This is a genomic window from Aurantimonas sp. C2-5-R2 (genome assembly GCF_036549495.1).
In the GTDB taxonomy this organism is placed as follows: domain Bacteria; phylum Pseudomonadota; class Alphaproteobacteria; order Rhizobiales; family Rhizobiaceae; genus Aurantimonas; species Aurantimonas coralicida_A.
Map to the genome: position 1 here is coordinate 56,793 of NZ_JAZHLJ010000009.1, position 57,671 is coordinate 114,463.

General features: G+C 63.9%; 50 protein-coding genes and 1 pseudogene (2 of these 51 cut by a window edge). 17 read left to right on the forward strand and 34 right to left on the reverse strand.

Features of this window, described 5'->3' with window-relative positions:
* The 5 genes from tgt to coaD form a co-directional block, all read right to left on the reverse strand.
* Window positions 1-515, reverse strand: the start of a protein-coding gene (gene tgt / locus VQ044_RS06555; RefSeq protein WP_327646131.1) for a tRNA guanosine(34) transglycosylase Tgt. Its footprint begins 619 nt before the window's first position; the window shows 515 of its 1,134 coding nt (coding positions 1-515); the start codon lies at window positions 513-515; its stop codon lies beyond the left edge, outside the window.
* On the reverse strand, window positions 512-1,603 hold the full coding sequence (gene queA, locus VQ044_RS06560; protein ID WP_327646133.1) for a tRNA preQ1(34) S-adenosylmethionine ribosyltransferase-isomerase QueA: 1,092 nt from the start codon (window positions 1,601-1,603) through the stop codon (window positions 512-514). Before queA ends, tgt begins: the two co-directional genes overlap by 4 nt.
* A gap of 131 nt (window positions 1,604-1,734) precedes the next feature.
* Entirely contained in the window at window positions 1,735-2,205 is a 471-nt protein-coding gene (locus VQ044_RS06565) for a peptidylprolyl isomerase (RefSeq protein WP_327646134.1), read from the reverse strand.
* Between the two features lie 136 nt (window positions 2,206-2,341).
* Window positions 2,342-2,899, reverse strand: a complete 558-nt coding sequence (locus VQ044_RS06570; protein ID WP_327646135.1) for a peptidylprolyl isomerase — start codon at window positions 2,897-2,899, stop codon at window positions 2,342-2,344.
* A gap of 38 nt (window positions 2,900-2,937) precedes the next feature.
* Complete coding sequence (coaD, locus tag VQ044_RS06575) at window positions 2,938-3,432, reverse strand: pantetheine-phosphate adenylyltransferase (RefSeq protein WP_327646137.1); 495 nt, start codon at window positions 3,430-3,432, stop codon at window positions 2,938-2,940.
* Window positions 3,433-3,604: 172 nt separating this feature from the next.
* Here coaD and VQ044_RS06580 point away from each other — a divergent pair, with 172 nt between their 5' ends.
* The gene (locus tag VQ044_RS06580) at window positions 3,605-3,733 is read left to right on the forward strand and encodes a hypothetical protein (RefSeq protein WP_327622129.1); all 129 of its coding nucleotides are present in this window, start codon (window positions 3,605-3,607) and stop codon (window positions 3,731-3,733) included.
* Between the two features lie 123 nt (window positions 3,734-3,856).
* On the opposite strand, the gene gyrA is transcribed toward VQ044_RS06580, so the two are convergent.
* Window positions 3,857-6,640 (reverse strand): DNA gyrase subunit A, encoded by a 2,784-nt coding sequence (gyrA, locus tag VQ044_RS06585; protein WP_442872868.1) that lies wholly within the window; start codon window positions 6,638-6,640, stop codon window positions 3,857-3,859.
* Between the two features lie 288 nt (window positions 6,641-6,928).
* Between gyrA and VQ044_RS06590 the strand changes: the two genes are divergently transcribed.
* Window positions 6,929-7,576 (forward strand): MarC family protein, encoded by a 648-nt coding sequence (locus VQ044_RS06590; protein ID WP_327646141.1) that lies wholly within the window; start codon window positions 6,929-6,931, stop codon window positions 7,574-7,576.
* Between the two features lie 418 nt (window positions 7,577-7,994).
* Here the strand turns inward: VQ044_RS06590 and VQ044_RS06595 are convergent, their stop codons facing one another.
* Window positions 7,995-8,507 (reverse strand): single-stranded DNA-binding protein, encoded by a 513-nt coding sequence (locus VQ044_RS06595; RefSeq protein WP_327646143.1) that lies wholly within the window; start codon window positions 8,505-8,507, stop codon window positions 7,995-7,997.
* Window positions 8,508-8,782: 275 nt separating this feature from the next.
* Between VQ044_RS06595 and uvrA the strand changes: the two genes are divergently transcribed.
* Window positions 8,783-11,665: an excinuclease ABC subunit UvrA gene (gene uvrA, locus VQ044_RS06600; protein WP_327646144.1), complete on the forward strand. Its 2,883-nt coding sequence runs from the start codon at window positions 8,783-8,785 to the stop codon at window positions 11,663-11,665.
* A gap of 63 nt (window positions 11,666-11,728) precedes the next feature.
* Here uvrA and VQ044_RS06605 read toward each other — a convergent pair whose 3' ends face one another.
* Window positions 11,729-12,115 (reverse strand): type II toxin-antitoxin system VapC family toxin, encoded by a 387-nt coding sequence (locus VQ044_RS06605; RefSeq protein ID WP_327622123.1) that lies wholly within the window; start codon window positions 12,113-12,115, stop codon window positions 11,729-11,731.
* Window positions 12,112-12,372: a type II toxin-antitoxin system Phd/YefM family antitoxin gene (locus VQ044_RS06610; RefSeq protein ID WP_327622269.1), complete on the reverse strand. Its 261-nt coding sequence runs from the start codon at window positions 12,370-12,372 to the stop codon at window positions 12,112-12,114. Before VQ044_RS06610 ends, VQ044_RS06605 begins: the two co-directional genes overlap by 4 nt.
* A 48-nt stretch (window positions 12,373-12,420) precedes the next feature.
* Between VQ044_RS06610 and VQ044_RS06615 the strand changes: the two genes are divergently transcribed.
* Window positions 12,421-13,230 carry a DUF72 domain-containing protein gene (locus tag VQ044_RS06615; RefSeq protein WP_327646146.1) on the forward strand — a complete coding sequence of 270 codons (810 nt, stop codon included), beginning with the start codon at window positions 12,421-12,423 and terminating at the stop codon, window positions 13,228-13,230.
* Between the two features lie 38 nt (window positions 13,231-13,268).
* Here the strand turns inward: VQ044_RS06615 and VQ044_RS06620 are convergent, their stop codons facing one another.
* Window positions 13,269-14,798 carry an NAD(P)H-hydrate dehydratase gene (locus tag VQ044_RS06620; RefSeq protein WP_327646148.1) on the reverse strand — a complete coding sequence of 510 codons (1,530 nt, stop codon included), beginning with the start codon at window positions 14,796-14,798 and terminating at the stop codon, window positions 13,269-13,271.
* A gap of 290 nt (window positions 14,799-15,088) precedes the next feature.
* Between VQ044_RS06620 and VQ044_RS06625 the strand changes: the two genes are divergently transcribed.
* Window positions 15,089-15,427 carry a P-II family nitrogen regulator gene (locus tag VQ044_RS06625; RefSeq protein WP_024350649.1) on the forward strand — a complete coding sequence of 113 codons (339 nt, stop codon included), beginning with the start codon at window positions 15,089-15,091 and terminating at the stop codon, window positions 15,425-15,427.
* Window positions 15,428-15,479: 52 nt separating this feature from the next.
* Window positions 15,480-16,889, forward strand: coding sequence for a type I glutamate--ammonia ligase (gene glnA, locus VQ044_RS06630; protein WP_327622120.1), 1,410 nt, complete (start codon window positions 15,480-15,482; stop codon window positions 16,887-16,889).
* Between the two features lie 267 nt (window positions 16,890-17,156).
* On the opposite strand, the gene VQ044_RS06635 is transcribed toward glnA, so the two are convergent.
* Window positions 17,157-17,759 (reverse strand): UbiX family flavin prenyltransferase, encoded by a 603-nt coding sequence (locus VQ044_RS06635; protein ID WP_327646150.1) that lies wholly within the window; start codon window positions 17,757-17,759, stop codon window positions 17,157-17,159.
* Window positions 17,756-19,282 (reverse strand): UbiD family decarboxylase, encoded by a 1,527-nt coding sequence (locus VQ044_RS06640; RefSeq protein ID WP_327646151.1) that lies wholly within the window; start codon window positions 19,280-19,282, stop codon window positions 17,756-17,758. Before VQ044_RS06640 ends, VQ044_RS06635 begins: the two co-directional genes overlap by 4 nt.
* A gap of 96 nt (window positions 19,283-19,378) precedes the next feature.
* Between VQ044_RS06640 and ubiT the strand changes: the two genes are divergently transcribed.
* The 5 genes from ubiT to VQ044_RS06665 all read left to right on the forward strand — a co-directional run bounded on the left by ubiT (window position 19,379) and on the right by VQ044_RS06665 (window position 23,695).
* Window positions 19,379-19,930, forward strand: a complete 552-nt coding sequence (gene ubiT / locus VQ044_RS06645; RefSeq protein WP_327646152.1) for a ubiquinone anaerobic biosynthesis accessory factor UbiT — start codon at window positions 19,379-19,381, stop codon at window positions 19,928-19,930.
* 11 nt (window positions 19,931-19,941) lie between these two features.
* Window positions 19,942-20,919, forward strand: a complete 978-nt coding sequence (gene ubiU / locus VQ044_RS06650; protein ID WP_327646197.1) for a ubiquinone anaerobic biosynthesis protein UbiU — start codon at window positions 19,942-19,944, stop codon at window positions 20,917-20,919.
* 31 nt (window positions 20,920-20,950) lie between these two features.
* Window positions 20,951-21,844: a ubiquinone anaerobic biosynthesis protein UbiV gene (gene ubiV / locus VQ044_RS06655; RefSeq protein WP_327622116.1), complete on the forward strand. Its 894-nt coding sequence runs from the start codon at window positions 20,951-20,953 to the stop codon at window positions 21,842-21,844.
* Window positions 21,845-21,908: 64 nt separating this feature from the next.
* Complete coding sequence (locus tag VQ044_RS06660; protein WP_327622115.1) at window positions 21,909-22,424, forward strand: DUF2478 domain-containing protein; 516 nt, start codon at window positions 21,909-21,911, stop codon at window positions 22,422-22,424.
* Window positions 22,424-23,695 (forward strand): molybdopterin molybdotransferase MoeA, encoded by a 1,272-nt coding sequence (locus tag VQ044_RS06665; RefSeq protein ID WP_327646154.1) that lies wholly within the window; start codon window positions 22,424-22,426, stop codon window positions 23,693-23,695. Before VQ044_RS06660 ends, VQ044_RS06665 begins: the two co-directional genes overlap by 1 nt.
* 63 nt (window positions 23,696-23,758) lie before the next feature.
* On the opposite strand, the gene VQ044_RS06670 is transcribed toward VQ044_RS06665, so the two are convergent.
* Genes VQ044_RS06670 through VQ044_RS06695 form a run of 6 tightly spaced genes read right to left on the reverse strand, consistent with a single transcriptional unit; the run spans window position 23,759 to window position 33,971 of the window.
* Window positions 23,759-24,526, reverse strand: a complete 768-nt coding sequence (locus tag VQ044_RS06670) for a peptidylprolyl isomerase (RefSeq protein WP_327650878.1) — start codon at window positions 24,524-24,526, stop codon at window positions 23,759-23,761.
* A gap of 23 nt (window positions 24,527-24,549) precedes the next feature.
* Window positions 24,550-25,257 (reverse strand): respiratory nitrate reductase subunit gamma, encoded by a 708-nt coding sequence (gene narI / locus VQ044_RS06675; RefSeq protein ID WP_327646158.1) that lies wholly within the window; start codon window positions 25,255-25,257, stop codon window positions 24,550-24,552.
* Between the two features lie 11 nt (window positions 25,258-25,268).
* Window positions 25,269-25,973 carry a nitrate reductase molybdenum cofactor assembly chaperone gene (gene narJ / locus VQ044_RS06680; protein WP_327646159.1) on the reverse strand — a complete coding sequence of 235 codons (705 nt, stop codon included), beginning with the start codon at window positions 25,971-25,973 and terminating at the stop codon, window positions 25,269-25,271.
* Entirely contained in the window at window positions 25,970-27,490 is a 1,521-nt protein-coding gene (gene narH, locus VQ044_RS06685; protein WP_327646161.1) for a nitrate reductase subunit beta, read from the reverse strand. The genes narJ and narH overlap by 4 nt, the downstream gene beginning before the upstream one ends.
* Complete coding sequence (locus tag VQ044_RS06690) at window positions 27,487-31,224, reverse strand: nitrate reductase subunit alpha (RefSeq protein WP_327646162.1); 3,738 nt, start codon at window positions 31,222-31,224, stop codon at window positions 27,487-27,489. Before VQ044_RS06690 ends, narH begins: the two co-directional genes overlap by 4 nt.
* A gap of 17 nt (window positions 31,225-31,241) precedes the next feature.
* Entirely contained in the window at window positions 31,242-33,971 is a 2,730-nt protein-coding gene (locus tag VQ044_RS06695; RefSeq protein WP_327646163.1) for a nitrate/nitrite transporter, read from the reverse strand.
* 239 nt (window positions 33,972-34,210) lie between these two features.
* Between VQ044_RS06695 and VQ044_RS06700 the strand changes: the two genes are divergently transcribed.
* From VQ044_RS06700 to VQ044_RS06710, 3 genes are all read left to right on the forward strand, one after another.
* Window positions 34,211-34,948 carry a helix-turn-helix domain-containing protein gene (locus VQ044_RS06700; protein ID WP_327646164.1) on the forward strand — a complete coding sequence of 246 codons (738 nt, stop codon included), beginning with the start codon at window positions 34,211-34,213 and terminating at the stop codon, window positions 34,946-34,948.
* Between the two features lie 222 nt (window positions 34,949-35,170).
* Window positions 35,171-37,195 carry a DNA topoisomerase IV subunit B gene (gene parE / locus VQ044_RS06705; protein WP_327646166.1) on the forward strand — a complete coding sequence of 675 codons (2,025 nt, stop codon included), beginning with the start codon at window positions 35,171-35,173 and terminating at the stop codon, window positions 37,193-37,195.
* 47 nt (window positions 37,196-37,242) lie between these two features.
* Window positions 37,243-37,836 carry a hypothetical protein gene (locus VQ044_RS06710; RefSeq protein ID WP_327646168.1) on the forward strand — a complete coding sequence of 198 codons (594 nt, stop codon included), beginning with the start codon at window positions 37,243-37,245 and terminating at the stop codon, window positions 37,834-37,836.
* Here VQ044_RS06710 and VQ044_RS06715 read toward each other — a convergent pair.
* A complete protein-coding gene (locus VQ044_RS06715) occupies window positions 37,809-38,549 on the reverse strand; it encodes an alpha/beta fold hydrolase (protein ID WP_327646169.1) in 741 nt (246 codons plus the stop codon). The genes VQ044_RS06710 and VQ044_RS06715 overlap by 28 nt on opposite strands.
* Window positions 38,550-38,692: 143 nt before the next feature.
* On the opposite strand from VQ044_RS06715, the pseudogene VQ044_RS06720 reads away from it, so the two are divergent.
* Window positions 38,693-39,809, forward strand: a pseudogene (locus tag VQ044_RS06720) (DEAD/DEAH box helicase); the annotation flags it as partial.
* 593 nt (window positions 39,810-40,402) lie between these two features.
* Here the strand turns inward: VQ044_RS06720 and hflX are convergent.
* From hflX to dusB, 8 genes are all read right to left on the reverse strand, one after another.
* A complete protein-coding gene (gene hflX / locus VQ044_RS06725) occupies window positions 40,403-41,791 on the reverse strand; it encodes a GTPase HflX (protein ID WP_327646173.1) in 1,389 nt (462 codons plus the stop codon).
* Window positions 41,792-42,037: an RNA chaperone Hfq gene (gene hfq, locus VQ044_RS06730; protein WP_206453939.1), complete on the reverse strand. Its 246-nt coding sequence runs from the start codon at window positions 42,035-42,037 to the stop codon at window positions 41,792-41,794.
* A 182-nt stretch (window positions 42,038-42,219) separates the two neighbouring features.
* Entirely contained in the window at window positions 42,220-43,596 is a 1,377-nt protein-coding gene (gene trkA / locus VQ044_RS06735) for a Trk system potassium transporter TrkA (protein ID WP_327622102.1), read from the reverse strand.
* Between the two features lie 176 nt (window positions 43,597-43,772).
* Window positions 43,773-45,137: a nitrogen assimilation response regulator NtrX gene (ntrX, locus tag VQ044_RS06740; protein WP_327622101.1), complete on the reverse strand. Its 1,365-nt coding sequence runs from the start codon at window positions 45,135-45,137 to the stop codon at window positions 43,773-43,775.
* Complete coding sequence (locus VQ044_RS06745) at window positions 45,109-47,370, reverse strand: ATP-binding protein (RefSeq protein ID WP_442872869.1); 2,262 nt, start codon at window positions 47,368-47,370, stop codon at window positions 45,109-45,111. Before VQ044_RS06745 ends, ntrX begins: the two co-directional genes overlap by 29 nt.
* An 80-nt stretch (window positions 47,371-47,450) precedes the next feature.
* Window positions 47,451-48,896 carry a nitrogen regulation protein NR(I) gene (ntrC, locus tag VQ044_RS06750; protein WP_327646176.1) on the reverse strand — a complete coding sequence of 482 codons (1,446 nt, stop codon included), beginning with the start codon at window positions 48,894-48,896 and terminating at the stop codon, window positions 47,451-47,453.
* Window positions 48,897-48,906: 10 nt separating this feature from the next.
* Window positions 48,907-50,049 carry a two-component system sensor histidine kinase NtrB gene (locus VQ044_RS06755; RefSeq protein ID WP_327622098.1) on the reverse strand — a complete coding sequence of 381 codons (1,143 nt, stop codon included), beginning with the start codon at window positions 50,047-50,049 and terminating at the stop codon, window positions 48,907-48,909.
* A gap of 3 nt (window positions 50,050-50,052) precedes the next feature.
* Complete coding sequence (dusB, locus tag VQ044_RS06760) at window positions 50,053-51,153, reverse strand: tRNA dihydrouridine synthase DusB (protein WP_442873803.1); 1,101 nt, start codon at window positions 51,151-51,153, stop codon at window positions 50,053-50,055.
* Between the two features lie 110 nt (window positions 51,154-51,263).
* Between dusB and VQ044_RS06765 the strand changes: the two genes are divergently transcribed.
* Window positions 51,264-52,457 carry a bifunctional 2-C-methyl-D-erythritol 4-phosphate cytidylyltransferase/2-C-methyl-D-erythritol 2,4-cyclodiphosphate synthase gene (locus VQ044_RS06765; protein WP_327646178.1) on the forward strand — a complete coding sequence of 398 codons (1,194 nt, stop codon included), beginning with the start codon at window positions 51,264-51,266 and terminating at the stop codon, window positions 52,455-52,457.
* Window positions 52,454-52,963, forward strand: a complete 510-nt coding sequence (locus tag VQ044_RS06770) for a CinA family protein (RefSeq protein WP_327622095.1) — start codon at window positions 52,454-52,456, stop codon at window positions 52,961-52,963. Before VQ044_RS06765 ends, VQ044_RS06770 begins: the two co-directional genes overlap by 4 nt.
* On the opposite strand, the gene VQ044_RS06775 is transcribed toward VQ044_RS06770, so the two are convergent.
* The 7 genes from VQ044_RS06775 to VQ044_RS06805 all read right to left on the reverse strand — a co-directional run.
* Window positions 52,948-53,430: a type II toxin-antitoxin system RatA family toxin gene (locus VQ044_RS06775; RefSeq protein WP_327622094.1), complete on the reverse strand. Its 483-nt coding sequence runs from the start codon at window positions 53,428-53,430 to the stop codon at window positions 52,948-52,950. The two genes, VQ044_RS06770 and VQ044_RS06775, sit on opposite strands and share 16 nt — an antisense overlap.
* Before the next feature lie 12 nt (window positions 53,431-53,442).
* Window positions 53,443-54,417, reverse strand: coding sequence for a lipoyl synthase (lipA, locus tag VQ044_RS06780; RefSeq protein ID WP_327650879.1), 975 nt, complete (start codon window positions 54,415-54,417; stop codon window positions 53,443-53,445).
* A 55-nt stretch (window positions 54,418-54,472) separates the two neighbouring features.
* The gene (locus VQ044_RS06785) at window positions 54,473-54,730 is read right to left on the reverse strand and encodes a GlsB/YeaQ/YmgE family stress response membrane protein (RefSeq protein WP_442872872.1); all 258 of its coding nucleotides are present in this window, start codon (window positions 54,728-54,730) and stop codon (window positions 54,473-54,475) included.
* Window positions 54,731-54,951: 221 nt separating this feature from the next.
* Window positions 54,952-56,406: a dihydrolipoyl dehydrogenase gene (gene lpdA, locus VQ044_RS06790; protein ID WP_327646179.1), complete on the reverse strand. Its 1,455-nt coding sequence runs from the start codon at window positions 56,404-56,406 to the stop codon at window positions 54,952-54,954.
* Window positions 56,399-57,091, reverse strand: coding sequence for an SGNH/GDSL hydrolase family protein (locus tag VQ044_RS06795; RefSeq protein WP_327646180.1), 693 nt, complete (start codon window positions 57,089-57,091; stop codon window positions 56,399-56,401). The genes lpdA and VQ044_RS06795 overlap by 8 nt, the downstream gene beginning before the upstream one ends.
* A gap of 20 nt (window positions 57,092-57,111) precedes the next feature.
* The gene (locus tag VQ044_RS06800) at window positions 57,112-57,522 is read right to left on the reverse strand and encodes a hypothetical protein (RefSeq protein ID WP_327646182.1); all 411 of its coding nucleotides are present in this window, start codon (window positions 57,520-57,522) and stop codon (window positions 57,112-57,114) included.
* 88 nt (window positions 57,523-57,610) lie between these two features.
* On the reverse strand, window positions 57,611-57,671 hold the end of the coding sequence (locus VQ044_RS06805; RefSeq protein ID WP_327646184.1) for a pyruvate dehydrogenase complex dihydrolipoamide acetyltransferase. Its footprint extends 1,346 nt past the window's final position; the window shows 61 of its 1,407 coding nt (coding positions 1,347-1,407); the start codon falls outside the window, past its right edge; its stop codon occupies window positions 57,611-57,613.

Sequence of the window (57,671 nt, forward strand, 5' to 3'; positions counted from 1 at the left end):
CGTTCGGCCCAGCGCAGCGACATCTCCATCGCCCGTTCTATCTCGGCCCGTTCCGCCGGCAGCCGAATGCACTCGTCGAGCTGCATCTGGATGTCGCTGCCGAGTAGCCCCTGGATTTCGATCGCCCGCTCGGGCGTCAGCGCGTATTCGGAGCCGTCGACATGGGAGCGAAAACGCACGCCAGTCTCGTCGAGCTTGCGCAGTTTTGCCAGCGACATCACCTGGAAGCCGCCGGAATCGGTCAGGATCGGATGCGGCCAGCGGGCGAATTCATGCAGGCCGCCGAGCCGGGCGACGCGCTCGGCACCCGGCCGCAGCATCAGATGGTAGACATTGCCGAGGATGATGTCGGAGCCCAGCTCGCGCACCTGATCCAGATACATCGCCTTGACCGTGCCGGCGGTTCCAACCGGCATGAAGGCCGGCGTGCGCACCGTGCCGCGCGGCATGGTGATTTCGCCGCGCCGCGCCTTGCCGTCGGTGGCGAGCAGCCGGAACTGAAAGGATTCGCTCATTCCGGCACCCGATCCAGCAGGCAGGCATCGCCATAGGAATAGAAGCGGTAGCCCGTTTTGATGGCGTGGGCGTAGGCCGCCTGCATGGTCTCGAAGCCCGAGAAGGCCGAGACCAGCATGAACAGGGTCGAGCGCGGCAGGTGGAAGTTGGTCATCAGTCTGTCGACAGCCTTAAAGCGATAGCCGGGGGTGATGAAGATGTCGGTGGAGCCGGTGAAGGGTTCGATGATGCCATCGTCGCGCACCGCGCTTTCCAGAAGCCGCAGCGACGTGGTGCCGACAGCGACCAAGCGTCCACCGGCCTGGCGCGCGGCATTCAGACGCTGCGCCGTCGCCGCGCCGATCCGACCGATCTCGGCGTGCATCCGGTGCTCTGCCGTATCTTCCGCCTTGACCGGCAGAAACGTGCCTGCCCCGACATGGAGCGTCAGATATTCGGTTCCAATGCCACGTTTCGACAGTTGGTCGAGCAACGCGGGCGTGAAATGCAGGCCGGCGGTCGGCGCCGCCACGGCTCCGTCCTCGCGGGCGTAGATGGTCTGGTAGTCGGCCCGGTCGCGCTCATCGTCCGGCCGCTTGGACGCAATGTAGGGCGGCAAGGGAATGTGCCCGACCACTGCGATCGCCTGGTCCAGCGCCGGACCGGAGCGGTCGAAGTGCAAGGTTGCCTCACCGTCGTCGCCCCTGTCCTCGACGGCCGCATCGAGCGTGCCGGAAAGGCCGTCGGTTTCGTCAGGGCCGAAGGCGAGATGGTCGCCGACCCGCACCCGCTTTGCCGGGCGCAGAAAGGCCCGCCAGCGATCCGGCGCGACGCGCATGTGCAGCGTCGCAGAAATGCGCGCCCTGCCCTCGCCGTCCCGCGCATCCGGCCGCTGGCGCACGCCTTCGAGCTGGGCCGGGATGACGCGGGTGTTGTTGAAGACGAGCACGTCGCCCGGTTCGAGCAGCGACGGCAGATCCCCGACGTGACGGTCGCCGAGCGTGCCGTCCGCGCCGACGGCAAGCAAACGCGCGCTCTCCCGGGGCGACGCGGGCCGCAAGGCGATGCGGTCTTCCGGGAGCTCGAAGTCGAACTGATCGACGCGCATGCTGGGCCAGCCGGATCTGTGAATCATGACGGCGGCGGATCGAACAGACCCGCCGTCCGCAACGACATGGATGGAATACACGTGAGCGGCGCAAAAGCGGAAAACCGGTTCCCAGTTTTCCGCATTCGGCGCTAGAGGTCGGACGCGACCCGCATGGTAGTGATCGAATCGGGATCGCTCACCGGCTCGCCGCGCTTGATCTGATCGATATTGTCCATGCCCTCGACGACCTCGCCCCACACGCTGTACTGGCGATCGAGCCACGGGGCCCGGTCGAAGCAGATGTAGAACTGGGAGTTCGCCGAATTCGGGTTGGCGGTGCGGGCGGCCGAGACCGTACCGCGCTTGTGCGGCTCGGCCGTGAACTCGGCCTTCAGGTCCGGCTTGTCGGAGCCGCCGGAACCGGTTCCCGTGGGATCGCCGGTCTGGGCCATGAAGCCGTCGATGACGCGGTGGAAAACAACGCCGTCGTAAAAACCTTCGCGCGCGAGCTCCTTGACGCGCGCCACATGGGCGGGCGCGAGGTCGGGTCGCAGCTTGATGACCACGCGGCCCTTCGTCGTCTCGAGTACCAGGGTATCGTCGGGGTTATCGTGCGCCATCTTGCTCTCCTTGCTTGTCGTATCTCGAAAACGGGAACGGCCCGGATCTAGCCCGGACCGTATCGGTGGAGCCTCTTTGAGCGGATTCGCTCCAAGGCACAAGGTTTGCCGCCGTCAATCGGCGGCGGCTTTTAGATCACTTGCCGTCGGCGGCAACGCTGACCTTGATCATCTTGTCGGGGTCCTGCACCGTGCCGTTCTGAGCGGAGTCGCCCTTCTTGATGGCGTCGACATTCTCCATGCCCGACACGACATCGCCGACGATCGTATACTGGCCGTCGAGGAAATCGCCATCGGCCAGCATGATGAAAAACTGGGAATTTGCCGAATTGGGGTCCTGCGAGCGGGCCATGCCGACGGTGCCGCAGTCGAAGGTCTCGTCGGAGAACTCGGCCTTGAGGTCCGGCTTGTCGGAGCCGCCCATGCCAGTGCCGTCAGGATCGCCCGTCTGGGCCATGAAGCCGTCGATGACTCGGTGGAAGACGACGCCGTCGTAGAAGCCCTCGCGCGCCAGTTCCTTGAGCCGTTTGACGTGCTCGGGCGCGAGATCTGGGCGAAGGCCGATCTCGATGTCGCCGGTCTTCGTGGTGATGACCAGGGTGTTTTCGGGATCTGATTGCTGCGCTGACGCGAGACCCGTGAAGGATGCGGCGGCGATCGACACGGCCAGGCCGAGTGTAGCGAAAAACTTCATGCGAGATGGTTCCCAGATTGTGGCGCCCGCGGTTCGCGTCAGGCGACTTTTCCTCGTATCGCTTCCGCGACGTTTCCGGGCACGAACGGCGTAACGTCCCCGCCCATCATGGCGATTTGGCGGACCAATGTGGCGGTTATGGGCCTTGTCGCAGGCGAAGCCGGAAAGAAGATTGTCGCAACCTCCGGCCGCATGACGCCGTTCATCCCGGCCATCTGCATCTCGTAATCAAGATCGGTTCCGTCGCGCAGGCCGCGGACCAACGCCACTGCACCGGCGTCACGCGCGGCCTCGACCACGAGCCCATCGAAGGCGACGACGCGGATCGGGCCGGTGTGGCCGGTAATGGATTCCGTCTCGGCACATTCGGCGATCAACCGGGCGCGCTCATCGAAGCTGAACATCGGTTGCTTGCCCGGATGGACACCGATGCCGATGACGACCTCGTCGAAAATCGCCACCGCCTGACGCAGAATGTCGAGGTGACCGTTGGTGATCGGGTCGAAGGATCCAGGGTAAAACGCGCGTTTCATGGCTTCGAATATCCTGTCCTTGCCAAAGAAAAATTCGGAAGAGGCCCAGCGGAGACCCCCACGCGGATGAACGGTTTATGAACCACTTCCTGTGCCGTCGTTCAGCTCGCGGAGTTTATATGGAACAAATTCGCCGCTACCGGGTTTTTAAAGCGAACAACGGAGTATTGACATGCTGGTTTTCGCGCTTGCCCTCGCCATGATCGTCACCCTGCTTTCCGCAACCGCCATCACGCTCCATAGCGAGTCGCAGAACGTGCGCGTCAAAGCGACTGCCCGCCGGACCCGCTTCATGCAATAGACGCCGCTCACCGAGCGAGCCGGCCGCGCGTATCCTCGCCGCGGCGCAGACATCAGAAAGCCGTCCGGAATCGCTCCGGACGGCTTTTATGTTTGTGAATGCACGCGCGTCGAACCTGAAACGTCAGGACGTCTCGCCTTCAGGGCCGCCATCGCTCGCGACATCGTCGTCCGCCTGTGGCGCTTCCGTCTCCTCCGCGTCATCGGCGCCCTGATCGGGAATCCGCTCCACCGAAACGACACGCTCGCCCTCGGCCGTCCGGAAGATGGTGACGCCGCGCGTCGCCCGACCGGCAATGCGGATGCCTTCCACCGGCACCCGGATCAGCTGACCCCGATCGGTGACGAGCAGAATCTGATCGCCGTCCTCGACCGGGAAGCCGGCGACAAGATTTCCGATCTCGCTCGCTTTCGACAGATCGGTGGCGCGGATGCCCTTGCCGCCGCGACCGATGGTGCGGAAATCATAGGACGACGAGCGCTTGCCATAGCCGAACTCGCTCAGCGTCAGCACGAATTCCTCGTTGGCGCTGAGGAAGCCATAGCGCTCCTGGTCGATCGCGACGTCCTCGACGCCCTCCTCCTCGACCACGGTCTCGGCGGCGGCTTCGCCCTCGACGGCGCGGCGCATCTTCAGATAGGAGGCCCGCTCGGCCGGGGTGGCATCCACATGACGCAGGATCGCCATCGAGATGACGGTATCGCCCTTGGCGAGCGCGATGCCGCGGACGCCGACCGAATTGCGGCCGGCGAAGACGCGCACATCGGTCGTCGGGAAGCGGATGCATTGGCCGGAGGCCGCCGTCATGAACACGTCGTCGTCTTCCGAACAGGTGGCGACGGCCAGGATTTCGTCGCCCTCCTCGTCCAGTTTCATCGCGATCTTGCCGTTGCGATTGACCTGCACGAAGTCGGACAGCTTGTTGCGGCGAACCGTGCCACGGGTCGTCGCGAACATCACGTTGAGTTCGGCGGCCGCCTCGGGATCGCTCGGTAGCGGCAGGATCGAGGTGATGCGCTCGCCCTTTTCCAGCGGAAGCATGTTGATCAGCGCCTTGCCACGCGCCTGCGGGCTCGCCAGCGGCAGCCGCCAGACCTTTTCCTTGTAGACGATGCCGCGCGATGAGAAGAACAAGACCGGCGTGTGCGTGTTGGCAACGAACAGCCGGGTGACGAAATCCTCGTCGTTCTTCAGCGACATGCCGGATCGGCCTTTGCCGCCGCGCCGCTGTGACCGATAGGTGGTCAGGGGAACGCGCTTGATGTAGCCGCCATGGCTGACAGTGACGACCATGTCCTCACGCGGAATCAAATCCTCGTCGTCCATGTCCGCCGCCCCTTCGGTCAGCTCTGTGCGGCGCGGCGTCGCGAACTCGTCGCGCACGGCGATGAGTTCGGCCTTGATGATCTCGCGGACCTTGGTGCGCGAGGAGAGGATTTCGAGATACTCCTTGATCTCCTCGCCGATCTTGTTGAGCTCGTCGCCGATTTCGTCCCGGCCGAGCGCGGTCAGGCGCTGGAGGCGCAGATCGAGGATCGCCCGTGCCTGGGCTTCCGACAAGCGATAGGTGCCGTCCTCGGCGATGCGGTGGCGCGGATCGTCGATCAGCCGGATCAGCGGGGCGACGTCCTTGGCTTCCCATGCGCGGGCCATCAGCTGTTCGCGCGCCGTCGCCGGGTCCGGCGCGGCGCGGATCAGCTTGATGATTTCGTCGATATTGGCCACGGCAATGGCCAGGCCGACGAGAACGTGGGCCCGCTCGCGCGCCTTGCGCAGCAGGAACTTGGTGCGCCGGTTCACCACCTCCTCGCGGAAGGCGATGAAGGCCGACAGCATGTCGATCAGCGTCAGCTGCTCCGGCTTGCCGCCATTCAGCGCGACCATATTCGCGCCGAAGGAGGTCTGCAGCGGCGTGAAGCGGTAGAGCTGGTTGAGGATGACGTCGGAGGACGCGTCACGCTTCAGTTCGATGACCACACGGTAACCGTCGCGGTCGCTCTCGTCGCGGATGTCCGAGATACCCTCAATGCGCTTGTCGCGCACGAGATCGGCCATCTTCTCGATCATCGAGGCCTTGTTCACCTGATAGGGAACCTCGGTGATGATGATCGCTTCGCGGTCGCCGCGCATCGGCTCGATGTGAGCCTTGCCGCGCATCAGGATCGAGCCGCGGCCGGTAGAATAGGCGGACAGGATGCCCGCACGACCGAGAACGATCGCCCCGGTCGGGAAATCCGGACCAGGAATGAATTCCATCAACTCTTCCAGCGCGATCGCAGGATTGTCGATCATCGCCACGCAGCCGTCGACGATCTCGCCGAGATTGTGCGGAGGAATGTTCGTCGCCATGCCAACGGCGATGCCGCCGGAGCCGTTGACGAGAAGGTTCGGGAAACGCGCCGGAAGGACGACCGGCTCCCGTTCGCGGCCGTCGTAATTGTCCTGGAAGTCGACGGTCTCCTTGTCGATATCCTCGAGCAGCGCCTCGGAGACCTTGTAGAGCCGGGTCTCGGTATAGCGCATGGCCGCCGGCGGATCGCCGTCGATCGAGCCGAAATTGCCCTGCCCCTCGATGAGCGGCACGCGCAGCGACCAATCCTGCGCCATTCGCACGAGGGCGTCGTAGATCGAGGAATCGCCGTGCGGATGGTATTTACCCATCACCTCACCGACGACACCGGCGGACTTGCGATAGGGCTTGTTGAAGCTGAGGCCCATCCCGTGCATGGCGTAGAGGATGCGCCGATGCACAGGCTTCAAGCCATCGCGCACGTCCGGAAGCGCACGGCTGACGATCACGCTCATGGCGTAATCGAGATAGCTGCGCTGCATTTCCTCGATGATCGAAATGGAGTCGATACCGCTGGGGCGTTCCGGCGGCGTCGTGTTGTCGTCGTCTTCGGCCAAAATCATGTCCCGGTAGGCTTGAAATTCATTGCTTGGCTATAGCGCGAATGGCGCGTCAAGGGCAATTCCCGCGGTCGTTGTCGGCGGCGAATTTGTCTAACTATTTCAATCGTTTGCGCGAGTGGCAAAAGAAACCTCCAACGACGTCCGACACATCCGCCGAAAACCGGCGCGAATTGGCGAGAATCAGCCCGTCGGATCGTTCGCTCGACGGCGATGGCGAACGTAGCGGTTGACGACCGGTCGGCACCTGCTACCCAGAATGCTGGATCACCGGACGGCTGGAATATGTTCGATCTTCTTCTCAGCGGCTTTGTCACGCTCTTCGTCATCCTCGATCCGCTCGGGCTCGTGCCCCTGTTCCTGGCGGTGACGCCGGGCGTGGGGGCTGCCGAACGACGCCGCATCGCGCTCCGGGCCTGCATCATCGCCTTCGTGATCCTGACCCTGTTCGGGCTTGCCGGTCTCATGCTGCTCGAAGGTCTCGGCATCACACTCGGCGCCTTCCGCGTGGCGGGTGGCCTGTTCCTGTTTTGGATCGGCTTCGAACTGGTCTTCGAGAAGCGAAAGGAACGCCACGAGCGCAGCGCCAATCGCGCGGTGGATGATCCGGATGTGGCTGACGTCGCCGCCTTTCCCCTGGCGATCCCGCTGATGGCGGGACCGGGCGCGATTTCGGCCGTGATCCTGTTGTCCGGTGCGGTCCCCAGTCTGGCCGGACAGGTCGGCCTCGTGGTCGTGGTTTTCACCGCCCTCGCGGTCACCTTCGGCTTTCTCGCGGTGGCGGACCATTTCGACCGCTGGCTTGGCGCCACCGGCCGCGCGGTGATTTCCCGGCTCCTGGGCGTGCTCCTGGCCGCATTGGCGGTGCAGTTCGTCGCGGATGGAATCGCGGCATTGGTTCAATCCAGCCTGAGCATCGCCACAGCCGGCTAACCGGCAAATTCGCGCCGCCGCCGCTTCAGCGTCCGGGGATCACTACCGTCTTGCCCTGTCCGTCGCCATGGATGTTGTCGTGGCCGCGCACCAAAACCTCGCGAACTCCGTCGGGAAGCGCGATCCCCGATTGGCTTCGGGTGAAGGGTTGTTCGTCCGTGTGGGGATGGAGCAGCGTCCGGGTCCCGTAGACCGTCCCGTCCGACCACGTCCCAGCGGTCGGCGTAGTGGTCCCAGCCTTCGTCGGCGTGGCGAAGCGTCACCGCGAAGCCGAAGGCGCCGCCGTTTTCAGGCGTGACGCGGGCCGCTTCCACGGTCACCTCGCCCGCCGTCGCAACGCTGAACGATGCGACGGCGGCGCCAGCCAGGCAGACGATGCCGAGCGCGCCAAAGGTTCGAATCGGCCGTCTCCTCCGATTCAGAACGGGATTTCGTCGTCGAGATCGCGCGACGATCCCCCACCGCCGCCGCCCTGGTCGTAACCGCCGCCGCCGGATTTTCCGCCGCCACCGGAGCCGCCGCGCGCGCCGCCGCTCTGGTCATAACCGCCGCCACCACCACCGGAGCCGCCGCCTTCGCCGCGACTGTCGAGCATCTGCAGTTCGCCGCGGAAGCGTTGCAGCACGACTTCCGTCGTATAGCGCTTCTGCCCCGACTGGTCCTCCCAGTTGCGGGTCTGGAGCTGGCCCTCGATATAGACCTTCGCGCCCTTCTTCAGATATTGCTCGGCGACCTTCACGAGGTTCTCGTTGAAGATCACGACATTGTGCCACTCGGTCTTTTCCCGGCGCTCGCCGCTATTCTTGTCCCGCCAGCTTTCCGAGGTGGCGATCCGCAGATTGACCACCGCGTCGCCGGAGTTCAGGCGGCGGATCTCCGGATCGGCTCCGAGATTTCCGACCAGGATCACCTTGTTCACGCTGCCTGCCATTATCGAACTCCATGCTTTAAAACCGGCGCGATCCTATCCGACCACGCGAAGGGGCGAAAGGACGCAGGCGCACTCGTCCACCGCTGAAAACGCTCTGCGTCCGTTTGCGCGATTTCCCGGCGCCGGCCGTATGCGCTTGGCTGACTCACTTTAGCCTGCTAAGAACAAAAAAAGAACATTATTGAAATCGAGTCAATGGCGGGCCGCCTTGGAAGAGTCGCCTGGACGACTTAAGTAGGCTCGGTCTCCCAATCACAAGGACCGCCGGACGCGTCATGGCCGAACTGAAGACGATCTCCATTCGCGGCGCGCGCGAGCATAATCTCAAGAACGTCGATCTTGACCTGCCGCGCGACACATTGATCGTCATGACCGGCCTGTCGGGCTCGGGCAAGTCGTCGCTGGCGTTCGACACGATCTATGCCGAAGGGCAGCGGCGCTATGTCGAGAGCCTGTCGGCATATGCCCGCCAGTTCCTCGAGATGATGCAAAAGCCCGATGTCGATCAGATCGACGGGCTGTCGCCGGCGATCTCGATCGAACAGAAAACGACCTCGAAAAACCCGCGTTCGACCGTCGGCACCGTCACCGAAATCTACGACTATCTGCGGCTGCTGTTCGCGCGCGTCGGCGTTCCCTATTCGCCCGCCACCGGCCTGCCGATCGAGAGCCAGACGGTCAGCCAGATGGTCGACCGCGTCCTGGAACTCGACGAGGGCGCCCGTCTCTATCTGCTGGCCCCCATCGTGCGCGGCCGCAAGGGCGAATACCGCAAGGAACTGGCGGAACTGCAGAAAAAGGGCTTCCAGCGGGTCCGCGTCGACGGTGAGTTCTACGACATTGCCGACGCGCCGGTCCTCGACAAGAAGTACAAGCACGATATCGACGTGGTGGTCGACCGTATCGTCGTACGGGGCGACATATCCGCGCGCCTTGCAGATTCAATGGAGACCGCGCTGGGTCTCGCAGATGGGCTGGCGGTGGCCGAATTCGCCGACGGCGTCGACGAGAACGGCAAACCGCGGCAACTGGTGTTTTCGGAAAAATTCGCCTGCCCGGTTTCGGGCTTCACGATCCCGGAGATCGAGCCGCGCTTGTTTTCGTTCAACAATCCGTTCGGCGCCTGTCCGCGCTGCGACGGCCTCGGCTCGCAGCGCGCCGTCGATCCCAAGCTGATCGTCCCCAACGAGGCAGTGACGCTGAAGGGCGGCGCGATCGCGCCCTGGGCGAAATCGACCTCGCCCTATTACGCCCAGACGCTCGACGCGCTCGGACGCACCTTCGGCTTCAAACAGACCGACAAATGGTCGGAGCTGCCGGATGACGCCCAGAACGCGATCCTGAACGGCACCGGCAAGACCAAGATCGAATTCCGCTACAATGACGGAATGCGATCCTACAAGACGACGAAAAGCTTCGAGGGCATCGTGCCCAATCTCGCGCGCCGCTGGAAGGAGACCGATTCGGCCTGGATGCGCGAGGAGATCGAGCGCTTCATGTCGGCGACCCCCTGCCCGGCCTGCGGTGGCCATCGGCTGAAACCGGAGGCGCTGGCGGTCAAGATCGGCGGATGCCACATCGGCGAGGTGACCGAGCTGTCGATCCGCGCGGCTGGCGACTGGTTCGAGGCGCTGCCGGCCAAACTCAGCGACAAGCACAATCAGATCGCCGTGCGGATCTTGAAGGAAATCCGTGAGCGGCTCCGCTTCCTCAACGATGTCGGGCTCGAATATCTGACCCTGTCGCGCTCATCCGGAACCCTATCCGGCGGCGAAAGCCAGCGCATCCGCCTCGCCTCGCAGATCGGCTCGGGGCTCACCGGCGTTCTCTATGTCCTGGACGAGCCGTCGATCGGCCTGCATCAGCGCGACAATGAGCGGTTGCTGGTCACGCTGAAGCACCTGCGCGATATCGGCAACACCGTCATCGTCGTCGAGCATGACGAGGACGCGATCCTGTCGGCCGATTATGTCGTCGATATAGGGCCGGCGGCTGGCATCCATGGCGGCGAGATCATCGCCTCGGGCACGCCCGCCGAGATCAAGGCACATCCGAACTCCCTGACCGGGCGCTATCTGTCCGGCGATCTCGGCGTGCCGGTGCCGGAAAAGCGCCGCAAGCCGGTCAAAGGCAAGCGGCTGAAGGTGGTCGGCGCGCGCGGCAACAATTTGAAGGACGTCACCGCCGAGATTCCGCTCGGCCTATTCTCCTGCGTCACCGGCGTCTCCGGCGGCGGCAAGTCGACCTTCCTGATCGAGACACTGTTCAAGGCGGCGGCCCGCCGCATCGCCAACGCCCGTGACGTACCGGCCGAGCACGACCATATCGAGGGTCTGGAACATCTCGACAAGGTCATCGACATCGACCAGTCGCCGATCGGCCGCACCCCGCGCTCGAACCCGGCGACCTACACCGGCGCGTTTACGCCGATCCGTGATTGGTTCGCCGGGCTTCCAGAGGCCAAGGCCCGCGGCTATCAGCCCGGCCGGTTCTCGTTCAACGTCAAGGGCGGACGTTGCGAGGCGTGCCACGGCGACGGCGTCATCAAGATCGAAATGCACTTCCTGCCGGATGTCTACGTCACCTGCGACGTCTGCCACGGCAAGCGCTACAATCGCGAGACGCTGGAGGTGACCTTCAAGGAGAAGTCGATCGCCGACGTTCTCGATATGACCGTCGAGGAAGGCGTCGACTTCTTCGCCGCCGTGCCGGCGGTGCGCGACAAGCTCGCCACGCTGAACGAGGTCGGGCTCGGTTACATCAAGGTCGGCCAGCAGGCGAATACGCTGTCGGGCGGCGAGGCGCAGCGGGTGAAGCTCGCCAAGGAGCTGTCGCGCAAGGCGACCGGCCGGACGCTCTATATTTTGGACGAGCCGACGACTGGACTGCACTTCCACGATGTCGCGAAGCTTTTGACCGTGCTGCACGACCTCGTCGACCGCGGCAACACGGTCGTCGTCATCGAGCATAATCTCGAGGTGATCAAGACGGCCGACTGGGTGGTGGACATCGGGCCTGAGGGCGGCGACGGCGGCGGCGAGATCGTCGCGTCCGGCACACCGGAGGATATCGTCAAGGCCGAGCGCTCCTATACCGGGCAGTTCCTGAAGGGTCTGCTGCAGCGGCGCCCGCATGTGAGCAGCGTGGCAGCCGAGTAAGCGACCTCAATTTCCTGTGCGAGGATCAACCGGTCAAAAGAAGCCCGTAGTTCGCCCGGCCATCTACCACACCGTTTTTGTTCCGAAATCGGTGAAACGCGGATCATTGGTCGCAAGCACCAGGTCTTCGATCTCGGCCTGAGCTGCGAGAATGCGATCGAACGGATCGCGATGCGCTCCGTCCATCAGTCCGGCGCGCGCCGCGTGGCGCGCGGCAATCGGGATGATCGGCAGATCCTGGTCGCGCATCACTTCTTCGAAGGCTGTCGCCATCGGCCCGACTTCCGGCCACTTTCCGAGCCGGAACTTCGTCGCTGCCTCGAGGGCGGAGACCGCGCTCACGAAGACCGCGTTGTCGGTATCTTTCAGCAGATTCCGGATTGTGGCGGACAGCCGCGGGTGGTCCAATAGCCACCACGCCAAGGTGTGCGTATCGAGAAGCAATCTCATTTATCGGGTTCAAACGAATATTTACCGTCCCACGCCTGCAATTCGTCCTCCGGAAGGGGGTCGAAGACATTGTCCGGAACCTTGAACATGCCCTTCAGCGCCCCTGGAATACGCTCCTTCTTTCGCATTTCGCCGACGGGAACCAGCTTGACCGCAGGTTTGTCGCGACGCGCGATGACAATCTCCTCGCCTGCTTCGGCGCGAGCCATGAGTTTGGAGAGTTCGGTCTTGGCCTGATGAACCGTGAAAGTCGCCATGAATTGCAATATAGCTAATCGCTTAGCTAAGAACAAGTGGAGTGCGCCATGACCCAATCAGCGGCTATCCGCGCCGGCATCGGCGGCTGGACCTTCGCGCCCTGGGAAGGCTCGTTCTATCCTGATGGTCTGCCGAAAAAGCGTCAGCTGGAATATGCCGCCTCGAAGCTGACAACGATCGAGGTCAACGGCACCTTCTACCGTTCGCAAAAGCCCGAGACCTTCGCCAAATGGGCGAGCGAGACGCCGGACGGCTTCGTCTTCTCGCTCAAGGCGCCGCGCTATGCGGTCAATCGCAAGGTGCTGGCCGAGGGCGGCGAATCCATCGACCGCTTCGTGCGCTCGGGCATCGTTGAACTGGGCGACAAGCTGGGGCCGATCCTGTGGCAGCTCGCCGGCACCAAGCGCTTCGAGCCGGACGATTTCGGCGCCTTCCTCAAATTGTTGCCGAAAGACATCGACGGAATCCGGCTGCGTCACGCGGTTGAGCTGCGCCACGAAAGCTTCGTGTGTCCCGAGGCGCTGACGCTGTGCCGTGATGCCGGCGCCGCCATCGTCTACGCGGAAAGCGCCGATTATGCCGAGATCGCCGATATGACATCGGATTTCGTCTATGCGCGGCTGCAGAAGGGCAATGCCGAGATCGAGACCGGCTATCCGTCCGATGCACTCGATCGCTGGGCCGAGCGGGCACGGCTCTGGGCGACGGGCGGCGAACCGGACGACCTGCCACGCGCCGATCCGCAAACGCATGCCGCGAAGACGCCGCGCGAGGTGTTCGTCTACTTCATCCGCGAGGGCAAGGTACGGGCGCCGCAGGCGGCGATGGCGTTGATGGAGCGGCTCGGCAACCGCTGAGCAGGCTGCGCCGCGCCTCCGACTCGAGCGAGTGGAAATCAGGCGCGCGGATTGGAAGCAAGGGCTTCCAGTTGGCGATGAACCTTCGGCAGCATCGCAGGCAAATCCTCCGAAATCAGTCCCGGCCCGAACAGTTCGGCGGCCCGCCCATGCATCCAGACCGCCGCGCAGGCTGCCTCGAAGCTGGGGGTGCCTTGCGCGAGTTGCGCCGCGACGAGCCCAGCGAGAACGTCGCCCGTCCCCGCTGTCGCCAGCCAGGGCGTTCCGGTCGCATTGATCGCGGCTCGCCCGTCCGGCGCGGCGATGACCGTGTCACGCCCTTTCAGGACAATGATCGCGCCGGCGCGTGTGGCCGCCACCCGCGCCCGCTCCAGCTTCGAGGCATGTCGATCCGCAATGTCGGGAAACAGCCGCTTGAACTCGCCATCATGGGGCGTCAGCACGAGCGCCGAAGCCCCCTTCCCCCCGGCCCGGGCGGCTGCGAACAGGGTGTCCGGATCGTCCGCGAAAGCGGTGATGCCGTCGGCGTCGAGAACCAGTCGCCGCCCCGCCGCCAGCACCGCGCTGGCGAAACACCGCGCTCGCTCGCCGACACCGAAGCCCGGCCCGAGCACGAAGGCGTTGAACCGCGAGTCTTCCAGGCGTTCTCCGAGCGCCGCCTCGTCGTCGCAACGCCTCAGCATGATGGCGGTGAGATGCGCGGCATTGGCCATCAGCGCCGCGCCCGGTGAAAAGATCGTGACCAGTCCGGCACCGCCGCGCAACGCCGCCGTCGCGGCCAGTCGCGCCGCGCCGGTTCGCGTCGCGCCGCCGGAAAAGACGACGGCATGGCCGCGGTCGTATTTATGACCGGCTATGGGTGGACGCTTGAGCGCGTCCATCCACAGTGCCGGCTCATTGGCGAAGATCATCGGGGCAATGGCGTCGAGAACCGTCGCCGGGATGCCGATATCGGCGACGATGGTGGGTCCGCAAAGGCTCCGGCCCGGCTCCAGCAAATGGCCCGGCTTGCGCCGGAAGAAGGTCACCGTCAGATCGGCCGAAACCGCTTCGCCCAGGCGCTCGCCGGTAGCGCCTGAGACGCCTGACGGAAGATCGATGGCGACGACCGGTGTCGGCGCCGCGTTCAGCTTGCGGATCACCCCGGCCGCCCCGCCCTCGACGGGGCGCGACAGGCCGGCTCCGAACAGGCCGTCGATGACCAGATCGAACGCCGCGGGATCGAAGCTGTCGAGCGGATGCGTGGTTCCGCCGAAAGCCGTCGCGGCGATGGCGGCGTCTCCGTGAAGCTTCGTCGCAGCGACGAGGCCGAATATCTCCACCCGGCGCCCCGCCTCACCCAGCAACCGGGCCGCGGCATAGGCATCGCCGCCATTGTTGCCGGGGCCGGCCAGCAGCGCGATCCGTTCGGCGCGCGGATAATGCGAATGGACGGCGGCGGCGACCGACTCCGCCGCCCGCTCCATCAGCGCGATGCCGGGCGTTCCGGCCGCGATGGTCCGGCGATCCGCCTCGGCCATCTCATCGGGCGTCAGAAGCGCGGTGCCGCATGCATCTTGAAAGACCATTGTCCTGCCTATTCCTTCATCATTGTGACAGCGTATTGGGCATTCCAGGTGACAGAAGGACCGGCCTCGTGTAGCCGAGAGAATGATCGCAAGCATCCGCCTTCGGTTCCACCGATGCGTTTGCTCGGTCTTCCAGCGCGCGGACCGGGCCGATTGCGGTCACGGAAGAGCGTTCGTGAAACTATTTCGAACCGGTCACGGTTCTAAGCCGTCTTTGGCACGTCTCCTGCTTTCGGCAGAGGTGACGGGCCGGCGGCCCGTGACGAGGGCAACGTCGAAAAGGACGATCGATGAAGAAGGTCGAGGCTATCATCAAGCCTTTCAAGCTGGATGAGGTGAAGGAAGCGCTCCAGGAGGTCGGACTTCAGGGGATCACCGTCACCGAGGCCAAGGGTTTCGGGCGCCAGAAGGGGCACACCGAGCTTTATCGCGGCGCCGAATATGTCGTCGACTTCCTTCCGAAGGTGAAGGTCGAGATCGTGCTCGCCGACGAAACCGTCGCGGCGGCGGTCGAAGCCATTCGCAAGGCGGCCCAGACGGGACGCATCGGCGACGGCAAGATCTTCGTCTCCAATATCGAGGAAGCGATCCGTATCCGCACCGGCGAAGCCGGCACAGACGCGATCTGACGCCCGCCCTCTCCCGCAACAATTACATCGTTCAGTAACAGGAAAGACAACCATGACGAGCGCCAACGACATCCTGAAGCAGGTCAAGGACAACGACGTGAAATTCGTCGATCTGCGCTTCACCGATCCGAAGGGCAAGACCCAGCATGTGACGATGGATGTGACCCTCGTCGACGAGGACCTGTTCTCCGAAGGCACGATGTTCGACGGCTCGTCGATCGCCGGCTGGAAGGCGATCAACGAATCCGACATGGTGCTGATGCCGGATCCGGAAACGGCCTACATGGACCCGTTCTTCGCCCAGTCGACCATGGCGATCGTCTGCGACATCCTCGACCCTGTCTCCGGCGAGGCCTACAACCGCGATCCGCGTTCGACGGCGAAGAAGGCAGAAGCCTACCTCACCCAGTCCGGAACCGGCGATACCATCTTCGTCGGTCCGGAGGCGGAGTTCTTCATCTTCGACGACGTGCGCTACAAGGCCGATCCCTACAATACCGGGTTCAAGCTCGACTCGACGGAATTGCCATCGAATGACGACACCGACTACGAGACCGGCAATCTGGGTCACCGTCCGCGCGTCAAGGGCGGCTATTTCCCTGTGCCCCCGATTGATTCCTGCCAGGATATCCGCTCCGAGATGCTGACGGTGATGGCCGAAATGGGCGTTTCGGTCGAAAAGCATCACCATGAGGTGGCGGCCGCGCAGCACGAGCTCGGTATCAAGTTCGACACGCTGACCCGCAACGCCGACAAGATGCAGATCTACAAATACGTCATCCATCAGGTGGCGAACGCCTACGGCAAGACGGCGACCTTCATGCCAAAGCCGGTCTTCGGCGACAACGGCTCGGGCATGCATGTTCACCAGTCGATCTGGAAGGGCGGCAAGCCGACCTTCGCCGGCAATGAATATGCCGGTCTGTCGGAAAGCGCGCTGTTCTACATCGGCGGCATCATCAAGCACGCCAAGGCGCTCAACGCCTTCACCAACCCGTCGACGAATTCGTTCAAGCGGCTCGTCCCGGGCTACGAGGCGCCGGTGCTGCTGGCCTATTCGGCGCGCAACCGCTCGGCATCCTGCCGCATCCCCTTCGGCCAGTCGCCCAAGGCCAAGCGCGTCGAGGTGCGTTTCCCCGATGCGACGGCGAACCCCTATCTCGCCTTCTCGGCCATGCTGATGGCCGGCCTCGACGGCATCAAGAACAAGATCCATCCGGGCGCGGCCATGGACAAGGACCTGTACGACCTGCCGCCGGAGGAGCTGAAAGAGATTCCGACTGTCTGCCGTTCGCTCCGCGAGGCGATGGAAAGCCTCGACGCCGATCGCGACTTCCTGAAAGCCGGCGGCGTCTTCGACGACGACCAGATCAGTTCGTTCATCGACCTGAAGATGGCCGAAGTGCTGCGGTTCGAGATGACGCCGCATCCGGTCGAGTTCGACATGTATTATAGCGTCTAGAATCGGAGCTCTTGGATTGAACGGATAACCGCCTTTTCAAGGGATTGAAGTTGACGGATAGGGCGGAAAGTGGCTCGGAATCTGGGACGTAAAGTCCCTAAGCCGAGCCACTTTTTCTATGCGAACACCGTTCGATAATTACATTCGACAGCTCGTGCAATTCGAAAGGCCGGCCGCGTAAAACTGAAAACGCTCTGCACCAAAGCGGGGCAAGTCCCATCTTATCGAGTACTTTTTCAGGGCAACCGCTCTTCGCGAACGACGTGATCAAACACCGCCCGGTCTGGACAATGGAGGCCGGCATGCATCGGTCCATTGTCGCGCCATCGGCGGCAGCACACCGAGAAGATCGGCCGCGCGCCGGGCAATCTGGTCGATGATCTCGTCTGAGGTTACCGGTTTCAGATAGAAGGCCGGGCTCGGGGGCGCGACGATGGCGCCCATCTCGGTCACCGCGCACATGGCCCGCAAATGGCCGAGATGCAGCGGCGATTCGCGGGCGATCAGCACCAGCCGGCGCCGCTCCTTCAACTGCACGTCGGCGGCGCGGACGAGCAGATTGTCGCTCAGAGAATTCGCGATCGCGCCGAGGCTGCGCATCGAGCAAGGCGCCACGATCATCCCGGCGACGGGATAGGAGCCGGAGGCGACCGTGGCGCCGAGATCGTCGATCGCATGACGTCTGGTGGCGAGGCGGTCGAGCCGGGCCAGCGCATCGGGGCCGACTTCCTCGTTCAGGGTCCGCTCGGCGCCGCGGGTGACGATCAGTTCGACCGGCACCGCCGCCGCGCTCAACAGCTCGGCCAGGCGCAGGGCGATCGCCGCGCCGGAGGCGCCGCTGACGCCCAGAATGACAGGGGCGGCGCTCATGCCGGCAGCTCCTTCGATCCGACCAGTCCGAGCCGCTCGCAGAATCGCGCCGCCTCTTCGGCCAGCGGAGCCGGCATATCCAGCACCTTTCCCCATTCGCGCCGGGTCTCGGCGCCGATCTTGTTGGTGGCGTCGATCCCCAGCTTGCCGCCAAGACCGGGTTCGGGCGAGGCGAAGTCGAGGTAGTCGATTGGCGTCCGGTCGATCACCATGAGATCGCGCGAGGGGTCCATGCGCGTCGCCAGCGCCCAGGAAATATCGGACCAGCTTCTGGGATCGATGTCGTCGTCCACGACGATGATCGTCTTGGTGTAGGAGAACTGCGCCAGCATCCCCCACAGCGCCATCATCACCCGCCGCGCCTGTCCGGGATAGCGCTTGCGGATCGAGATCACGGCCATGCGATAGGAGCACGCAGCGGGCGGCAGCCACAGATCGACGATTTCGGGGATCTGCCGGCGAATCATCGGCAGCGCCAGTGTGTTGAAGACCTCGCCGATCACCGACGGTTCGTCCGGCGGCCTGCCGGTGAAGGTGGTGAGATACAGCGGGTCGCGGCGCATGGTGATGGCGCTGATCCGCATCACCGGGAATGGCTGGACCGCGTTATAGTAGCCGGTGTGGTCGCCATAGGGACCTTCCTGCGCCGTTTCGGTCGGCGAAACCCAGCCTTCGAGTACGATCTCTGCCTCGGCGGGTACCATCAGCGGAACCGTGCGCGCCGGAGCCAGCGCCTGGCGTTCGCCCCGCAGCACGCCGGCGAAGCGAAGTTCCGCGAGCCCCTCGGGCAACGGCAGGGCGGCGGCCAGCATCGTCGCCGGATCGGCGCCGATCGCCACCGCCACCGGCATCGCCTCGCCACGCGCCGCCCAGGCCCGGTGGTGCGCGGCGCCGCCACGATGCGCCAGCCAGCGCATGATCGCACGATCGCGGCCGAGCACCTGCATCCGATAAACGCCCATATTGGTCTGGGTGGTGTCGCCGGCTTCCGTTTCCGGTGGACGGGTGATCACCAGCGGCCAGGTGATCAGCGGCGCCGGTTCGCCGGGCCAGCAGGTCTGCACCGGCAGGCGGCCGAGATCGACATCCCTGCCCTCCAGAACCGTATGCTGCACGGGCGCGCGGTTCACCAGACGGGGCCGGGTCGCCAGCGCTGAGCGCAGCATCGGCCAGCGCGAGAACGCGTCGCGCATCCCCTCGACCGGGGCGGGTTCGCGCAGTGCGGCGAGGAGCTCGCCCAGCTCCTCCACTCTGTCGGAGGTCAGCCCCAGGCCCGCCGCCACCCGCTGCTGCGTGCCGAACAGATTGGCGATAACCGGCATTGTCGCGAGGCGTCCCTGGCCATCCGTCGCCGCGTCGAAGCGCAGCGCCGCCCCGCCCTCACGCAAGACATGGCGATGCACCGCCGTCATCTGGTGTTCCAGCGAAACGGGTTCCGCCACCCGTGCCAGGTCGCCCGAGCGGTCAAGGTGGCTGAGGAACTCGCCAAGGTTGGCGAAGGGGGGCAGGTCGCGGATCGGCATCATTCCTCTCGATCCGCCCTGATAGCCTGCCGATCGGTTCGCCGGACTTGATCTCGATCAATGCCGGGGGGAGCGGTCGCGGTTACCTCGAACGGCATGAACGGCGCCAATTCGATCCCTCATTTTCCGTCCGCGGGTGCGCGGTTGCTCGCGCAGCTGCCGCCCGGTCCCTTGTCTCTCATTCTGGGACGCGCCGCGCGCGACATGGCGGAGCACCATCCCGGCCTGTTCACGCGTCTGGGCCCGCATGCGCAAAAGCGCTTTCTGATCGACCCCACGGATCTGCCATTTGCCTTTCTGCTCTGTCCCAGGCCCAGCCGGCCCAGCATCGAAGCGCTGAGCCGTTCGGCCCCATGCCACTGGGACTGCCGGATCGCGGGGCCGCTGGCCGCGCTTCTCGGCATGATCCATGGCGCCTATGACGGCGACGCGCTGTTTTTCTCTCGCGACATTGCCGTGGAGGGCGACACCGAGGCCGCGCTGGCGCTGCGCAACGCGACCGACGATGCCGAGATCGACCTGTTCGAGGCGGTCGCGGGAAGTTTCGGCGCGCCGGGTCGCGCGGTGGGGCGGCAGTTGCGTCCGCTGGCGCGGGTGGCGGAACGGATCACCGGGGTCGCGCTGATGCGGCCGGAGATGAACGCGTGAGCGGACCGGCGCTGGAACTCGTCTGCCCGGCCGGCACGCCCGCGGCGTTGCGCGCGGCCGTCGACGCGGGTGCGCACACGATTTACTGCGGCTTCGCCGACGAGACCAATGCCCGCAATTTTCCCGGACTGAATTTTTCGCGTGACGAGATGGCCGCCGGTGCCGCCTACGCCCACAAGGCGGGCGCCAAGCTCTTGATCGCGATCAATACCTTCCCGCGCGCCGGTGCGGAGGATTTCTGGCACCGCGCCGTCGACGACGCCGAGGCTGCCGGCGCCGACGCGGTGATCATGGCCGATCTCGGCCTGCTCGCCTATGCCGCCGAACACCGTCCGGCGCTCCGGCGTCATCTCTCGGTGCAGGCGGCGGCCGCCAATGCCGACGCGATCATGTTCTACGCCGAGGCGTTCGACGTGAAGCGGGTCGTGCTGCCCCGGGTGCTGAGCGTCGAGGAGATCGCCGCGATCAACCGCGACATCGACGTCGAGACCGAAGTCTTCGTTTTCGGCGGGCTTTGCGTGATGGCCGAGGGACGTTGCTCGCTGTCCTCCTACGCCACCGGACGGTCGCCTAACATGCACGGCGTCTGCTCGCCGGCCAGTCATGTCGTCTATGGCGAGGAGCAGGAGGAACTGGTCTCGCGCCTCGGCGGCTTCACCATTCACAAGGTCGCCAAGGATGCGCCGGCCCCCTACCCGACGCTGTGCAAGGGATGCTTTTCGGCGGGGGGGCATACCGGTCATGTCTTCGAGGACCCGATCAGCCTCGACGCCGCCGAACTGATCCCCAGGCTGGCCGAGGCCGGAGTGACGGCGCTGAAGATCGAGGGCCGCCAACGCAGCCGCGCCTATGTCTCGGCGGTGGTGAAGAGCTTCCGCCGGGCCACCGACGCGATCGCCGCCGGGCAACCGGTGCCGGTTAGCGAGTTGGCGCATCTGACCGAGGGGCAGGCGAGCACGCTCGGCGCCTATCGCAAGATCTGGCGCTGAACATGGGCGCCATGAGCAAGGGAGCGCGACGATGCGCCTGACACTGGGCCCGGTTCTCTACAACTGGCCGGCGGATGATTGGTCCGACTTTTATGCGCGGATTGCCGACGAGGCGCCGGTCGATCGGGTGGTGGTCGGCGAGGTCGTCTGTTCCAAACGCCTGCCCTTCTACCAGAACCGCATCCCGGAGGTGGTCGAGCGGCTGCAGCGCGGCGGCAAGGAGGTCGTTCTCGCCTCGCTCGGGCTGGTTACCCTGCGGCGCGAGCGAAGGATGTTGGCCGAATTGGTCGAGTCCGGCCTGCCGGTCGAGGTCAACGACCTGACGGCGTTGCGCCATCTCGCGCCGGGCACGCCCTTCACGGTGGGTCCGTTGGTCAATGTCTACAATAGGGGCACGCTGGGCTTCCTCGCCAGGCGTGGAGGAATCTCGTTCTGCCTGCCCCCCGAGCTCGCCTTCTCGTCCGTCGCGACGCTGGCGGCTACCGGGGCAGGATTTGGCGTCGACATCGAGGTCTGGGCGTTCGGGCGGCTGCCGCTGGCGCTCTCGGCGCGCTGTTACCATGCCCGCCTTGCCGGCCTGGCCAAGGACTCCTGTCAGTTCGTCTGCGAGCAAGACCCGGACGGGCTGCCGGTCGAAACCCTCGACGGACAACCCTTCCTTGCGATCAACGGAGTCCAGACGGTCTCCGAGCGCTGGGCCAACCTCGCAGGCGATCTGGCGCCGCTGGCCGAAGCCGGCGTCGGCGCGCTGCGGCTTTCGCCCCATACCGGCGACATGGTGGAGGTCGCGCGTCTGTTTCGGGCAGCGGCCGACGACCGGATCGCCCCGGACGAAGCGCTTGCCGAACTCGCAGCTTTGGCACCGGAACGGCGCTTCGCCAACGGCTTCCTGTTCGGACAATCCGGCGCGGAGTGGACCCATTGAACCGGATGAATAACCGCGACGCCGCCGCTCCTAGGGCGAATTCTATGCTGCGAAAGGAAAATCGATGCTGATTGCCGCCGTACACTCCAGTGAGCCGGGCCGTCTCGACGCGGTCATGAGCGAGGTTGCCGAGACGCTGCTGTCGCAAGGCCTGCGGCTGGCCGGGGTGGTCCAGACCAACTGCGTCAATCCGGACCGGCATAAGTGCGACATGGACGTGCGGGTGCTGCCCGACGGCCCCCTGATCCGCATCAGCCAGGATCTGGGGACCGCCTCGCGCGGCTGCCGCCTCGACCCGGCGGCGCTCGAAGAGGCGGTTGCGCTGGTCGGCCCGCGCCTGGCGGCCGGGGCGGATCTGCTGATCCTCAACAAATTCGGCAAGCACGAGGCCGACGGGCACGGGTTTCGGGACCTGATCGCCGAGGCGCTGGCCGCCGGAGTCCCGGTCCTCACCGGCATCAACGGGCTCAACCGCCCTGCCTTCGAGGCCTTTACCGACGGCATGGCCGAGGTCCTGCCCGCCGACCCCTCGGCCCTGTTGGCCTGGGTGCGCGCGGCCCGCCTGTCAAAGGTGGCGTGATGACGTCCCGGTCGCCGGGGATTTCGGTCCGGCGCGAGCCGGACTGCGGCTGCGAGGCGGCCGCGGATTTGATCTCCGTCGATCGGGCGTTAGCGATAGTGGCGGATCTGGCGCGACCGGTCGCGGACTGCGAGACGCTGCCGCTCGGCGCGGCGACGGGCCGGGTGCTGGCCGGGGCCGTGCATGCCGCCGCCGATGCGCCGGGCTTCGACGCATCGGCGATGGATGGCTATGCGCTGCGTGCCGACGGGTTGCGCGGTGACGGCCCCTGGATGCTGCCGGTCGGCTCCCGGATCGCGGCCGGCCAGACGGCTGGCCCCCTGCCTCACGGCCAGGCCGCGCGCATCTTCACCGGCGCGCCACTGCCCGAAGGAGCGGACACTGTCGTGATGCAGGAGGCGGTGACGCGGCGGGACGACCTGATCGTGATCGCGACACGGCCGGCTCCGGGACAGAATATTCGCCGACGCGGCCAGGACATGGTGCGCGGCATCGAGGTGCTGCCCGCCGGCCGCCAACTGGGACCGCGCGACATCGCCGCAGCGGCGGCGGCCGGAGCCGGTCATCTGTCGGTCCGGCGCAGGCTACGAGTAACGCTGCTCAGCAACGGCGCCGAACTGGCCGAGCCGGGCGAGACCCTGGACAAGGGCCAGATTTGGAACGTCAACCGCGCCATGCTGGCCGCTCAGATGGCCGGTCCCGGGCTCGATCTGACGGATGGTGGCATCATTTGCGACGATCACATCACCTTCACCGACGCGCTGATCGCCGCAAGTCGCGGCGCCGACCTCGTCGTCACGTCCGGCGGCGCGTCGGTCGGCGAGGAGGATCATCTGCCGCGCGCGCTGGCCGAGGCCGGGGCCGAGATCCATTTGCGCAAGGTCGCGATGAAACCGGGCAAGCCGCTGACGATCGCAAATATCGGCCGGGCCCTCGTGCTCGGTCTGCCGGGCAACCCGGTGGCGTCATTCGTCAGTTGGCATATCTTCGGCCGGCCCATCGTCGCGGGACTGACCGGTACGGAGCATCGCCCTCGCCGCCTGATGGCGCGCTTGTCCGAGGGGCTCAGCCGCCGAGCCGGACGCCGCGAGTTCCGCCCCGTCCGCTGGGTGGGCACGGGCCTTGACGGTCTGCCGGTTCTCAAGCCCGGTCCGGCGGAGTTCTCGGCCCGGGTGGCCGAACTGGCGTGCGCCGACGGGCTGGCCGACATCCCGGCCGGGATCGACAGCCTCGCGGCCGGCGATCTCGTGGCGTTTATTCCCTTCGGCTGAGCATCCGCTCGCCGTCCTCCGAAGACCCGGTGACGCCACGTCCCCGGGTCAGCCGGTCGCCTGTCAGGCCGCGACCAGCGTGACGCCGGTCACTTCGGCGTCACTGACCAAGGTCGCCGTGAAATTACGCGCGGCCTTCGCCCAGGCGACTTTTTCCAGCATGTCGCGGATGCGCGGCGCCACGGCCTCGAACGGCAGAACCGCACCTTCGGCACGCGCATCCAGCCGGATGATGTGCAACCCGTAACGCGATGCCACCGGTTCCGGCGCGATCGCGCCTTCGGCGAGCGCATCGAGCGCCGCTTCGAACTCGGGCACGGTGTCGCCGCTGATCAGCTGTCCCAGCCTTCCACCGGCATCGCGCGAGGAACAGGCACTGTGCTCGCGGGCCAGACGATCAAACGCGCGCGGATCCCGCCGCACCTCGGTCAGCACCGCAGCCGCTTCGATCCGGGCCTTGGCCAAGGCCGCCGCGTCGCCCGGCCTGACCGGGAAGAGAATATGCGCCGCCTCATAGAGCGTCGGCGCGCGCCAGCGTTCCGGCGAAGCGTCATAGGCGGCACGCAGATCGGCTTCCCGCGGCGCGGCCGGATCGACCGCGGCGTCCAACACCTGCCGGATCAGGGCCTCGTCGTCGGTCTCCACCCGACCCTCGGCCACTTCTTGCGGGTCGGGGGCAAGCCCGCGTCGCCGTGCCTCCTGCAGCAGGAGCGCGCGGATCGCCAAGGCCCGCGCGGCGGCGGTCCAGGCCTGTCCGGGCTTCGATTTGGGCGTCGGATGATTCTGCGCCTCGGACGCGATCACCTTGGTCGGGATCGTCTCGCCGTTCACGACCACTTCGCTGAAGAGAGATGTCATGATGTCCGCTCCACCGGATGATTGACGGCCCGCTTTCTGGTCCGCACGATTTGATAGCCGGGCCGCCAGAGATACCGGACCGGGGCTGACAGCATGTGCACGAGCCGCGTGAACGGGAACAGCAGGAAGATCGTCAGGCCGAGCACGATATGCAGCTTGAAGATCAGGCTGCTGTCAGCGATCAGATCGGCGGCGCCCGCGCGGAAGGTAAAGATGCCCTGCGCCCAGGCCATGAACCGGGTCATCTCCTCGCCGTCGAGATGCTGGAGCGAGACGAATATGGTGGCGATCCCCAGCACCAGCTGCGCCATCAGCAACACCAGAATACCGGTGTCGGCAAAGGTCGAGCTGGCGCGGATGCGCGGGTCGTTCAGCCGCCGCATCAGAAGGATCGTCCCGCCCACCAGCGCCATGATTCCGGCGATGCCGCCGAAGATGATCGCCAGCAACTGTTTGGCGCCGTGGCTGACGCCGAGCGCGTCGAAGATCCAGATCGGGGTCAGAAGGCCCACGAAATGACCCGCGAAGATGACCAGAATTCCGACATGGAACAGCACGGACCCGATGATGAACTGGTGCCGTCGCAGCAGCTGCGAGGACGACGATTTCCAGGTGAACGGGTCACGTTCGTAGCGGACCACCGATCCGATCAGCAGGACCGACAGTGCGATGTAGGGGTAAATTCCAAACAGGAAGTTGTTCATTCCGGCCTCCGTCAGTTGCCTGCCCCGGCTCGCGCCGGGTTGAGGGGTGTGTCCATCGCGGCCAGAATGTCGCGCGATACGGGGCAGCCCGCGTTGGGATCGGGCGCGAAGGTGACCTGCGCCTCTTCCCAGACCGCGTCGAGCGCCGCCAGATCCTCGGGGTCGTCGTCCTTTTGCGACAAGAGCGCCGCCGCGACCCCGGTGTCGGCCGCGGCCCGGCCCAGATCGGCCAGCGCGACCAATATCGCGGCATAGGGCGTCTCGCGCCGGGTCAGCCGTTCGGCAAGCGCCACCAGGATCGGCCCTGCGTCGGCCAGGATCTCGCGCGTCTCCGCCAGGAGCCGGGTCGAGAGAAATTCCAGCAGCACCGGCAGGTGATCCGGCAGTTCCGGTCCGACCAGGTCGAAGCCCCCTGCCCGGTAGGTTTCCAGGAGATCCACCATCGCGCCGCCGCGATCGCGGCTTTCCCCGTGGACATGCTCGAACAGATTGAGCGACAGGGTTCGCGAGCGGTCGAACAGCAGGACATAAGCCTCCTGCAATTCGATGATGTCGCCCTCGGTGAGACGCTGTAGCAGGGGCTGCAGCGCCTCGATCAGAGGCGGCGGCAGCACCGCCTCCTCGGCCAGGACGGCGCGGATGTCCGGGATCGCCGCCTGCAACTCGCTCGAGGGATAGGTCAGCAGCGCGGAAAGCGCTTTGAACGTCCGGGTCATTGCCAGCCCTCCGCCGGGGTTATGTGCTTGCGACCGCCGAACAGAGTGCCCTTCGACACCCCCGACGAGCAGCCGTTGCCATCGGTAAAGCCGCAGCCGCCACGCAAATCATAGGCATCCTCGACCACCTCGCGGTGGGTTGTGGGGATGACGAAGCGATCCTCGTAATTGGCGATCGCCATGATCTGATACATCTCGTCGATCTGATGCGGGGTCAGGCCGACGCGCTTGGCGACGCCGAGGTTGATCACGCCGTCGACCGTTTTCGAGCGCATGTAGGACCGCATCGCAAGCATGCGCTCCAGTGCCGAAACGACCGGTGCCTCGTCGCCCGCCGTCAGCATGTTGGCGAGGTATTTCACCGGGATACGCAGCGACTTCACGTCGGGCATGTCCCCGTCCGCGGCGATCTGGCCGGCCTCGGCGGCGTTCTGGATCGGGCTGAGCGGCGGAATGTACCAGACCATCGGCAAGGTCCGGTATTCGGGGTGCAGCGGAAAGGCGATCTTCCATTCCATCGCCATCTTCCAGATCGGCGATTTGCGGGCCGCCACGATCCAGTCCTCGGGCACGCCCTCGGCCCTTGCCGCGGCGATCACCTCGGGGTCATTCGGGTCCAGGAACACGCCGAGCTGCGCATCGTAGAGATCCTGGTCGTTCTCGATCGAGGCGGCCTCCGCGATCTTGTCGGCGTCATAGAGCATCACGCCGATGTAGCGGATGCGCCCCACGCAGGTTTCCGAGCAGACCGTCGGCAGGCCGGATTCAAGACGCGGATAGCACAGCGTGCATTTCTCCGACTTTCCGGTCGACCAGTTGTAGTAGATCTTCTTGTAGGGACAGGCCGACACGCACATCCGCCAACCGCGGCACTTCTCCTGGTCGATCAACACCACGCCGTCTTCCTCGCGCTTGTAGATCGCGCCAGAGGGGCAGGCCGAGGCACAAGCCGGGTTGAGGCAATGCTCGCACAGCCGCGGCAGGTACATCATGAAGGTGTTTTCGTACTGACCGTAGATTTCCTTCTGGATGCCCTCGAAGTTGTAATCCTTCGATCGCTTGGCGAACTCGCCGCCGAGGATCTCCTCCCAGTTCGGACCCCATTCGATCTTCTCCATCCGCTCGCCGGTCAGCTTCGAGCGCGGCCGCGCGGTCGGGAACGCCTCCATCTCGGGCGCCGACTTCAAATGGTCGTAATCGAAATCGAACGGCTCATAATAATCGTCGATCTCGGGCAGGTCCGGATTGGCGAAGATATTGGCGAGGATGCGCCACTTCGCGCCCTGCTTGGGCCGCAGCTTGCCGCCCTTGGTGCGTTCCCAGCCGCCGTTCCAGCGTTTCTGGTTCTCCCAATCCTTCGGATAGCCGATGCCGGGCTTGGTCTCGACATTGTTGAACCAGGCGTATTCGACGCCGTCGCGGCTGGTCCAGACGTTTTTGCAAGTGACCGAGCAGGTGTGACACCCGATGCATTTATCAAGATTCAGCACCATGCCGATTTGCGCGCGAACTTTCATTCCGCTGCCTCCGCTGACGCGACCGGCGTATCCAGCCAATCGACCTTTTCCATCTTGCGCACGATCACAAACTCGTCCCGGTTCGACCCGACGGTGCCGTAGTAGTTGAAGCCGTAGCTCAACTGGGCATAGCCGCCGATCATGTGCGTCGGCTTCAGAACCGTCCGCGTGACCGAGTTATGGATACCGCCGCGCTTGCCGGTGATCTGGCTGCCGGGGGTATTCACGATCTTTTCCTGCGCGTGATACATGAACAGCGTGCCTTCCTTGATGCGCTGCGAAACAACCGCCCGCGCCGTCAGCACGCCGTTCGCGTTGAAGACTTCGACCCAGTCGTTGTCGACCAGCCCTGCCTTCGCCGCGTCCACCTCCGATATCCACACCACCGGGCCGCCGCGGTTCAGCGTCAGCATCAGGAGATTGTCGGTGTAGGTCGAATGGATGCCCCATTTCTGGTGCGGGGTGATGAAGTTCAAAACGACATGCTTGTCGTTGCCCGCCTGCCCTATCGCCGGCGCGATGGTCTTCAGATCCACCGGCGGCCGCCAGGTCACGAAGGCTTCGCCAAAGGCGCGCATCCACTCGTGGTCCTGGTAAAGCTGCTGGCGGCCAGACAGCGTGCGCCAAGGGATCAGTTCGTGGACGTTGGTGTAGCCGGCGTTGTAGCAGACGTCCTCGCTTTCGATCCCGGACCATGTGGGCGACGAGATGATCTTGCGCGGCTGCGCGGCGATGTCTCGGAAGCGGATTTTCTCGTCCTGCTTGGGCCTTGCCAGATGGGTGTGTTCGCGCCCGGTGATCTTCTCCAGCGCCTCCCAGGCCTTGACCGCCACCTCGCCGTTGGTTTCCGGCGCCAGCATCAGGATGACCTCGCAAGCATCGATCGCGGTGTCGATCCTGGCCATGCCCTTGGTCACGCCCTCGTCGGTAACGCGGCCATTGAGATCGCGAAGGTGATGCACCTCGGTCTTGGTGTCCCAGGCGATGCCCTTGCCGCCGTTGCCGACCTTCTCCATCAACGGCCCAACCGCGGTAAAGCGCTTGTAGAGGTTGGGATAATCCCGCTCCACCGCGATGTAGTTCGGCGCGGTCTTGCCGGGAATCAGCTCGCATTCGCCGGCCTTCCAGTCGGCCACGACCGATTGGGCCAGCTCGCCGGGGCTGTCGTGCTGCATCGGCAGCGCGACCACGTCGGTTTCCACTCCCAACACCTCGGGCGCGATTTCGGAGAACTTCCTGGCCAAGGCCTTGAATATCTCCCAGTCCGATTTCGATTCGTAAGCCGGGTCCACGGCCGCCTGCAGCGGGTGGATGAAGGGGTGCATGTCGGACGTGTTGAGGTCGTCCTTTTCGTACCAACTGGCTGTGGGCAGGACGATGTCGGAATAGACGCATGTGGTCGACATGCGGAAATCCAGCGTCACCAGAAGATCGAGTTTTCCTTCGGGCGCCTGATCGTGCCACTTGGCCTCGATCGGCTTGACCCTGCCTTCCTCGCCCAGATCCTTGCCGAGGACGCCGTGATCGGTGCCCAGAAGATGGCGCAGGAAATATTCATGTCCCTTGCCCGACGACCCCAAAAGGTTCGAGCGCCAGACAAACAGGTTGCGCGGCCAGTTTTCCGGTGCATCCGGGTCTTCGCAGGACATTTCCAGCGCGCCTGACTTCAGCCCTTCGGCCACGTATTCCGGCGCCGTCTTGCCCGATGCCTTGGCGGCGCGGCCAACCTCCAGCGGGTTGGTCTTCAGTTGCGGCGCAGAGGGCAGCCAGCCCATGCGTTCGGCCTGGATGTTGTAGTCGATCAGGCTGCGCTCGGCCCAATTGCCCGCCGGTGCGGTCGGCGACAGAATCTCCCCCGCCGTGACGGTTTCGTAGCGCCACTGGTCGGTGTGCGCGTACCAGGCCGATGTCGAGTTCATGTGCCGGGGTGGGCGTGCCCAGTCCAGCGCGAAGGCGAGCGCTGTCCAGCCGGTTTGCGGACGGAGCTTTTCCTGGCCCACATAGTGCGACCAGCCGCCACCCGACTGACCGACGCAACCACACATCACCAACATGTTGATGATGCCGCGATAGGCCATGTCCATATGGTACCAGTGGTTCAGGCCAGCGCCCAGAATGACCATCGACTTGCCGTTGGTCTTTTCGGCATTGGTGGCGAATTCACGCGCCACGGCGACGATCCGGTCGCGCTTGACCCCGGTAATCTTCTCGGCCCAGGCCGGCGTAAACGGCACATCGGCGTCGAAAGAAGTGGCGACATGTTTGCCGCCCAGCCCACGATCGAGGCTGTAATTGGCGCAGAACAGGTCGAACACCGTCGTCACCAGCGCCTCGCCATCCTTCAGCTTCAGGCGGCGGACTGGAACGTTGCGGGTCAGCACCTCGGGGTGATCGCATTTGGTGAAATGCTCGGTTGCCTCGCCGCCGAAATAGGGAAAATCGACACCGACCACATCGTCGCGATCCTCCTCGAGGACCAACGTCGTCTTCAGGTCGATCGCCTTTCCGCCCGCGTTCTCCTCAAGGTTCCAATGCCCGCTTTGCCCCCAGCGGAAGCCGATCGAGCCATTGGGGACGACGACAGCGCCAGTGTTGCTGTCGATCCCGACCGTCTTCCAGTCGGGGTTGTTGGATTCGCCCAGCGCATCGGTGAAATCGGCGGCGCGCAGCATCCGGCCCGCAACGTAGCCTCCGTCCTTCTTGTCCAGCCGTACCAGCAGCGGGAAATCGGAATATTTGCGGGTGTAATCCTCGAAATACGGCACTTGCCGGTCGAGATGATATTCACGCAGGATGACGTGGCCAAACGCCATTGCCAGCGCGGCGTCGGTGCCAGCCTGCGGGTTTAGCCAGATGTCGCCGAACTTGGCGGCCTCGCTGTAATCCGGGCTGACCACGGCGGATTTGGTGCCCCGATAGCGCGCCTCGGTATAGAAATGCGCGTCCGGCGTGCGGGTTTGCGGCACGTTCGATCCCCAAAGGATCAGGAAGCCGGAATTGTACCAGTCGGCGCTTTCCGGCACGTCAGTCTGCTCACCCCAGGTCTGCGGGCTGGCGGGCGGCAGGTCGCAATACCAGTCGTAGAACGACATGCAGGTGCCACCCATCAGGCTGAGGTAGCGCGAGCCCGCCGCGTAGCTGACCATCGACATCGCGGGGATCGGCGAGAAACCGAAGACGCGGTCGGGTCCGTAGGTCTTGGTGGTGTAGGCATTGGCCGCCGCGACGATCTCGGTGACCTCGTCCCAGCTGGCGCGAACGAATCCGCCCTTGCCGCGGGTCTTGGTGTAGCTGCCCCGCTTGGCCGGATCGGCCTGGATCGCCTTCCACGCCTCGATCGGGCTCATCGTGGCGCGCAATTCGCGCCACAGCCGCATCAGCCGCCCCCGCACCAAGGGCGTCTTCACCCGATTGGCCGAATACAGATACCAGCTGTAGCTGGCCCCCCGCGCGCAGCCGCGCGGCTCGTGGTTGGGCATGTCGGGCCGGGTCCGCGGATAATCGGTCTGCTGGGTCTCCCAAGTCACGATCCCGGACTTGACGTAGATCTTCCACGAACAGGACCCGGTGCAGTTCACCCCGTGGGTGGACCGCACGATCTTGTCGTGGCGCCAGCGATCGCGGTAGACGTCCTCCCAATCCCGGCTCTCGATGGTGGTCTGGCCGTGACCATCGGCGAAGGTGTCCTGTCGCGTGGACTTGAGGAAATTCAGTCGGTCGAGAAGATGGCTCATCTTGCTCTCCTTTCAGGTCAGACTGCGGAGATGGCGGGCGAGGAACGGCCGGCGCGCTCGGTTGCGGCCAGGAGGCCGCCCCGCCGGGTGTAGTAGAACCAGGTCAGCACGACGCAGATCACGTAGAAGCCGAGGAACCCCCAGAGCGCCGCCACCGGCCCGCCGGTCATGGCGATCGAGGTGCCGTAGGCTTTCGGGATGAAGAAGGCGCCATAGGCCGCGATGGCGCTGGTAAAGGCGATGATCGCCGCGCTTTCACGCTCCGCCTGCTTGCGCAGCGCGCCCCCGTCCAGCTCCGGCATCAGACGCGGGATTTCGCGCCCCATGATCGCGGGGATCATCTGGAATGTGGAGGCGTTGCCGACCCCGGTCAGGAAGAACAGCGTCATGAACGAAGCGAAGAAGCCCCAGAACGCGCCCGGCTGTTCCTTGATGCCGAGGAAGAAGATCACCCCGAACACCGCCACGATCATCCCCAGGAACGTCCAGAACGTGACCCGGCCGCCGCCGTATTTGTCGGAGATCCAGCCCGTGCCGGCGCGCGACAGCGCCCCGACCAACGGCCCGAGGAATACGAACTGCAGCGCGTTCACGTCTGGGAACTGAAGCTTGGTGAGCAGCGGGAAACCAGCGGAATAGCCGATGAAGCTGCCGAAAGTGCCGGTGTAAAGCACGCACATGATCCAGTTGTGCTTGCGGCTGAAGATGATCGCCTGCTCCTTGAAGCTGGCCTTGGCGTCGGCGATGTCGTTCATCCCGACCCAGGCAGCGATGGTGGCCGCGATGATGAACGGCACCCAGACGAAGCCGGCGTTCTGCATCCAAAGCTGGCCGCCATCCGACATGGTCTGCGGCTGACCGCCCAACGCGCCGAAGACACCGGCGGTGATGACGAGCGGCACCAGGAACTGCATGACGGAGACGCCGAGATTGCCGAGGCCCGCGTTCAGCGCCAGCGCGTTGCCCTTTTCCGCCTTCGGGTAGAAGAAGGCGATATTGGCCATCGACGAGGCGAAGTTGCCGCCGCCGAAGCCGCACAGCAGCGCCAGAACCAGGAAGATCAGGTAAGGCGTATCGGGATTTTGCACCGCATAGCCGATGCCCATGGCCGGTAGCAGCAGCGAGGCAGTAGAAAGGGTCGTCCACAGCCTGCCGCCGAAGATCGGCACCATGAAGCTGTAGAAGATGCGCAAGGTTGCACCGGAAAGCCCCGGCAGCGCCGCCAGCCAGAACAGCTCGCCCGGCGTGAAGTCGAAGCCGATCGCCGGCAGACGCGCCACGACCACCGACCACACCATCCAGACCGAGAAGGCCAGAAGCAGTGCCGGGATCGAGATCCAGAGATTCCGGCGCGCGATGCGGCGGCCTTTGTCCTCCCAGAAGGTCTCGTCCTCGGGGCTCCACTCTTCCAGCGTGTGCGCATCCTGCGAGGCGTCCGAGACCGGCATCCCCAGCATTTCGGGTAGTTGCGGCAAATGGTTCAGGACTGCGCCCTGCTCCGTCCGCTCCATCACGCGGATCGCCATGTGCATCCAGAGCAGCGAAACGCCCACCAGCAGGAACAGCAGCGCAAAGGCCGAGGTATAGATGCCAGTCAAGTCCAGCGCTGCGCCGAATATGATCGGCAGGATGAACCCCCCAAGGCCGCCGATCATGCCCACCAGCCCGCCGACAGCGCCGACATGCTTGGGGTAATAGGCCGGGATGTGCTTGAATACCGCCGCCTTACCGAGGCTCATGAAGAAGCCGAGCGCGAACAGGATTAAGACGAAAGGCCAGAAGTCCAGCTGGGTCGAAAAGGCGATCGGGCCGTCCTTGCCCTGGATCACATAGTCTGTTGCCGGATAGGACAGCATGAACAGCAAGATGGTGGAAAACCCGAGGCTCCAATACATCACCGCCCGGGCGCCGAAACGGTCCGACAACGCTCCACCATAGGCCCGGAACAGGGATCCCGAAAGCCCGAAGGCCGCGACCGCCATGCCAGCCATGCGGATGTCAACGTCGTAGACATCCATCAGGTAATGCGGCGTCCAGAGCGCGATTGCGACAAAGCCGCCGAACACGAAGAAGTAGTAGAGCGAGAAGCGCCAGACCTGCAGGTTCTTCAGGGGCGCGAACTGTTCGGCCAGCGAGGGTGGCCGCGCGCCGCTTTTGCGGCGGGCCACGAGTTCCGGGTCATCCTTGGCAAACAGGAAGAACACGACCGCCATCAGCGCCAGGGCAGCGGCCCAGACATGGGCGACCCCGTGCCAGCCATAGGCGACCATCACGAAGGGCGCGACGAATGTGGTGACCGCCGAGCCGACGTTGCCGGCGCCGAATATCCCCAGAGCTGTGCCCTGCCTGCCCGCGCCATACCAGCGCGAGACATAGGCGACGCCGATGATGAACGATCCGCCGGCCAGGCCGATGCCCAGCGCGGCGACGAGATACATCGTATAGGTAGACGCCCAGGTCAGCATCCATGTCGCCGCCGCCGTCAGCAGCATCTGCGTCGTGAAGACAGCGCGGCCGCCGTATTTCTCGGTCCAGACACCGAGGATTAGCCGGGTAAGCGATCCAGTCAGAATGGGCGTGGCGACCAGCAAGCCGAACTCGAACTCGTTGAGCCCCAGCTCGGCCTTTATCTCGACGCCGATGATTGAAAAGATCGTCCAGACCGCGAAGCAGGCCGTGAAGGCGATCGTGCTCAGCCCCAGCGCTCGTGTGCGCTCGGCATCCGAGACGTGTGCCTGCTCCATCATGATCTATCTTCGCTTCCGACGCATTTCGTCGCGCCGGAGTGGGACGGAAGAAGCCGCCGCGACTTGACCGAGATCAAACCGCAGCGGCCGGCGAGAGCAATCGAACCAGATTTGATGATAGGCGCCGCAATGACCTGGGTTTGTCAGGCGTCAGGGATTGATATTGCCTATATCCCCTAGACTGATGTCTGTTCATCAATTACCAAATATCAAGCGAACTGTCGGAGATGAGTTGATTCATGCGTGAAACGGTCCTTCCGGCGATCCGCCGCCTTCCGCTGTTTCGATCGATGGCGGAGGAGAATTTTCTCGCCCTGACGCGCGCGGCGTACGATCAGACCTTTCCGCCCCAGATCCAGCTGATCGACGAGGGCGAGTCTGCCGATTTTCTCCACATCGTCGTGGAGGGCTCGATCGAGCTCTTCGCGGGCTGGCAGGAGCGTGAAACCACGCTGGCGGTGGTGCGGCCGCGTTCGACCTTCATCCTCGCCGCCTGCATGCGAGACGCGCCTTACCTGATGTCGGCGCGCACACTGGAGAAAACCCGCCTCATCCTGGTGCCCAGCAGCGATGTGCGAACCATCTTCCGCACCGATGGCGAATTTGCGTTGGCCACCATCGCCGAGCTTTCGGCCGGTTACCGCGGCATGGTCCGGCACGCCAAGGATCTCAAGCTGCGCAGCGCACGCGAGAGGTTGGCCGCTTACCTTCTGTGTCAAGCCGGGGCCGCCGGCGACAGAGCAAGCTTTGTCCTACCCATGGAAAAGCGGGTGCTCGCCTCGTTCCTCGGGATGACGCCCGAGAGTCTCTCACGAGCGATGAAATCGCTGCAGACAGATGGCGCCGTGGCCGACGGTCAGCGGGTCATCATCACGGACCGCCCTGCACTGGAGGCGCTGGCGAAGCCCACTTCGCTCATCGACGGGCCGGATTGCGATGGCTTGCAAGGCGACGGAGCAGCCGAGGACGTATCGTGATCACGCGGGCCTGAGCCCGTCACGCAGGCCGCGCCGCCGGTTTTGGCACACCCGCCCGACGGAACCCGTGGATAAACCTGTCGCGGAAGCGTTATGCGCCGGGAAACGACACCGGACTCTTGAAGAACATTTCGTGAAAGTATAGGCAGGGCCCATGGTTGATGGGCACGAATTTCCATTGCAACACGAGTTTGTCCCGCATGTTTCGCAGACGGGTCCGCGATGAGCGACGACCTGTTTTCGGGCAATGCGGCGCGTCGGCCGAAATCGCCGAAGCCGGCCGACCAGCCTTTGCCGGTGCAAAATTTGACGCAGCCCGCTGAATACACGGCGGCCGATATCGAGGTGCTGGAAGGGCTGGAGCCGGTTCGCCGCCGCCCCGGCATGTATATCGGCGGCACCGACGAGAAGGCGCTGCATCATCTCTTCGCCGAGGTCATCGACAATTCGATGGACGAGGCGACCGCCGGACACGCCAATTTTATCGAGGTCGCGCTGGAAGCGGACGGCACCTTGTCCGTCGCCGACAACGGTCGCGGGATTCCGGTCGACCCCCATCCCAAATACAAGAACAAGTCGGCGCTCGAAGTCATCATGACGACGCTGCACGCTGGCGGAAAATTCGATTCGAAGGTCTATGAGACCTCGGGCGGCCTGCATGGCGTCGGCGTGTCCGTGGTCAATGCCCTGTCGGAGGTCTTGGAAGTCGAGGTCGCGCGCAATCGCAAGCTCTACCGCCAGACCTATGCGCGGGGACTGGCGACCTCGACGCTCGACGAAGTCGGCGAGGTTCACAATCGCCGCGGCACACGGGTGCGGTTCAAGCCGGATCCGCAGATTTTCGGCGACGGTGCCAGGTTCCGCCCCGAGCGGCTGTTCGCCATGGCTCGCTCGAAAGCCTACCTCTTCGGCGGCGTCGAGATTCGCTGGTCCTGCGATCAGAGCCTGCTCGTGCCCGACGGCGACATCCCGGCTCGCGAGACATTCCACTTCCCCGGCGGGCTGAAGGATTATCTCGACGTCACGCTCGGCAAGGAGCACCGCGTCACCGCGCAGATCTTCGCCGGCCGCACCGAGAAAGTCTCGGGCCACGGGGCCGTCGAATGGGCTGTCAGCTGGACGCCGGAAGACGGCTTCATCCGCTCCTATTGCAATACCATTCCCACACCCGAGGGGGGCACCCACGAGGCCGGCCTACGCTCGGTGCTGCTGCGCGGCCTCAAGGCCTTCGCCGAGGTTTCCGGTAACAAGCGAGCCTCGATCATCACCGGCGACGACCTGATGTTGACGGCCTCGGCCATGCTGTCGATCTTCATCAGGGAACCGGAATTCGTTGGCCAGACCAAGGACCGGCTGGCCACCGCCGAGGCGCAGCGGATCGTCGAGCAATCGATGCGCGATTCCTTCGACATCTGGCTTGCCTCCTCGCCGCAGGACGCGGCGCGGCTGATCGACTGGGTGGTCGAGCGCGCCGACGAGCGGCTACGCCGCCGCCAGGAAAAGGAGGTCAGCCGCAAGAGCGCGACGCGCAAGCTGCGGCTGCCGGGCAAGCTCGCGGACTGCTCGCAAAACGGCGCCGCCGGGGCCGAGATTTTCATCGTCGAGGGGGATTCCGCCGGCGGTTCGGCCAAGCAGGCACGCGATCGCCGCCTGCAGGCGATCCTGCCGCTGCGCGGCAAGATCCTCAACGTGGCGAGCGCCGGTCGCGAGAAACTCGGCGCCAATCAACAGCTCGCCGATCTGATCCAGGCGCTGGGCTGCGGCACCCGCGCGAAATACCGCGACGAGGATTTGCGCTACGAGCGTGTCATCATCATGACCGACGCCGACGTCGACGGCGCCCATATCGCCTCTCTGCTCATCACCTTCTTCTATCAGGAAATGCCGGAACTGATCCGTAGCGGTCACCTGTTCCTGGCGGTGCCGCCGCTTTACAAGCTGACCCAGGGTGGAAAATCCTTCTACGCCCGCGACGACAAGGATCGCGAGCGGTTGATCGCAAAAGAGTTCAATGGGCGCGGCAAGGTCGAGGTCTCGCGCTTCAAGGGCCTTGGCGAGATGCTGCCCTCGCAGCTCAAGGAAACGACCATGGACCCAAGGAAACGCACCTTGCTCAGGGTCGTTATGGACGAAGCGCCGGAATCGGGCACGTCGATCGCGGTCGATGCGCTGATGGGAAACAAGCCGGAAGCCCGCTTCCGCTTCATTCAGGATCGCGCCGCATTCGTCAAGGAACTGGACATCTGATCCGATCCAGCTGAAATGCCGTCGATTGCTCAATCGGAGGACTTCCCATGCCCCATCTCAGACACTGGCTTGCCGGTACCGCATTCCTCGTCATGGCCATGAGCCATACGGCCGCTCTGGCCCAGGCAGACGCCGGAGCCCCCGTTGCCGCTCCGGACGCCGCTCAACCGGCTGAAGCCCCGGTGACACCCGACACCGCGCAGCCCGCCGAGGCCAAGACGGCGCCGGCAACCTCCGGCGATCCCGAGCTCGCCGCAAAGGCAAAGACGGCCGCCGAAGCCCTGTCGCCGCAGGTCCAGGATGTCCAAATCGTCGGACCATGGTCGGACGATACGAGTGAGGGCGTCTGGCGGACGGTCATGGTGCAGTCGCAGACCGACGATTCCGCCTTTCATTTCTTCGTTCAGCAACTCGAGGGTGCGGGAAGCGACCTGAGCGTGCTCGCCACGACGGAGATCGTCGAGATCAATCAGATCGAAGGCGCGGTCGTGGGCTATCGCGCTGACGAGCCGAGCGAAGAACAGCCGAACAGCCTGACGCTGTTCTTCGACATCCTGCCTACCGACGGGGAAGTCACCGAGACCTACGAGCTGCATTTCTTTCCGGGGGAACCTTACACCTTCGGTCCGGCAACCAACTGATAAGGCGTGACCGAGGCATCCCGTTGAAGATGCCGTCGGATCACCGCACTCGCGGCGTCGGGCGCTTCCATCGTCACCATGTGACCGACGCCGTCGAGGAGATCAAGCGTGCTGGCCGGCATAGCGGCAGCCATTTCACGGGATCGGTCCGGCGAAATGATCTGATCTTCGATCCCGGCCAAGACCGTCGTCGGGACGTCTATGCACGGCAAAAGCGATGTCTGGTCCCGCCGTCCGATGATGGCCTCCTGCTGACGCGCGAAGATATCGGCTCCGATCGCTTCCGCCATTGCGACGATCCGCCGGCGTAGCTGCGGGTCGGTGCGGCCATTGGGACCGAGCAGTCGGTCGGAAAGGATTTCGGCGACGGCCGCGATACCCTTGTCGTGAGCCAATGTGACCAAGCGCCGGCGCATGGCCGTCTGCTGTGCGGTGTCGGCCTTGGCGCTGGTCGCCATCAGAACCAGGTCGGTGACGCGTTCGGGTGCGATCCGCATGACTTCGAGGGCCACATAGCCGCCCATCGACAAGCCGCAGAGGAGGAACCGATCCGGCGCGACCTCTAGCAGACGCTCGGCCATCGCCGCGATGGTCGGATCGGACGTCGTATCGGCCATCACGACGCCGCAGGATGGGACGGACGCGATCTGGTCCCGATAGAGATCGTCGGTACATAACAGACCCGGAATCATCACAATCTGTGTCAGATTCATCTTTTGTACCCTGTAAATCACCTGAAATCGCCCCATATGCGGCGCTGCGGTTGACTCGCGACGAGCGTCACCCTATCGCCCTGTCGACTGGGCTTTCAAACGCTATCGACCCCCCAATTCAACAATTCAAGAGAACCGCTAGCTTGAAACTCTTTTCCGAACTCGGCCTCAGCGCCAAGGTCCTGGCCGCCGTAGAGGCAGCTGGATACAGTGAACCGACGCCGATCCAGGAACAGGCCATCCCTCACGCGATCGAAGGCCGGGACGTGCTCGGCATCGCGCAGACGGGTACTGGCAAGACGGCCTCCTTCGTGCTGCCGATGTTGACGCGGCTCGAAAAGGGGCGCGCGCGCGCTCGGATGCCGCGGACGCTGATCATCGAGCCGACCCGCGAGCTCGCGGCGCAGGTCGAGGAATCCTTCGTCAAATACGGCCTCGACCAGAAGATCAATATCGCGCTGCTGATCGGCGGCGTCTCGTTCGGCGATCAGAACAAGAAGATCGACCGCGGCGTCGACGTTCTCATCGCGACGCCAGGTCGCCTGCTCGATCATTTCGAGCGCGGCAAGCTGTTGATGACCGCTGTCGAAGTGCTCGTCATCGATGAGGCGGATCGCATGCTCGACATGGGGTTCATTCCGGATATCGAGCGGATCTGCAAGCTCTTGCCGATCACGCGGCAGACGTTGTTCTTCTCGGCGACGATGCCACCTGAAATTACCCGGCTTACCGAGCAGTTTCTACAGAATCCTGTCCGCGTCGAAGTGGCGAAGCCGGCGTCCGCCGCCCTCACCGTCACCCAAAGATTGATCGCCTCGAAGAAGGACGATTTCGAGAAGCGAGAGACGCTGCGCACGATCATTCGCGAGCAGGACGACCTGACCAACGCGATCATCTTCTGCAATCGCAAGCGCGACGTGGCCACGCTGTTCCGCTCGCTTGAGAAACACGGCTTCTCGGCGGGTGCGTTGCACGGCGACATGGACCAGCGCTCGCGAACCGCGATGCTCCAGAGCTTCCGCGACAACCAGATCCAGCTTTTGGTCGCGTCCGATGTCGCGGCCCGCGGACTCGATATCCCGGCCGTCAGCCATATTTTCAACTTCGACGTTCCAATTCACGCCGAAGACTACGTGCATCGCATCGGCAGAACCGGCCGCGCTGGTCGGTCGGGCAAGGCCTTCACCCTCGTCGCCAAGTCCGACAAGAAATATCTGGATGCGATCGAGAAGCTGATCGGCGGTGAGATCGCATGGCATGGCGAGTCGGTCGCGACGCTCGTCGACGCCCCGTCAGAAGACAAGCCAGCCCGTCGTAGCAGTCGTCGTGGCACCGGCACGCGCCGCCGCGACAACAGCGAGAAGGCGCCTTTGGCGCCTGAAGCCGCGTCAGTGGTGGAAGAGCCGGCAGTGGTGCGCGCCGAAGCCGGAGAATTGGATGTTCCGGTCGATGCTCTCGCCGAGGAGAGTGTCGCATCATCATCTGAGGCACCTGAACGCAGCCGGACAAGCCGCAAGCGGTCCGGCACGAACGGCGAACGCGCCAGACCGGCCGCCGCGGCTGCTCCCCGCTCACGGGCGGCGCAGCCGGCAAGTCGCGCGCGGACCGACGACGGCAACGCTCCGGTCGGCTTCGGCGAAGACATTCCAGCCTTCATGCTCATCGGCACCGGCGCTTAACGCCACCCGCCGCAGGTCTCGCGCGCACATATCGGACGGACCAGGATGTCCTGGCCCGCCGAATGGATGCGTTTCGCGTCAATCGCTTTCAGCCGCATTGGTCGATCGCCTGGAGAAGATCACGATATCGGCGGAACGCGCGAAACCGTGCTTGATCCACTGCAGTTGATCGGCTTATCGAAATTCTATGCCGGGTAATTGCTCGCTTAGTCGGCGTAATTCAGTCACGGCCTGAACGGTCATCTCGGCGCTGAGAGCCACCGAGCCGTCATCCCGATCATCTCTGCCGATCACCGATGAATTCTGGTAGATCCAGGGCAGAACACCCATGCCATCCGGCGCGACCTCGATGCTCACTTCGCGGAGACGGCCGGCGATGCGCCGCTCAACGTCCGCGAGAAGCTCGGGCACGCCTTCGCCGGTGATCGCCGAAACCAGGTGTGCGGCCTGAGTTGCTTGCTGTCCCTCGCGGACCGTCGCCAAATGGTGGCTGACGGACTCGTCCAGCAGATCGATCTTGTTCCAGACCTCGACGACATGCTCGCTGTCGTCGGCATCGATGTCGAGATCGCGCAGGATTTTCCGCACGTCCTCGGCCTGCGCCAAAGTGTCGGGATCGGCCATGTCGCGCACGTGCAGGACGATCTCGGCTTCGATCACTTCTTCCAGGGTTGCCCGAAACGCCGCGACGAGATGGGTCGGCAGGTCTGACACAAAACCCACGGTATCGGAAAACATCACCTCGGTTCCGTGGGGAAGTGCCGCACGGCGCAGGGTTGGATCGAGCGTGGCGAACAGCAGGTCCTTGGCGAAGACGTCGGCGCCGGTCAACCGGTTGAAAAGTGTCGATTTTCCCGCATTCGTGTAACCGACCAGCGCCACCACCGGGTGCGGCGCTTTCTTGCGCTTGGCGCGATGCAACTGACGTGTGCGCCGCACCGACTCCAGATCCTTCTCCAGCCGCTTGATGCGCTCCTGCAACTGGCGGCGATCGGATTCGATCTGCGTTTCGCCGGGGCCGCCCAGAAATCCGGCACCGCCGCGCTGTCGCTCGAGATGGGTCCAGCTGCGTACGAGCCGGCCGCGCTGATAGTTCAGATGCGCCAATTCGACCTGAAGCCGGCCCTCCTTCGTTCGGGCGCGTTGTCCGAATATCTCGAGGATGAGCCCGGTTCGGTCGAGGACTTTGGCGTCGAGTTCCTTTTCGAGATTGCGCTGTTGGACCGGCGTGAGCGAATGATCGAAGACGACAAGACCGATGTCTTCGCTCGCCACGAGGCCCTTCAGTTCCTCGACCTTGCCGGCGCCGATCAGCGTCGCCGGGCGCGGCCGAACGGCGCTAACGACGCCGCTGGCGACAATATCGAGACCGATCGCTGCGGCCAGGCCCATAGCCTCGTCCAAGCGCGCCTCGTCGCTCCGGCGCACCAACTCGGAGCTGCCCTGGCTTGCTTCGTCCCGCGATTGATATTGTTTGAAAACCGGCACGAAAACCGCCGCGCGCGTTACCACACTGCCGTGTTCGATCGGACCCTTTGGTCTGGATTCCTTATGCTCGGCCAATCACGCCTTCCCGTCTTCGTCGCCATCATACATGTTGACCGGCTGCGAGGGCATGATCGTCGAGATCGCGTGCTTGTAGACCAGTTGGGAATGACCGTCGCGCCGCAGCAGGACACAGAAATTGTCGAACGACGTCACCACGCCGGTCAATTTCACGCCGTTGACGAGGAAGATCGTCAGCGAAATCTTTTGCTTCCGGACCGTATTGAGAAAGAGATCCTGCAGATTCTGTGTGCGTTCAGGCATCAAACCTTGTCCTTTTCCTATTCTTATTGGCCGCGGCAACGACCGCCTGGCGGCTGTCGATCCGTGCGTTTGGCTCGCTCTCTAACTGAGCGCTTACGGTGTCGGTGCTTTGCCTCGCAACCTCGACCACAACAAAAACTCGGCCGTCTGGCCGATGATCGGGCTCCGGCGGAGCGACCGGATCAAAAAAACTCCAAACTCACGCGGAACAACTGCTCGACATGACGGACGGCGCTGGCGGTCGCAAAGATCACGACACGGTCCTTCGCCTTGATCTTGGTTTGCCCACTGGGTCGAACAAACTCGCCATTGCGATAGATCGCGCCGATCCGCAAGTTCTCCGGCAAATCCAGCTCGCGCAGCGGCTTGCCGACCAGCGGCGATGTCTCCAACGCCTCGGCCTCGATCACCTCCGCCACGCCGTTCTGGATCGAGTGGACCGCGCGGATTCGTCCGCGCCGCACATGCTGCAGGACCCGCGATATAGTGACCGACCGCGGGTTGATGAAGGCGTCGATTCCCAGCGTTCGGGTAAAACTTTGGTAGTCGGGGTTGTTCAGCAATGTCAGATTGCCGCCGCAGCCGAGTCGCTTGGCCATGACGCTCGCGAGGATATTGACCTTGTCGTCATTGGTCAGCGCCACCAACAGATCGCTCTGCCTGATGTCAGCCTCGTTGAGGATCACCTGATCGAGACCGCTGCCGTGCAGCACGATGGTTCGCTTCAATGTGTCGGCGATAGCGACCGCCCGGTCGTGATCCGCCTCGATGACACGAACCTTGGCGCCGAGATTACGGCGCTCCATCTGTTGCGCGACGTAAAGGCCGATATTGCCGCCGCCGACAATCACGATGCGGCCGGCTTCGGGCTCCTCGTGTCCGAAAAGACCAAGCGTCCGGCGTACGTGGGAGCGCTCGGCGACGACATAGGCGATGTCGCCGGCCACCATCTGGTCGTTCGAGGTCGGAATGAACAGCCGCTCCCCACGCCAGATCCCGACGACGGTCGCCTTGAGATCGGGAAACAGTTCGGTCAGCTGATCGAGCGGCGTGTCGACCACCGGACAATCGTCGCGGCATTCGATCGCGACCATCGCGATCGTATCGTCGGCAAAACGCACGGCATCCATCGCCCCAGGCAGGGCGATCCGTCGCAGCACCATCTCGCCGACCTCGACCTCCGGGGAAATGATGACGTCGATGGGCATGTTATCGGTCGAGAACAGATCCTGCCAATGCGAACGCAAATAGCTCTGGGACCGGATGCGCGCGATCTTGGTCGGAACATTGAACAGCGAATGGGCGACCTGGCAGGCCACCATGTTGACCTCATCATGCAAGGTCACCGCGATGATCATGTCCGCCTGCTCGGCGCCGGCCTCGGCCAGCACGTCCGGATGAGCCCCGTGGCCGACGAAGCCGCGAGCATCGAGATTGTCGCGGATCGCCTGGACGAGCGACCGCGACGTGTCGATCACCGACACGTCATTGCGTTCGGATGCAAGGCGCTCGGCGATGCCATAGCCGACCTGGCCCGCGCCACAAATCACCACTCTCATGGAATGCGCCTCTTTTGCCGACCCGCGAGCCGATCACCACAGGCGTCCATATCGGCTTGAGAGGTTTTGCGCAAAGGATTCCGGGTCTGCCGAGGCCCCATGTTGCCTATCATCCGCCGGGGAGAACGCGGCGCCATCCGCCGTTCCCGTCCATAGGTGCGCGTCGGTCCACGTCGTCAGATGCCAAGCGACTTCAACTTACGGTGCAAAGCAGACCGCTCCATGCCGACGAACTCCGCGGTGCGAGAGATATTGCCGCCGAAGCGATTGATCTGCGCGACGAGATACTCCTTCTCGAACACTTCGCGCGCGTCGCGCAGCGGCAGGGCCAGGATCTGGCCATCCGACTGACTGGGTGTGCGCGGCAGCATTTCGCCGACCTCACGTGGCAGCATGTCCGCCGAGATCTGCGTTTCCGCATCGCCCTCCCTGGACAGGATCATCAGCCGTTCGACATTGTTGCGCAATTGCCGGACGTTTCCTGGCCAGTCGCTGGACTGCAAGACCGCCATCGCTTCGGGGCTGATGGCCTTCGGCTTGATGCCGGTCTGCTCGCTGATCTGCGTCATGAAGGCCTCCATGAGCAGCGGAATATCCTGGCGCCGGTCGGCGAGCGGGGGCACGACAATCGGGACAACGGCGAGCCGATGGTAGAGATCCTCGCGGAATATTCCGTCGGCGATCATCGATTCCAGATTCTGCGCCGTCGACGAAATGATCCGAACGTCAACCTTCACCCGCTTGGAGCCGCCGACCCGCTCGAACGTCTGCTCGGTAAGAACGCGCAGGATCTTGTTCTGGGTCTCGCGCGGCATGTCGCCAACCTCGTCGAGATACAAGACGCCACCATGGGCTTCCTCGAGCGCCCCGACCTTGCGCTCGACCCCCGGCGGTGTCTCCGTGCCGAAGAGCTCCACCTCCATGCGATCGGGCATGATGGCGGCCGCGTTGAGAGCGACAAAGGGCCCGTCGGCGCGGCTCGACCCGGCGTGGATCGCGCGCGCCACCATTTCCTTGCCGGAACCCGAGGCGCCAAGGATCATCACCCGGCTGTTGGTCGGGCCGACCCGCTCGATCAGCGTCCGTAACTGGTTCATCGGATGCGACTTGCCGATCAATTCGGCGAAATCGGACGAACGTCGGCGCAGTTCGGAAACCTCGCGCTTCAACTTCGAGGTCTCCAGCGCCCTTTCGGCGACGAGAATCAGCCGATCGGCTTTGAACGGCTTTTCGATGTAATCATAGGCGCCCCGGCGGATCGCCGACACCGCCGTCTCGATATTGCCGTGTCCGGAAATCATAACGACGGGAACTTCGGGATGCTGCGCCTTGATCGCATCGAGGAGATCAAGTCCGTCCAGCCGGCTGCCTTGCAGCCAGATATCCAGAAAGATAAGCCGCGGCACCCGGTCGGCGATCGACTGAAGCGCCGCATCCGAGCCGCCAGCTGTTCGCGTTTCATGACCCTCGTCCTCGAGGATTCCCGCTACCAGTTCGCGGATGTCGGCTTCGTCATCGACGATCAAGATGTCCGATGCCATCGATCTCACCTGTCCTTTCTTCCGTCTCTTCTTCGTTCGGCTCGACGGCAGTTTCCATCGCCGGCAAGGTGATACGTACCAATGCGCCTTGAGGCTGGTCCGGCGCATCGTCGAGGGCGATGGTTCCGCCGTGATCCTCGATAATCTTCCGGACGATCGCCAGGCCGAGCCCTGTACCCTTCTCGCGTGTCGTCATGTAGGGCTCAAGCAGACGATCTCGATCCTCGCGCGGAAATCCGCGACCGTTGTCGATGATTTCGACGATGTGGCGGTCCAGGCCCGGCTCCGCCCGGATGACGATGCGACCCTCGATATCCTCGGTTGCCTCGAGCGCCTCGACCGCGTTCTTCACTAAATTTCCAAACGCTTGTGACAGCAACCGTATGTCATAGGAACCGAGCATGGGTTGATCTGGAATATTGGCCTCGAAGGCGATCCCGTGGTCGCCCATTTCGCGCATGAAGACCGCCTCGCGCAGCGCTTCGCGAAGGTCCTTGGCTTCCATCTTCGGCTTCGGCATCCGCGCGAAGGTGGAGAATTCGTCGACCATGCGGCCGATATCGGAGACCTGCCGCACGATCGTTTCGATGCACCGGTCGAAGACTTCGCGATCGTCCTCAACGCGTTTTCCGTATCGACGCCGGATGCGTTCCGCGGACAGTTGGATCGGGGTGAGCGGGTTCTTGATCTCATGGGCAATACGACGCGCGACGTCTGCCCAGGCTGACGAGCGCTGAGCCTCGACAAGGTCGGTGATGTCGTCGATCGTCACCACGCTCGACTGGGCCTCCTCCCCTGCCTCGGAGGACGTGATCCGGATCGCCAGGGTCCTTTCTCGGTCGCGGATGCGCAGTTTGACTTCCTCTTGATACTCCGGCCGCGAGGATATCGACGCGGCGCGGTAAATCCTGCCGATGAGCGGAAACGTCTCATCAAGATTTCGGCCCACCACGAGCCGAGATTCCACATCGAGAATGCGCTCGGCCGACGGATTGACCATCGTCGCCGTGCCATCCCGTTCGACACCGATCACTCCGACGGTCACGCCGGACAGAACGGCCTCGGTGAAGCGGCGGCGTTCGTCGATAACATCCTTGGCGTGAACCAGTTCCGAACGCTGGCTGCGAAGCTGCAGGATCATGTTGTTGAATGTGTTCGACAGGGATCCGACGTCGCCGTCAGACGCGCGCACGGGAACCGATATGGACAGATTGCCGTCGCTGACCTCATCGGCCGCGCCCATCAGCATCCGGATCGGTCGGACGAGCCGGTCGGCGACGCCGATTCCGGTCCAGATCGCCGACAACAGGACGATCAGCGTGATCCCCAGATACAAAAGCGCGAAGGCCAGCTGGAGGCCGAAGCGATTGGACTGGAGGCTCGAATATTCCGCCGACCGTTCCTCCATCAACCGCAGCGCGGCGATCACCTCCGGGTCGACGGCGCGCACGGTGTAGAGATAGACATTCGCGATCTGCCGCAGTTTGATGATCGCGCCAACGAGGTTGGTGACGCCGGGGGGGATGAAGACGAGGTTGCCTTCCGCCGCCTGTTTCAAAGCGTCGTCCGGGGGGACCGGCAGCGGGCGTTCGACCGCGACGTCAGCTGCCAGGAATGGCGTGCCGTCCGGCCGCAAAAGCTGCGCCCCGAGCAGGGAGCGCCCCTTGGCCTGATCGGTCATCAGATTCTGGAAGCCGGTCGGATCGAGACCAAACAACCGCCGTTGCTGATCCAGATCGTAGGCCATCGACAAAGTTGAGCCCTGAAGGTTGCGGGCGTTCTCGTTGACATAGGCCCGCGCCACGCTGATCGAGGATTCGACAATGGTGCGGGTGCGAATCTCGAACCAGCGATCAAGGCCGAGATCGAGCGTGATACCGGCCACGATCGCCACTAGCAGCGCCGGCAGCGCAGCGACGATGGAAAACAGCAAGACGATGCGAACGTGCAGACGCGACGCGGCCTTTCCCTGCCGCCGCGCCCGGACCATGCGCATGACTTCCCGCCCGATCAAAAGGCAGAGGATCAACACGAAGGCGCCGTTGACGACGGTCGCGATGGTCACGATCGTGTCCGTCGGCGCGATCGGCGTCAGTCCCATGAGGACGACGAAGGAGATCGCCCCCGTCACCAGTGCCCCAACGACGGCCAGAAGGCCCGGAACAAGCATGAATCGCCGCCGTTCCAACAGGAACGGAATCTCGCCTTCTGATTGCACCGGGTTAGAAGTCATGATTCGCCGCAAATGATGATCACGTTGCCACACAGCAACGGATTGTGTCTAATCTGCAACGAAATTCGGCAGATATCCAGTTATCTGATCAAGCGGACGACAGAAATGTCGAGATCGCGGATTTTCTTGCGCAGGGTATTTCGGTTGACGCCCAACAGATCGGCCGCCCGGACCTGATTTCCGCGTGTTGCCGCGAGAGCTGCCGCGATCAGCGGATACTCCACGTCTCGCAAGATCCTCTCATGCAGACCTGGCGGGGGCAGACCATCCCCGAACGACGCGAAATAGTCGGAGAGATAACGTTCCACCGCCGCGCTGAGATCGATCGGCCTGTCGCTATCGCTGTCGATGCCCGGGGAACTGGGGGCATCATTGGACAATTCGTGTTCCACCAATTCGGCCGATATCTCGTCTTGTGGATAGAGCGCGGACAGGCGGCGAACGAGGTTTTCGAGCTCGCGGACGTTGCCGGGCCACGGGTAGCGGCGCATGACGTCGAGCGCGCCCTGGCTCAGCGATTTTCGCGGCAGCCCCTCCTTTTCGGCCTGGGCAAAGAAATGCCGCGCGAGATCGGCCAGATCCTCGATGCGTTCGCGCATCGGCGGCAACCGCAGCGGCACCACGTTGAGACGGTAGAACAGGTCCTCGCGAAACAGCCCCCGCCCGATCAACTGGCGCAGATCCTTGTTGGTGGCGGCCACGATACGCACGTCGGTGGCGATCGGCGTGCGCCCTCCGACGATCGTATATTCGCCCTGTTGGAGCACCCGCAGAAGTCGGGTTTGCGCTTCCATCGGCATGTCGCCGATCTCGTCCAGAAACAGCGTTCCGCCTTCGGCCTGCTCGAAACGGCCGCTGGTGCGGGCCTGCGCCCCGGTAAAAGCCCCCTTCTCATGACCGAAAAGCTCGGATTCGATCAACTCGCGCGGGATAGCCGCCATGTTGATAGCGACGAACGGCCCCTTGCGCCGCCGTCCATAGTCGTGAAGCGCACGGGCGACGAGCTCCTTGCCGGTGCCCGATTCACCCGTGATCGTCACCGTGAGATCGGTCTGCATCATCCGGGCCAGCGCGCGGTAGATGTCCTGCATCGCCGGCGAACGGCCCACCAGCGGCATCGAGTCCTGGAGTTCTTCCGGCGCGCCCGTCTTGGCCCCGGGCCTCGGTTCGGACAGCGCGCGGCGCACGATCGCAACGAGTTCGGTCAGATCGAAGGGCTTGGGAATGTAGTCGTAGGCGCCCTTCTCCGACGCCTTGATGGCCGTCATGAAGGTGTTCTGCGCGCTCATGACGATCACCGGCAGGTCCGGTCGTGAGTTCTTGATCCGCGGAAGCGTGTCGAAGGCGTTGCCGTCGGGCATGAGAACGTCGGTGATGACCAGATCGCCCTCACCCGCCGAAATCCACCGCCACAGCGTCGCGATGTTCGAGGTGACGCGCACCTCGAACCCGGCGCGCATCAGCGCCTGCGAGACCACCGTGCGGATGGCCGAGTCATCGTCGGCGACGAGGATCTGCATACTCATTCCCGTGTCCTCAGATTTCCGTTCCGACAGGCAGATCCTGCTCGTCGGGAGTTCGCGCTTCGCGCCAGGCCGGCATCAGAACGCGGAAGATCGTGTGCCCCGGCTGCGACTCGCATTCGATGACCCCGCCATGATCGCCGACGATCTTCGCGACCAGGGCAAGTCCAAGGCCGGAACCGCTCGGCTTGGTCGTCACGAAGGGATCGAAGATGTGCTGGCGGAGGTCATCGGGGACTCCGGCGCCGTTGTCTTCCACAGCGAATTCCAACGGTAAGGTGACGCGGTCCTTGGTGCCGGGAACCGACAGCCGGACGCCAGGCTTGAAGGCGGACGAAAGGCGGATTTCGCCGTCCTCGCGACCATTTACCGCTTCCGCCGCATTCTTCAGGAGGTTGAGAAAGACCTGCACCAGCTGGTCCCGGTTGGCCAGGACCGCCGGCAGCGAGGGGTCGTAAAGCTCGGCGATCTTGATATCCCGGGCAAAGCCGCTTTTGCCGAGCATCTTCACGTGCTCCAAGACCGAGTGAATGTTCACCGCCGATCGCTCGATCGGCCGCTGGTCGGAGAACACCTCCATCCGGTCGACCAGCTTGACGATCCGGTCGCTCTCCTCCTGGATCAGCCGAGTCAAACCTCGATCTTCGTCGCTGGCCGAGGTGGCCAGGAGTTGCGCCGCGCCCTTGATCCCGGACAGCGGGTTGCGGATTTCATGGGCGAGCATGGCCGCCAGCCCGGTGACGGATCGAGCGGCGGATCGGTGGGTCAGCTGGCGGTCCATCTTCTCCGCAATGGAGCGCAGCTGGATCATCACCACGACGAGGTCGGGCTCGTCCGGTAAATTCGAGACGTACAGATCCACCAGCCGTTCGCCGCCGAGACGTGGCGAGGAAAGGTCGACGCGATACTCGCTGATTCGTCCCTGCTGCTGTCGGACCTGCTCGATCAGCGCGAAGAGCGGGCTGTCCCCCGGCACGAAGTCCTGAATGCGCCGTTTGGCGAGACTGGCCATGCCGGCCGAAAAGAACTGCTCGGCATCGGAATTGGCGAACCGAAAATACCCTTCGCGGTCGAGAACGACGACGGGATGCGGCAAGGCATTCAGGATACGCGTGTGTTCAAACGCAACGGCTGGAGAATCGAACGGGATCGTCACCGGTCAGGCCGCATCGCGAAAGAGGTCATGCCGGAAGGTCGGCTCCACATCGGACAGGCGGGCGTCGCCGAACAGGCGCCTCAGACAGGCGACGATAGCCGCCGGTTCACGGCCTGCCATGACCGACGCTCTATCCGCCGCCGAAATCGGCTCGACGCCGCCTGCGCCGAAACGGTCAAGGTACCAGCCCAGATGCTTTCGCGCATGGCGGACGCCGACATTTAGGCCGTAATGGGCCAGCATCATATCGTAGTGCTCCTCGACGAGATCGGACAGGCGAATGGCGGACAAGTCCTTCAAGCCAACCCTGCCGACGAGAAGCCCCGGCAGCCAGGGCCGTCCTTGCGCCCCGCGACCGATCATGACGGCATCTGCCCGGCTCGCTGTCAGCATCGGGTCCAGTTGATCCGAACGGGCAAGATCGCCATTGGCGACGACCGGCACGGTAACCGCGTCCCGCACCGCTGCGATCGCCGGCCAGTCGGCCTTTCCTTCATAGAAATCGGCGCGGGTTCGCCCATGCACCGTGATCATCCGGACGCCCGCCGCCTCGGCCCTCGCAGCAAGTTCGGGAGCGTTGATCGAGGCCCGATCCCAACCAAGCCGCATCTTCAGCGTCACCGGGATATCGCCGGCACCGGCGACGGTCGCTTCGACGATCCGCAAGGCGAGATCAGGCTCGCGCATCAGTGCCGAGCCGGACAATCCGCCGACGACTTTTTTCGCCGGACAGCCCATGTTGATATCGATGATGTCGACGCCGAGATCCGCCAGCCGTTCGGCCGCCTGGTGCATCCATTTCGGATCGCGGCCGGCGAGTTGGACGGCATGGGTGCCCGATCCGTCTCGCATCGCCCGCATCGCACTCGCGTCGCAACCTTTGACGAATTCGCCGCTGGCGACCATTTCGGATACAACCAGCCCGGCGCCGAATCGGCGCGCGAGACGACGAAATGCCACGTCGGAAATACCTGACAAAGGAGCCAGGAAGACGCGGTTATCCAAGCGGTTAGGCCCAACCGACAGCGGTTGCTCGACACCGCGCGGGGTTGATCGCCAAGCGCCGGCTTCGGAGCTCTTTCCAGGTTGTGTCGATTCTCGCATCATTGGGTTGCACTTTATAGAGGCGTGCTCAAAAGACAAGCATATTGCACTTGCGAAGTCGCCCTCATCTGTGATCCAGACTGGGGCGACACAAGGGAAGGATCGCCAGAATGAAACCCACTGTCGCGGCGATCGTCGTTGCCGCGGGGCGCGGCGAACGGGCCGGCCAATCCCATGAAGGGCCGAAACAATATCGCCACATCGCGGGGCGGTCCATTCTGGTTCGAACCTTCGATAATCTCCGTTCGCATCCAGCCATCGATCGCCTCGTCCTGGTCATCCACCCCGGCGACCGTGAGCTGCTGCGGAAGGCTCTCGGGACCGATGGCGACGACGACTTACAAATCGTCATAGGCGGTTCGACGCGCCAGGAATCGGTGCGTCTTGGACTGGCTGCCCTGGCCGAGGCCCCGCCGGATCGCGTCCTCATCCATGACGCCGTGCGCCCCTTCGTCGACGCGGCGCTGATCGATCGAACGCTGGCGGCTCTCTCCGATACCGTCGGCGCCATCCCGGCACTGCCCGTCGCGGATACCCTGAAACGTGGTGCGGAGGCTGGCCTGATCGCCGCGACGGTCGACCGGCGGCAGCTGTTTGCCGCCCAGACGCCGCAGGGCTTTCCCTTCGGCCCGATTCGTGACGCGCACGAGCGGGCCGCGCGGTCTGGCCGCACCGATTTCACGGACGACGCCTCGATTGCCGAATGGGCCGGGCTGGCCGTGCGGCTCGTCGACGGTTCGTCCGACAATGTGAAACTGACGACCGCGCGTGATATCGCCTTGGCCGACGAACGATTGAGGAGAGCTCCGGGCATGATCGATGTCAGAACCGGCAATGGCTATGACGTCCACCAGCTGGTCGATGGCGACCATGTAACCCTGTGCGGCGTGCGGATCGCCCATGATCGCGCGCTGTCTGGACATTCCGATGCCGATGTCGGGCTGCACGCGCTCACCGACGCCCTGCTCGCCACCTGCGGCGCGGGCGACATCGGCGATCATTTCCCGCCCAGCGATCCGCAATGGCGGGGCGCGCCGTCGCATATCTTCGTGGCGAAGGCTGTGGAGATCGTGCGCGCGAAGGGGGGGCGGATCATGAATGCCGATGTGTCGCTGATCTGCGAGGCGCCGACGATCGCGCCCCATCGTGAGACGATGCGTGAGGCGATCGCGGAAATGACAGGGATCGGCCTCGATCGGGTCTCGGTCAAGGCGACGACCAACGAAACCATCGGCTTCGTCGGGCGACGAGAGGGCATTGCGGCGATCGCCACGGCGAGTGTCGCTTACGGGGAAAGCGCGTGACGGAAGAAGCGGGCGAGATCGCCGACAAGGCCCGCAGGGTCATCGAGGCCTACACCGCGCGCGGCCTGAAAATTGCCACCGCCGAGTCCTGCACGGGCGGGATGATCGCGGCAGCCCTGACGGATATCGCCGGGTCTTCGGCTGTCCTTGACCGCGGGTTTGTAACCTACTCGAACGAGGCCAAAATCGCGATGATCGGTGTTGATCCGGAAAGTCTCGCGGCCGACGGCGCTGTGTCGGAAACCGTCGCGCGTCAGATGGCGGAAGGTACCTTGCGAGCCTCGAACGCGGATGTCGCCATATCCGTCACCGGCATCGCCGGTCCAGGTGGCGGTTCGTCGGCAAAGCCCGTCGGCCTGGTGCATTTCGCATGCGCGGGCAACGGTATGACACGACACGTCGAAAAACGTTTCGGTGACCTTGGCCGTTCGGCTATCCGAGGCGCCAGCGTCAGGGTGGCGCTCGATCTATTGCTGGAAGCGGTGAGAGATCAACCGGCCTGCTGAGAATCGGCCGGGCGGGTATCGAAACCGTAGACTGCGTCGGCGCGCTCCTCGAATGCCTTGGCGAACCGCCGAAAGGCAAAGTCGAACATCGATCCCATTAAAAGGCCGAGCGTCCGACTCTTGAACTCGTATTCGATGAAGAAATTGACGTCACAGCCGCCGTCGCTGGCTGCCTCGAAGGTCCAACGATTGTCGAGATAGCGGAACGGCCCGTCGACATATTTGACATCGATCCGGCGTTCGGCGGGCTTGAGTAGAACCTGCGTCGAGAAGGTTTCCCGAACCATCTTGTAGGCGACCGTCATGTCGGCCACGAGCAAGGTCTTGCCGTCTTTCTCCCGTCGGGAGCGCACGACCAACTGCTGGCAGAGCGGCAGGAATTCCGGATATTTTTCGACATCCGCGACGAGCGCGAACATTTCGTCTGGGCTATGGCGCACATGGCGCGTCGTCTCGAACTTTGCCATGGTTCCGCAATATTAGGCTGCGGCCTCGCGGGCAAGGCGCGCCGCTTTGAGCCGGTCGAAATCTTCGCCGGCATGATGCGACGAGCGGGTCAGCGGGCTGGACGCGACCACGAGGAAGCCTTTCGCCAGCGCCACGGTCTCAAAGGACGTGAACTCTTCCGGAGTAACAAAGCGCATCACTGCGTGGTGCTTCTTGGTCGGCTGCAGATATTGCCCGATGGTGAGGAAATCGACGTCGGCCGTCCTCAGATCGTCCATCAATTGCAGCACTTCGTTCCGCTCCTCGCCGAGACCGACCATGATGCCGGATTTGGTGAACATCGTCGGATCGAGTTCCTTGACCCGCTGCAAGAGGCGGATCGAATGGAAGTAGCGGGCTCCAGGCCGAACCGTCAGATAGTTCGACGGCACCGTTTCCAGATTGTGGTTGAAGACGTCGGGCTTGGCGGCCACCACCGCTTCGAGCGCGCCCGGCTTGCGCAGGAAATCTGGCGTCAGGATCTCGATCGTCGTTCCCGGCGCGATGGCGCGGATCGCGCGGATCGTCTTGACGAAGTGTTCCGCGCCGCCGTCGGGCAGATCGTCGCGGTCGACCGAGGTGATAACGACGTGGGCCAGCCCCATCGCAGCCACGGCACGTCCGACACTCTCCGGTTCGCTTTGGTCAAGCGCCTTAGGCAGTCCGGTGGCAACGTTGCAGAAGGCGCAGGCACGGGTGCAAATCCCGCCCATGATCATGAAGCTCGCGTGCTTCTTTTCCCAGCAGCCGCCGATATTGGGACAGCCGGCTTCCTCGCAAACCGTCACCAGATTATTGGAACGGGTGATTTCGCGGGTTTCGTAATAGCCCTTAGACACCGGCGCCTTGACGCGAATCCAGTCCGGCTTCTTCAGACTGGCCGTCTGATCCGGACGATGGGCTTTTTCGGGATGCCGCGGCCGGGGAGTCTCCCCGGCCGGCCGGCGATTATCGAGCACGGTGACCATGCGACTTACTTAGCCTCGCCTCGGCACCGTTGCAACGCGCCGAAGCGCTTGGCTGCTATGTGCGACCGCGAACCGCGCGGAAGATGAAGATCAACAAGCAGGCGCCGATGAAGCCCACGATCAGATAGGAGAACGAGAACGACGCGCCTGCCTGGAAATCGACCAGACCCGTAAGTCCGAGGATCAGGTTCAGGACGATGGCGCCGACGATCCCGAGAATAATATTCATGAAGAGACCCATGTCGCTCTTCATGACCTTTTCGGCCAACCAACCAGCGATGCCGCCGACGATAATTGCTGCAAGCCAACTCATACGAATCTCCATCAAGTTTTTGTTTTGATGAAGATAGGGCGAATTGATCTTTGCCAAGCTCACCGTTGCATTTTTTGTGAAAGACGGTGATCGGCCCGGGATTTTCCGGGTTCCGCAGCGCCGAGAGGCCGCTTTCTTGCCGACAATGTGGATGTCGGTCGCGAACGCCGTGATCCGCTGCCGCAGACGAAGCGACTTTGGAATTGGGCCAAGCCTGCGTCTCACATGTGGATAACCTTGCCATAGGCATCGAGGACACTCTCGTGCATCATTTCCGACAAGGTCGGATGCGGGAAGACGGAGTGCATCAGCTCTTCCTCGGTGGTCTCGAGGCCCATGGCAATGACGAAGCCCTGGATCAGTTCGGTCACCTCCGCGCCGACCATGTGCGCACCGAGCAACTCGCCGGTCTTGGCGTCGAACACGGTCTTCACCAGCCCCTCGGGCTCGCCCAGCGCGATCGCCTTGCCGTTGCCCTTGAAGTTAAAGCGCCCGACCTTGACTTCGCGGCCGGCCTCCTTGGCCTTGGCTTCCGTCAGGCCCACCGAGGCGACCTGCGGCTGGCAATAGGTGCAGCCGGGGATCTGCGTCGTCTTCATGGGGTGAACATCCATCCCCTTGATCTTCTCGACGCAGATCGTCCCCTCATGCTCGGCCTTGTGGGCCAGCATCGGCGGTCCGGCCACATCGCCGATGGCATAGATGCCCTCGACATTGGTCCGGCCGAAGCCGTCGATCTTGACCACGCCCCGCTCGATCGCCACGCCGGCCTCCTCGAGCCCTAGTCCATCGATGTTGCACTGGACGCCGACGGCCGAGATGAGCCGCTCGGCCTTCAGAATCTCGGTCTTGCCCCCCTTGGTTTCGACGGTCACCTCGACGCCCTGCCCGGATTTCGTCACCTTCGAGACCTTGGCCTCGGTGAGGATCTTGAGGCCCTGCTTCTCCAGTTGCTTGCGGGCGACGCCCGCAATCTCGGCATCCTCGACCGGCATGATCTGCGGCAGCAGTTCGACGACCGTCACCTCGGCACCCATCGTGCGGTAGAAGGAGGCGAATTCGATGCCGATCGCGCCCGAGCCCATGACGATGAGCGATTTGGGCATCGACGCTGGCTTCATCGCCTCGAAATAGGTCCAGATGCGATCTCCGTCCGGCTCGATGCCCGGCAGAACGCGCGGCCGCGCGCCGGTGGCGACGATCACGTGCTTGGCCTTGTAGGTCCCCTCCCCGAGCACGCCCTTCGGTACCGGGTTCTGCGGCTCCACCGCCGGCTTCTTCATCTTGCCGACCGACACCTCGACAGGCGCGCCCTTCCCGGCCTTGGTGATCTTCGCTTCGCCCCAGATGACGTCGATCTTGTTCTTCTTCATCAGATAGCCGACGCCGCCGTTGAGCTGCGCCGAAACGCCGCGCGAGCGCTTGACCACCGCGGCGATATCGAAACCGGGCTTGGCGATCGTCAGTCCGTAGTCCTTGGCGTTCTCGGCATAGTGGAATATCTCCGCCGAGCGCAGAAGCGCCTTGGTCGGGATGCAGCCCCAGTTGAGACAGATGCCGCCGAGGTGCTCGCGCTCCACGACGGCAGTCTTGAACCCGAGTTGCGCCGCCCGGATCGCCGCGACGTAGCCGCCAGGGCCGCCGCCGATGATCAGGATATCGTAGGTATCAGCCATTGGTCGTCTCCTCAGCCGGACGGGCGGAGTGAGACGCCTTGTCGGCTTCGTTCAATATCGCTCTCACCGGCTCGACCAGTTCCTCGCCGAGAGCGCGGGTGTGCGCGGCGGAAAGATGCACTCCGTCCAATTCAGTCGTCTCGCAGACCTCGGACGCATCGAAGAAAGCGCAGCCATATTCTTCTGCCACCTTGGTAAAGGCCGAGCGGAAATGCTGCGTTTCCTCGACGCCATGGCCGAATAGCAAGGCAAAGTCGGGCTCCATCGTTTCGCAGAACATGGGCGGGGCGACGATCAGTATTTGCGGCGCCGCATAGCCACGCTGATATGGGAACCCTTGGACGATCTCGACCAGCCGCTCCATGCCCTGGCGTGACTCGAACACCCTGCCTCCACCGGTGTGGCGCTTGAGGTCGTTTGTTCCCAGCATGAGGATGACGAGATTGAGTGGCTGATGCGCGCCGAGCGCGGTGGCGATCGTCTTCACCCCATTGCGCTCGGCCATCACCATCTGGTCGTCGAACACCGTGGTACGGCCGTTCAGGGCGTCGGTGATGATCACGACATCATCGCCGAGCGCTTTGGCCAGGACATTCGGCCAGCGGTCATCGAAGGCGTGCCGCAATCCGGTTTCGGAGTCATAGCCCCAGGTCAGCGAGTCGCCGTAGCACAGTACCGTCTTCATCAAACCATTGTCTCCGCCCTCTACCGTCCGTCCAGCAATTTCGTCACGTCTTCCAGGCTGCGCACGTCCGGAGTCAACTCGACAGGCGCCTCGGAGCGCTCGGACAGTCGGAAGATATCCCCGCGTGCCGAATCGAGGACGCGTTCGGCGATGATGGCCGTCTGCTCGCACATCACGAGAGTGTTCGTCTGGCTCGGTCCGATCGTTTCAGGAGGATAGCTCAGGCACAGTTCGAGACCGTCCACACTCCAATCCGCAACAACGATCTTTGCGCCCAGGCTCGACGACCACACCGAAGCGGACCCGCCGGGCGCGAGATATTCGACCTGCACGGAAGGATCCTCGGGACCGTCGCCCCCGTAAAGTAGCGTCATGTCGATGAAATCGAACGTGCCGGATTCACTCGCACCCCCTGCCAGTGCCGCCGCCATCTCGAAAACGCCGATCCGGCACCCCAAGGCTGCGACCAGTGCGACTCGACGGCCTCGCACGCCATGGAAGGATGCGATTTGCATCGCCTCAAACCAGCATCGACATTGGGTTTTCGATCAGCTGCTTAAACGCCCCGATCAACTCAGCG

Coding starts and splice junctions, on each gene's coding strand:
- VQ044_RS06800 (WP_327646182.1), bottom strand. CDS start 57,522: ATGGCGGCGGCACTGGCAGGGGGTGCGAGTGAATCCGGCACGTTCGAT.
- VQ044_RS06765 (WP_327646178.1), top strand. CDS start 51,264: ATGAAACCCACTGTCGCGGCGATCGTCGTTGCCGCGGGGCGCGGCGAA.
- VQ044_RS06635 (WP_327646150.1), bottom strand. CDS start 17,759: ATGAGCGCCGCCCCTGTCATTCTGGGCGTCAGCGGCGCCTCCGGCGCG.
- lpdA (WP_327646179.1), bottom strand. CDS start 56,406: ATGGCTGATACCTACGATATCCTGATCATCGGCGGCGGCCCTGGCGGC.
- VQ044_RS06665 (WP_327646154.1), top strand. CDS start 22,424: ATGACGTCCCGGTCGCCGGGGATTTCGGTCCGGCGCGAGCCGGACTGC.
- VQ044_RS06605 (WP_327622123.1), bottom strand. CDS start 12,115: ATGAGATTGCTTCTCGATACGCACACCTTGGCGTGGTGGCTATTGGAC.
- VQ044_RS06710 (WP_327646168.1), top strand. CDS start 37,243: ATGCCCCATCTCAGACACTGGCTTGCCGGTACCGCATTCCTCGTCATG.
- VQ044_RS06715 (WP_327646169.1), bottom strand. CDS start 38,549: ATGAATCTGACACAGATTGTGATGATTCCGGGTCTGTTATGTACCGAC.
- dusB (WP_442873803.1), bottom strand. CDS start 51,153: ATGCGAGAATCGACACAACCTGGAAAGAGCTCCGAAGCCGGCGCTTGG.
- VQ044_RS06660 (WP_327622115.1), top strand. CDS start 21,909: ATGCTGATTGCCGCCGTACACTCCAGTGAGCCGGGCCGTCTCGACGCG.
- VQ044_RS06620 (WP_327646148.1), bottom strand. CDS start 14,798: ATGGTCTTTCAAGATGCATGCGGCACCGCGCTTCTGACGCCCGATGAG.
- VQ044_RS06580 (WP_327622129.1), top strand. CDS start 3,605: ATGCTGGTTTTCGCGCTTGCCCTCGCCATGATCGTCACCCTGCTTTCC.
- coaD (WP_327646137.1), bottom strand. CDS start 3,432: ATGAAACGCGCGTTTTACCCTGGATCCTTCGACCCGATCACCAACGGT.
- VQ044_RS06795 (WP_327646180.1), bottom strand. CDS start 57,091: ATGAAGACGGTACTGTGCTACGGCGACTCGCTGACCTGGGGCTATGAC.
- VQ044_RS06745 (WP_442872869.1), bottom strand. CDS start 47,370: ATGACTTCTAACCCGGTGCAATCAGAAGGCGAGATTCCGTTCCTGTTG.
- VQ044_RS06640 (WP_327646151.1), bottom strand. CDS start 19,282: ATGCCGATCCGCGACCTGCCCCCCTTCGCCAACCTTGGCGAGTTCCTC.
- ntrX (WP_327622101.1), bottom strand. CDS start 45,137: ATGGCATCGGACATCTTGATCGTCGATGACGAAGCCGACATCCGCGAA.
- uvrA (WP_327646144.1), top strand. CDS start 8,783: ATGGCCGAACTGAAGACGATCTCCATTCGCGGCGCGCGCGAGCATAAT.
- ubiT (WP_327646152.1), top strand. CDS start 19,379: ATGAACGGCGCCAATTCGATCCCTCATTTTCCGTCCGCGGGTGCGCGG.
- glnA (WP_327622120.1), top strand. CDS start 15,480: ATGACGAGCGCCAACGACATCCTGAAGCAGGTCAAGGACAACGACGTG.
- parE (WP_327646166.1), top strand. CDS start 35,171: ATGAGCGACGACCTGTTTTCGGGCAATGCGGCGCGTCGGCCGAAATCG.
- hfq (WP_206453939.1), bottom strand. CDS start 42,037: ATGCCTGAACGCACACAGAATCTGCAGGATCTCTTTCTCAATACGGTC.
- VQ044_RS06565 (WP_327646134.1), bottom strand. CDS start 2,205: ATGGCGCACGATAACCCCGACGATACCCTGGTACTCGAGACGACGAAG.
- VQ044_RS06615 (WP_327646146.1), top strand. CDS start 12,421: ATGACCCAATCAGCGGCTATCCGCGCCGGCATCGGCGGCTGGACCTTC.
- VQ044_RS06695 (WP_327646163.1), bottom strand. CDS start 33,971: ATGATGGAGCAGGCACACGTCTCGGATGCCGAGCGCACACGAGCGCTG.
- narH (WP_327646161.1), bottom strand. CDS start 27,490: ATGAAAGTTCGCGCGCAAATCGGCATGGTGCTGAATCTTGATAAATGC.
- narJ (WP_327646159.1), bottom strand. CDS start 25,973: ATGACCCGGACGTTCAAAGCGCTTTCCGCGCTGCTGACCTATCCCTCG.
- ntrC (WP_327646176.1), bottom strand. CDS start 48,896: ATGAGTATGCAGATCCTCGTCGCCGACGATGACTCGGCCATCCGCACG.
- lipA (WP_327650879.1), bottom strand. CDS start 54,417: ATGGTCACCGTGCTCGATAATCGCCGGCCGGCCGGGGAGACTCCCCGG.
- VQ044_RS06610 (WP_327622269.1), bottom strand. CDS start 12,372: ATGGCGACTTTCACGGTTCATCAGGCCAAGACCGAACTCTCCAAACTC.
- VQ044_RS06570 (WP_327646135.1), bottom strand. CDS start 2,899: ATGAAGTTTTTCGCTACACTCGGCCTGGCCGTGTCGATCGCCGCCGCA.
- VQ044_RS06775 (WP_327622094.1), bottom strand. CDS start 53,430: ATGGCAAAGTTCGAGACGACGCGCCATGTGCGCCATAGCCCAGACGAA.
- queA (WP_327646133.1), bottom strand. CDS start 1,603: ATGCGCGTCGATCAGTTCGACTTCGAGCTCCCGGAAGACCGCATCGCC.
- VQ044_RS06625 (WP_024350649.1), top strand. CDS start 15,089: ATGAAGAAGGTCGAGGCTATCATCAAGCCTTTCAAGCTGGATGAGGTG.
- VQ044_RS06595 (WP_327646143.1), bottom strand. CDS start 8,507: ATGGCAGGCAGCGTGAACAAGGTGATCCTGGTCGGAAATCTCGGAGCC.
- VQ044_RS06785 (WP_442872872.1), bottom strand. CDS start 54,730: ATGAGTTGGCTTGCAGCAATTATCGTCGGCGGCATCGCTGGTTGGTTG.
- narI (WP_327646158.1), bottom strand. CDS start 25,257: ATGAACAACTTCCTGTTTGGAATTTACCCCTACATCGCACTGTCGGTC.
- trkA (WP_327622102.1), bottom strand. CDS start 43,596: ATGAGAGTGGTGATTTGTGGCGCGGGCCAGGTCGGCTATGGCATCGCC.
- VQ044_RS06590 (WP_327646141.1), top strand. CDS start 6,929: ATGTTCGATCTTCTTCTCAGCGGCTTTGTCACGCTCTTCGTCATCCTC.
- ubiV (WP_327622116.1), top strand. CDS start 20,951: ATGCGCCTGACACTGGGCCCGGTTCTCTACAACTGGCCGGCGGATGAT.
- VQ044_RS06690 (WP_327646162.1), bottom strand. CDS start 31,224: ATGAGCCATCTTCTCGACCGACTGAATTTCCTCAAGTCCACGCGACAG.
- VQ044_RS06700 (WP_327646164.1), top strand. CDS start 34,211: ATGCGTGAAACGGTCCTTCCGGCGATCCGCCGCCTTCCGCTGTTTCGA.